This window comes from Streptomyces sp. YIM 130001 (genome assembly GCF_003574445.1).
In the GTDB taxonomy this organism is placed as follows: Bacteria; Actinomycetota; Actinomycetes; order Streptomycetales; family Streptomycetaceae; genus Streptomyces.
This window is the reverse complement of the sequence record NZ_KZ984548.1, coordinates 416768-471913: the sequence shown is the minus strand read 5'-3', so window position 1 is coordinate 471913 and position 55146 is coordinate 416768. Positions and strand designations below refer to the sequence as shown.

Annotated in this window: 56 protein-coding genes (2 of these 56 only partly in view); 23 read left to right on the top strand and 33 right to left on the bottom strand. The window is 71.2% G+C overall.

The genetic code is table 11. The features are described from left to right. The 4 genes from DSC45_RS02235 to DSC45_RS02225 all read left to right on the top strand — a co-directional run. A protein-coding gene (locus tag DSC45_RS02235; protein WP_119286471.1) for an acyl-CoA carboxylase subunit beta crosses the window boundary here: on the top strand, positions 1 to 38 show its final stretch. Its footprint begins 1570 nt before the window's first position; 38 of the gene's 1608 nt are visible here — the last part of the coding sequence; its start codon lies off the left edge, out of view; the stop codon is at positions 36 to 38. Positions 39 to 67: 29 nt separating this feature from the next. After that, positions 68 to 277: an acyl-CoA carboxylase subunit epsilon gene (locus DSC45_RS02230; protein ID WP_119286841.1), complete on the top strand. Its 210-nt coding sequence runs from the start codon at positions 68 to 70 to the stop codon at positions 275 to 277. A gap of 91 nt (positions 278 to 368) precedes the next feature. Beyond that, entirely contained in the window at positions 369 to 497 is a 129-nt protein-coding gene (locus DSC45_RS36755) for a morphogenic membrane protein MmpB (RefSeq protein WP_276145434.1), read from the top strand. A gap of 172 nt (positions 498 to 669) precedes the next feature. Beyond that, on the top strand, positions 670 to 1290 hold the full coding sequence (locus DSC45_RS02225; RefSeq protein ID WP_119286469.1) for a nucleoside triphosphate pyrophosphatase: 621 nt from the start codon (positions 670 to 672) through the stop codon (positions 1288 to 1290). A 30-nt stretch (positions 1291 to 1320) separates the two neighbouring features. Here DSC45_RS02225 and DSC45_RS02220 read toward each other — a convergent pair whose 3' ends face one another. After that, positions 1321 to 1797, bottom strand: coding sequence for a hypothetical protein (locus DSC45_RS02220; protein ID WP_119286467.1), 477 nt, complete (start codon positions 1795 to 1797; stop codon positions 1321 to 1323). A 397-nt stretch (positions 1798 to 2194) separates the two neighbouring features. On the opposite strand from DSC45_RS02220, the gene DSC45_RS02215 reads away from it, so the two are divergent. Further along, the gene (locus DSC45_RS02215; RefSeq protein ID WP_119286465.1) at positions 2195 to 3967 is read left to right on the top strand and encodes an acetyl/propionyl/methylcrotonyl-CoA carboxylase subunit alpha; all 1773 of its coding nucleotides are present in this window, start codon (positions 2195 to 2197) and stop codon (positions 3965 to 3967) included. 258 nt (positions 3968 to 4225) lie between these two features. Then, a complete protein-coding gene (locus tag DSC45_RS02210) occupies positions 4226 to 4786 on the top strand; it encodes a TetR/AcrR family transcriptional regulator (RefSeq protein ID WP_119286839.1) in 561 nt (186 codons plus the stop codon). A gap of 99 nt (positions 4787 to 4885) precedes the next feature. On the opposite strand, the gene DSC45_RS02205 is transcribed toward DSC45_RS02210, so the two are convergent. The 3 genes from DSC45_RS02205 to DSC45_RS02195 all read right to left on the bottom strand — a co-directional run bounded on the left by DSC45_RS02205 (position 4886) and on the right by DSC45_RS02195 (position 8099). Next, a complete protein-coding gene (locus DSC45_RS02205) occupies positions 4886 to 5371 on the bottom strand; it encodes a Uma2 family endonuclease (RefSeq protein WP_240434331.1) in 486 nt (161 codons plus the stop codon). A 116-nt stretch (positions 5372 to 5487) separates the two neighbouring features. Beyond that, positions 5488 to 6465 carry a DeoR/GlpR family DNA-binding transcription regulator gene (locus DSC45_RS02200; RefSeq protein ID WP_119286463.1) on the bottom strand — a complete coding sequence of 326 codons (978 nt, stop codon included), beginning with the start codon at positions 6463 to 6465 and terminating at the stop codon, positions 5488 to 5490. Positions 6466 to 6650: 185 nt separating this feature from the next. Next, the gene (locus tag DSC45_RS02195) at positions 6651 to 8099 is read right to left on the bottom strand and encodes an NAD(P)H-quinone dehydrogenase (RefSeq protein WP_119286461.1); all 1449 of its coding nucleotides are present in this window, start codon (positions 8097 to 8099) and stop codon (positions 6651 to 6653) included. A gap of 125 nt (positions 8100 to 8224) precedes the next feature. Here DSC45_RS02195 and DSC45_RS02190 point away from each other — a divergent pair, with 125 nt between their 5' ends. The 3 genes from DSC45_RS02190 to DSC45_RS02180 all read left to right on the top strand — a co-directional run bounded on the left by DSC45_RS02190 (position 8225) and on the right by DSC45_RS02180 (position 11552). After that, a complete protein-coding gene (locus tag DSC45_RS02190; protein WP_119286459.1) occupies positions 8225 to 8662 on the top strand; it encodes a gamma-glutamylcyclotransferase family protein in 438 nt (145 codons plus the stop codon). A 156-nt stretch (positions 8663 to 8818) separates the two neighbouring features. Next, positions 8819 to 9643: a purine-nucleoside phosphorylase gene (locus DSC45_RS02185; RefSeq protein WP_119286458.1), complete on the top strand. Its 825-nt coding sequence runs from the start codon at positions 8819 to 8821 to the stop codon at positions 9641 to 9643. A 232-nt stretch (positions 9644 to 9875) separates the two neighbouring features. Next, positions 9876 to 11552 carry a phospho-sugar mutase gene (locus tag DSC45_RS02180; RefSeq protein WP_119286456.1) on the top strand — a complete coding sequence of 559 codons (1677 nt, stop codon included), beginning with the start codon at positions 9876 to 9878 and terminating at the stop codon, positions 11550 to 11552. 65 nt (positions 11553 to 11617) lie between these two features. Here DSC45_RS02180 and DSC45_RS02175 read toward each other — a convergent pair whose 3' ends face one another. After that, positions 11618 to 12580: a zinc-binding dehydrogenase gene (locus DSC45_RS02175; RefSeq protein ID WP_162929088.1), complete on the bottom strand. Its 963-nt coding sequence runs from the start codon at positions 12578 to 12580 to the stop codon at positions 11618 to 11620. A gap of 127 nt (positions 12581 to 12707) precedes the next feature. Here DSC45_RS02175 and DSC45_RS02170 point away from each other — a divergent pair, with 127 nt between their 5' ends. After that, positions 12708 to 13337, top strand: a complete 630-nt coding sequence (locus DSC45_RS02170; protein ID WP_119286454.1) for a TetR/AcrR family transcriptional regulator — start codon at positions 12708 to 12710, stop codon at positions 13335 to 13337. 41 nt (positions 13338 to 13378) lie between these two features. Here the strand turns inward: DSC45_RS02170 and DSC45_RS02165 are convergent, their stop codons facing one another. Next, positions 13379 to 14017 (bottom strand): PH domain-containing protein, encoded by a 639-nt coding sequence (locus tag DSC45_RS02165; protein WP_119286452.1) that lies wholly within the window; start codon positions 14015 to 14017, stop codon positions 13379 to 13381. A 133-nt stretch (positions 14018 to 14150) separates the two neighbouring features. On the opposite strand from DSC45_RS02165, the gene deoC reads away from it, so the two are divergent. From deoC to DSC45_RS02150, 3 genes are read left to right on the top strand one after another with little or no spacing between them, the layout of a single operon-like run. After that, on the top strand, positions 14151 to 15098 hold the full coding sequence (gene deoC, locus DSC45_RS02160; RefSeq protein ID WP_240434376.1) for a deoxyribose-phosphate aldolase: 948 nt from the start codon (positions 14151 to 14153) through the stop codon (positions 15096 to 15098). Between the two features lie 5 nt (positions 15099 to 15103). Then, positions 15104 to 16564, top strand: a complete 1461-nt coding sequence (locus DSC45_RS02155; protein ID WP_119286448.1) for an aldehyde dehydrogenase family protein — start codon at positions 15104 to 15106, stop codon at positions 16562 to 16564. Further along, positions 16561 to 17481 carry an aldehyde dehydrogenase family protein gene (locus DSC45_RS02150; protein WP_119286446.1) on the top strand — a complete coding sequence of 307 codons (921 nt, stop codon included), beginning with the start codon at positions 16561 to 16563 and terminating at the stop codon, positions 17479 to 17481. Before DSC45_RS02155 ends, DSC45_RS02150 begins: the two co-directional genes overlap by 4 nt. A gap of 108 nt (positions 17482 to 17589) precedes the next feature. Here the strand turns inward: DSC45_RS02150 and DSC45_RS02145 are convergent, their stop codons facing one another. Further along, positions 17590 to 18048, bottom strand: coding sequence for a hypothetical protein (locus DSC45_RS02145; protein ID WP_240434375.1), 459 nt, complete (start codon positions 18046 to 18048; stop codon positions 17590 to 17592). Positions 18049 to 18173: 125 nt separating this feature from the next. Here DSC45_RS02145 and DSC45_RS02140 point away from each other — a divergent pair, with 125 nt between their 5' ends. Beyond that, entirely contained in the window at positions 18174 to 18860 is a 687-nt protein-coding gene (locus tag DSC45_RS02140; protein WP_119286444.1) for an ATP-binding protein, read from the top strand. A gap of 32 nt (positions 18861 to 18892) precedes the next feature. Here the strand turns inward: DSC45_RS02140 and DSC45_RS02135 are convergent, their stop codons facing one another. The 3 genes from DSC45_RS02135 to DSC45_RS02125 form a co-directional block, all read right to left on the bottom strand. Continuing rightward, complete coding sequence (locus DSC45_RS02135) at positions 18893 to 19582, bottom strand: NAD(P)H-dependent oxidoreductase (RefSeq protein ID WP_119286443.1); 690 nt, start codon at positions 19580 to 19582, stop codon at positions 18893 to 18895. Between the two features lie 78 nt (positions 19583 to 19660). Next, positions 19661 to 19993, bottom strand: a complete 333-nt coding sequence (locus tag DSC45_RS02130; protein WP_119286441.1) for an ArsR/SmtB family transcription factor — start codon at positions 19991 to 19993, stop codon at positions 19661 to 19663. Positions 19994 to 20295: 302 nt separating this feature from the next. After that, positions 20296 to 21033: a SigE family RNA polymerase sigma factor gene (locus DSC45_RS02125; protein WP_119286440.1), complete on the bottom strand. Its 738-nt coding sequence runs from the start codon at positions 21031 to 21033 to the stop codon at positions 20296 to 20298. 180 nt (positions 21034 to 21213) lie between these two features. Here DSC45_RS02125 and afsQ1 point away from each other — a divergent pair, with 180 nt between their 5' ends. The 5 genes from afsQ1 (at position 21214) to DSC45_RS02100 (ending at position 25024) form a co-directional block, all read left to right on the top strand. Then, entirely contained in the window at positions 21214 to 21891 is a 678-nt protein-coding gene (gene afsQ1 / locus DSC45_RS02120; protein ID WP_205571218.1) for a two-component system response regulator AfsQ1, read from the top strand. Continuing rightward, the gene (locus tag DSC45_RS02115) at positions 21888 to 23432 is read left to right on the top strand and encodes a sensor histidine kinase (RefSeq protein WP_162929087.1); all 1545 of its coding nucleotides are present in this window, start codon (positions 21888 to 21890) and stop codon (positions 23430 to 23432) included. Before afsQ1 ends, DSC45_RS02115 begins: the two co-directional genes overlap by 4 nt. After that, positions 23429 to 24049 (top strand): hypothetical protein, encoded by a 621-nt coding sequence (locus DSC45_RS02110; RefSeq protein ID WP_240434330.1) that lies wholly within the window; start codon positions 23429 to 23431, stop codon positions 24047 to 24049. The genes DSC45_RS02115 and DSC45_RS02110 overlap by 4 nt, the downstream gene beginning before the upstream one ends. Positions 24050 to 24173: 124 nt before the next feature. After that, the gene (locus DSC45_RS02105; RefSeq protein WP_119286434.1) at positions 24174 to 24761 is read left to right on the top strand and encodes a VanZ family protein; all 588 of its coding nucleotides are present in this window, start codon (positions 24174 to 24176) and stop codon (positions 24759 to 24761) included. Between the two features lie 53 nt (positions 24762 to 24814). Continuing rightward, a complete protein-coding gene (locus DSC45_RS02100) occupies positions 24815 to 25024 on the top strand; it encodes a PspC domain-containing protein (protein WP_119286432.1) in 210 nt (69 codons plus the stop codon). A 112-nt stretch (positions 25025 to 25136) separates the two neighbouring features. Here DSC45_RS02100 and DSC45_RS02095 read toward each other — a convergent pair whose 3' ends face one another. Both DSC45_RS02095 and DSC45_RS02090 read right to left on the bottom strand, forming a co-directional pair. Further along, complete coding sequence (locus DSC45_RS02095; RefSeq protein ID WP_119286431.1) at positions 25137 to 25460, bottom strand: ATP-binding protein; 324 nt, start codon at positions 25458 to 25460, stop codon at positions 25137 to 25139. Positions 25461 to 25831: 371 nt separating this feature from the next. Continuing rightward, positions 25832 to 26986, bottom strand: coding sequence for an adenosine deaminase (locus DSC45_RS02090; RefSeq protein ID WP_119286429.1), 1155 nt, complete (start codon positions 26984 to 26986; stop codon positions 25832 to 25834). 182 nt (positions 26987 to 27168) lie between these two features. Between DSC45_RS02090 and DSC45_RS02085 the strand changes: the two genes are divergently transcribed. Then, on the top strand, positions 27169 to 27927 hold the full coding sequence (locus DSC45_RS02085) for an alpha/beta hydrolase (protein ID WP_119286427.1): 759 nt from the start codon (positions 27169 to 27171) through the stop codon (positions 27925 to 27927). A gap of 74 nt (positions 27928 to 28001) precedes the next feature. Here the strand turns inward: DSC45_RS02085 and DSC45_RS02080 are convergent, their stop codons facing one another. The 8 genes from DSC45_RS02080 to DSC45_RS02045 all read right to left on the bottom strand — a co-directional run bounded on the left by DSC45_RS02080 (position 28002) and on the right by DSC45_RS02045 (position 36434). After that, positions 28002 to 28832, bottom strand: a complete 831-nt coding sequence (locus DSC45_RS02080) for a class II fructose-bisphosphate aldolase (RefSeq protein ID WP_119286426.1) — start codon at positions 28830 to 28832, stop codon at positions 28002 to 28004. A 118-nt stretch (positions 28833 to 28950) separates the two neighbouring features. Continuing rightward, entirely contained in the window at positions 28951 to 29925 is a 975-nt protein-coding gene (locus DSC45_RS02075) for an SIS domain-containing protein (RefSeq protein WP_119286424.1), read from the bottom strand. Between the two features lie 63 nt (positions 29926 to 29988). Further along, a complete protein-coding gene (locus tag DSC45_RS02070) occupies positions 29989 to 31302 on the bottom strand; it encodes an alpha-glucosidase/alpha-galactosidase (protein WP_119286422.1) in 1314 nt (437 codons plus the stop codon). Further along, a complete protein-coding gene (locus DSC45_RS02065) occupies positions 31299 to 32249 on the bottom strand; it encodes a carbohydrate kinase family protein (RefSeq protein WP_119286420.1) in 951 nt (316 codons plus the stop codon). Before DSC45_RS02065 ends, DSC45_RS02070 begins: the two co-directional genes overlap by 4 nt. An 88-nt stretch (positions 32250 to 32337) precedes the next feature. Continuing rightward, positions 32338 to 33231, bottom strand: a complete 894-nt coding sequence (locus DSC45_RS02060; protein ID WP_119286418.1) for a carbohydrate ABC transporter permease — start codon at positions 33229 to 33231, stop codon at positions 32338 to 32340. Continuing rightward, a complete protein-coding gene (locus DSC45_RS02055; protein WP_119286417.1) occupies positions 33228 to 34193 on the bottom strand; it encodes a carbohydrate ABC transporter permease in 966 nt (321 codons plus the stop codon). Before DSC45_RS02055 ends, DSC45_RS02060 begins: the two co-directional genes overlap by 4 nt. Positions 34194 to 34202: 9 nt before the next feature. After that, entirely contained in the window at positions 34203 to 35522 is a 1320-nt protein-coding gene (locus DSC45_RS02050; RefSeq protein ID WP_119286415.1) for an ABC transporter substrate-binding protein, read from the bottom strand. Positions 35523 to 35621: 99 nt separating this feature from the next. Further along, positions 35622 to 36434, bottom strand: coding sequence for an endo alpha-1,4 polygalactosaminidase (locus DSC45_RS02045; RefSeq protein ID WP_119286413.1), 813 nt, complete (start codon positions 36432 to 36434; stop codon positions 35622 to 35624). 267 nt (positions 36435 to 36701) lie between these two features. Between DSC45_RS02045 and DSC45_RS02040 the strand changes: the two genes are divergently transcribed. Continuing rightward, positions 36702 to 37460 carry a DeoR/GlpR family DNA-binding transcription regulator gene (locus tag DSC45_RS02040; RefSeq protein WP_119286832.1) on the top strand — a complete coding sequence of 253 codons (759 nt, stop codon included), beginning with the start codon at positions 36702 to 36704 and terminating at the stop codon, positions 37458 to 37460. Between the two features lie 162 nt (positions 37461 to 37622). Here DSC45_RS02040 and DSC45_RS02035 read toward each other — a convergent pair whose 3' ends face one another. After that, positions 37623 to 38507, bottom strand: coding sequence for a LysR substrate-binding domain-containing protein (locus tag DSC45_RS02035; RefSeq protein WP_119286830.1), 885 nt, complete (start codon positions 38505 to 38507; stop codon positions 37623 to 37625). Positions 38508 to 38740: 233 nt separating this feature from the next. Here DSC45_RS02035 and DSC45_RS02030 point away from each other — a divergent pair, with 233 nt between their 5' ends. Both DSC45_RS02030 and DSC45_RS02025 read left to right on the top strand, forming a co-directional pair. Continuing rightward, complete coding sequence (locus DSC45_RS02030; protein ID WP_119286412.1) at positions 38741 to 40060, top strand: MFS transporter; 1320 nt, start codon at positions 38741 to 38743, stop codon at positions 40058 to 40060. Positions 40061 to 40364: 304 nt separating this feature from the next. Continuing rightward, on the top strand, positions 40365 to 41378 hold the full coding sequence (locus DSC45_RS02025; protein WP_119286410.1) for a sigma-70 family RNA polymerase sigma factor: 1014 nt from the start codon (positions 40365 to 40367) through the stop codon (positions 41376 to 41378). On the opposite strand, the gene DSC45_RS02020 is transcribed toward DSC45_RS02025, so the two are convergent. From DSC45_RS02020 to DSC45_RS01965, 12 genes are all read right to left on the bottom strand, one after another. Then, a complete protein-coding gene (locus tag DSC45_RS02020) occupies positions 41274 to 41657 on the bottom strand; it encodes an STAS domain-containing protein (RefSeq protein WP_119286828.1) in 384 nt (127 codons plus the stop codon). The genes DSC45_RS02025 and DSC45_RS02020 overlap by 105 nt on opposite strands. Positions 41658 to 41812: 155 nt before the next feature. After that, positions 41813 to 43099 (bottom strand): thymidine phosphorylase, encoded by a 1287-nt coding sequence (locus tag DSC45_RS02015; protein ID WP_119286408.1) that lies wholly within the window; start codon positions 43097 to 43099, stop codon positions 41813 to 41815. A gap of 130 nt (positions 43100 to 43229) precedes the next feature. Beyond that, a complete protein-coding gene (locus DSC45_RS02010) occupies positions 43230 to 43643 on the bottom strand; it encodes a cytidine deaminase (RefSeq protein ID WP_119286406.1) in 414 nt (137 codons plus the stop codon). Continuing rightward, a complete protein-coding gene (locus DSC45_RS02005) occupies positions 43640 to 44899 on the bottom strand; it encodes an ABC transporter permease (RefSeq protein WP_119286404.1) in 1260 nt (419 codons plus the stop codon). The genes DSC45_RS02010 and DSC45_RS02005 overlap by 4 nt, the downstream gene beginning before the upstream one ends. After that, entirely contained in the window at positions 44896 to 46032 is a 1137-nt protein-coding gene (locus tag DSC45_RS02000; RefSeq protein ID WP_119286403.1) for an ABC transporter permease, read from the bottom strand. The genes DSC45_RS02005 and DSC45_RS02000 overlap by 4 nt, the downstream gene beginning before the upstream one ends. Further along, complete coding sequence (locus DSC45_RS01995; protein WP_119286826.1) at positions 46032 to 47636, bottom strand: ABC transporter ATP-binding protein; 1605 nt, start codon at positions 47634 to 47636, stop codon at positions 46032 to 46034. The genes DSC45_RS02000 and DSC45_RS01995 overlap by 1 nt, the downstream gene beginning before the upstream one ends. A gap of 134 nt (positions 47637 to 47770) precedes the next feature. Continuing rightward, entirely contained in the window at positions 47771 to 48826 is a 1056-nt protein-coding gene (locus DSC45_RS01990; RefSeq protein ID WP_119286401.1) for a BMP family lipoprotein, read from the bottom strand. A 397-nt stretch (positions 48827 to 49223) separates the two neighbouring features. After that, on the bottom strand, positions 49224 to 50282 hold the full coding sequence (locus DSC45_RS01985) for a BMP family lipoprotein (protein WP_119286399.1): 1059 nt from the start codon (positions 50280 to 50282) through the stop codon (positions 49224 to 49226). A 233-nt stretch (positions 50283 to 50515) separates the two neighbouring features. Beyond that, on the bottom strand, positions 50516 to 51787 hold the full coding sequence (locus DSC45_RS01980) for a M20 family metallopeptidase (RefSeq protein WP_119286397.1): 1272 nt from the start codon (positions 51785 to 51787) through the stop codon (positions 50516 to 50518). Between the two features lie 148 nt (positions 51788 to 51935). Next, positions 51936 to 53093: a hypothetical protein gene (locus DSC45_RS01975; RefSeq protein WP_119286824.1), complete on the bottom strand. Its 1158-nt coding sequence runs from the start codon at positions 53091 to 53093 to the stop codon at positions 51936 to 51938. Positions 53094 to 53195: 102 nt separating this feature from the next. Next, on the bottom strand, positions 53196 to 54140 hold the full coding sequence (locus tag DSC45_RS01970; RefSeq protein WP_119286395.1) for an N-acetylneuraminate synthase family protein: 945 nt from the start codon (positions 54138 to 54140) through the stop codon (positions 53196 to 53198). A gap of 56 nt (positions 54141 to 54196) precedes the next feature. Beyond that, positions 54197 to 55146 carry the 3' portion of an acylneuraminate cytidylyltransferase gene (locus DSC45_RS01965; RefSeq protein ID WP_119286393.1) on the bottom strand. The gene runs 424 nt beyond the window's last position, so only the last 950 of its 1374 coding nucleotides appear in the window; its start codon lies off the right edge, out of view; the stop codon is at positions 54197 to 54199.

Genomic DNA, 55146 nt, shown 5'->3' with positions numbered 1-55146 from the left:
CGTTGCCCCCGAAGAAGCACGGCAACATCCCGCTGTAGCCGACACCGCCGCAGACCCGCAAGGAGGCCTGATGATCAAGGTCGTACGGGGCAACCCGACCCCGGAGGAACTGGCCGCCGCACTGGCGGTGGTGCAGGCCCGCACCTCGGCGATGGCCGGCGAGGCGTCCGGCGCGGCCGAGCCCGCGGACGCCTGGGCCGATCCGGCGCGGGTGGCCCGCCACCGCCTGCCCGCCCCCGGTCCGACGGCGTGGGCCCGTACCTACTGGCCGGGGTGACCGGCAGCGCCGGTAGGACGCCGAAGTTTCCAGGGACAGTTGAGTACGCGTACTCAGGCGCACCACACCCCCGCCCGGCACCATCGGCTGCATGCTCTGGTCCGACCCCGACAACGAGCCGACACGGGAGGTGCGCGAGACCCAGGCCATGCTCCGGCGCGCGGGACTCGTCGTCGCGCTCGCCATGGTCCTCGCCATGATCGTGCTCGGACTCCCCTAGGTCGTACCGCGAGGTCCCGTGCGGGCACGACATGAACCACCCCCCACACGCGGACCGGCCCGTACCCTCCGCACGGGCCGGTCCGCTCTTTCGTGTCCCGGTCTTTCGTGTCCCGGCCGGTGCGCGCACCAGCCGTAGGGACCCGTCCGTACGGCTGGCTAGGCTTGCGGGCATGACAGATCAGCGCCGCCGCCTCGTCCTCGCCTCGCAGTCCCCGGCCCGGCTCGGTTTGCTCCGGCAGGCCGGGCTCGACCCGCAGGTGATCGTGAGCGGGGTCGACGAGGACGCGCTCACCGCCCCGAACCCCGGCGAGCTGGCCCGGGTGCTCGCCGAGGCCAAGGCCGCCGCCGTGGCGGCGCGGGACGAGGCCGCCGACGCACTCGTCGTCGGCTGCGACTCCGTCCTCGAGCTGGACGGCGAGGCGCTCGGGAAACCCGCGGACGCCGAGGAGGCGACGGCGCGCTGGAAGGCGATGCGGGGCCGGGCGGGCATCCTGCAGACCGGCCAGTGCGTGATCGACACGGCGAGCGGCCGTCGGGTCGCCGGGACCGCGTCCACCACGGTGCGCTTCGGCGAGCCGACGGACGCGGAGATCGCGGCGTACGTGGCGAGCGGCGAACCGCTGTACGTGGCGGGCGCGTTCACCCTCGACGGGCGTTCGGCACCGTTCGTCGAGGCGATCGAGGGCAACCACGGGACGGTCATCGGGCTCTCGCTGCCGCTGCTTCGCACCCTGCTGGCCGAGCTCGGGGTGTCGATCGTCGACCTGTGGCAGGAGTCCACGGCTTCGTGAACTGGCCCTTGCCTGCGACTGGTTGAGGCCTCAGACCGCCGCAGGCGCGGTGCCGCCGCTCCCTGTGCCGTTCACCGGCCGGTCGGACGGCGGGCCGGGGGCGTCGCCCTCGCGCGGGTAGCAGACCAGGCTGAGCACGATCAGGCCGAGCACCACCATCAGCCCGGCGAACGCGGCCCAGCCGACCAGGCCCACGCACAGCGCGCCGAGCACCCCGTGCACCACCGCGGCGGCCACCAGCAGCACCCGCGAGAAGCGGCCGGGCGCCCGGTCCCTGAGCCCCGCACGCAGCAACATGACGCCGCAGCACGCGAGATACAGGCCGAAGACGACCCCGAGGACGCGAGTGGACAGCGCCATGGCCTCCGGGTCCAGGCCGGCGAGTGACATCGACTGGTTATCGACCACCGCTCCGAGGATCCAGTGCAGCATCACGATGCCGACCGCCTCGACGAAGAGCACGATCGCCGCCACCAGGGCCACCGGTCTGCGCGCCACGACGCCCACCCCTTCCAGCCGTTACCGCCAGTACGAAGAACATCGCGCACGCTACTAACGAGTAGGAGGCAGGACAAGGGCCTCGTCGGGTTCGCGCAGGTGATCGCGCACCCGTTTCGAGGGGATCACTCAGCGGTTTCACACGACGGCAAAGTTTGCTCCCCCGATTAGTAGGGGTCCCACAAAGACAGGCACCGCGTCAGGGACCTCACCGACAGAGACCTGGGCCACACCCGGGAGTTACTGTGCGGGTCAGGAACCCGGCGTACCGTGGTGCGACAGGGGATTTCACGATTCCAGCGAGCCTCGAATCACGCTCCGTGTGGGCAAGGTCACCATTGGGGACGGGTCGTGGGGCCGTGTCGGCAGTCCCTAAAATCGGCTTGTTCTCAAGGAGGGAGTCATCGTGCGCAAGGTGCTCATCGCCAATCGTGGCGAAATCGCTGTTCGCGTGGCCCGGGCGTGCCGGGACGCCGGGATCGGGAGCGTAGCCGTCTACGCGGATCCGGACCGGGACGCACCGCACGTCCGCGCGGCCGACGAGGCGTTCGCTCTGGGCGGTGACACACCGGCGACCAGTTACCTCGACATGGGCAAGGTGCTGGCTGCGGCGAAGGACTCGGGTGCGGATGCGGTACATCCGGGCTACGGATTCCTTTCCGAGAACGCCGAGTTCGCGCAGGCGGTCCTGGACGCGGGTCTGACCTGGATCGGTCCGCCGCCGTCGGCGATCCGTGATCTGGGGGACAAGGTCGCGGCACGCCACATCGCGCAGCGTGCGGGTGCGCCGCTGGTGGCGGGGACGCCGGACCCGGTGTCCGGTGCGGACGAGGTGGTGGCGTTCGCCGAGGAGCACGGCCTGCCGATCGCGATCAAGGCGGCGTTCGGTGGCGGCGGCCGCGGCCTGAAGGTCGCCCGCACGCTCGAGGAAGTACCGGAGCTGTACGAGTCGGCGGTGCGTGAGGCGGTGGCGGCGTTCGGCCGTGGCGAGTGCTTCGTGGAGCGCTACCTCGACAAGCCCCGGCACGTGGAGACGCAGTGCCTGGCCGACACCCACGGCCACGTGGTCGTGGTCTCGACGCGGGACTGCTCGCTGCAGCGCCGGCACCAGAAGCTGGTCGAGGAGGCCCCGGCCCCGTTCCTGTCCGACGAGCAGAACGAGCAGCTGTACACGGCCTCGAAGGCCATCCTCAAGGAGGCCGGATACGTCGGTGCGGGCACCGTCGAGTTCCTGGTCGGCGTCGACGGCACGATCTCGTTCCTCGAGGTCAACACCCGTCTGCAGGTGGAACATCCGGTCACCGAGGAGGTCACCGGCCTCGACCTGGTCCGAGAGATGTTCCGGATCGCGGACGGTGAGGAACTCGGCTACGACGACCCGCCGGTGCGCGGCCATTCCTTCGAGTTCCGGATCAACGGTGAGGACCCGGGCCGCAACTTCCTGCCCGCGCCCGGCACCGTCACCACCTTCACCCCGCCCGCCGGCCCCGGAGTGCGCCTGGACGCCGGTGTCGAGTCCGGCTCCGTGATCGGCCCGGCCTGGGACTCCCTCCTCGCCAAGCTGGTCGTGACCGGCGCGTCCCGTGAGCAGGCTCTGCAGCGCGCCGCCCGTGCGCTCGCCGAGTTCACCGTGGAGGGGATGGCGACGGCGATCCCGTTCCACCGTGCCGTGGTCACCGATGACGCGTTCGCTCCCGAACTGACCGGCTCCGCCGACCCGTTCACCGTGCACACCCGGTGGATCGAGACGGAGTTCGTCAACGACATCAAGCCGTTCGCCGCGGGCACGGATGCCGAGGCGGAGGAGGAGGCCGACCGCGAGACCGTCGTCGTCGAGGTCGGCGGCAAGCGCCTCGAGGTGTCCCTGCCGTCCTCGCTGGGCATGTCCCTGGCCCGTACCGGACTCGCTGCCGGTGCGAAGCCGAAGCGCCGTGCGGCCCGCAAATCCCAGGCCGCCGCTTCCGGCGACACTCTCGCGTCCCCGATGCAGGGCACCATCGTCAAGGTCGCCGTCGAGGAGGGCCAGGAAGTCGCGGAGGGCGAACTCGTCGTCGTTCTCGAAGCGATGAAGATGGAACAGCCCCTCAACGCCCACCGCGCCGGCACCGTCAAGGGCCTGGTCGCAGAGATCGGCGCGTCCATCACCGCCGGCGCCCTCATCTGCGAGATCAAGGACTGAGCCACCCGCAGGTACGCACCTCCCGAAGGGCCCCGCCGGGCAAGGCAGTCGAGGCGGGGCCCTTCGGCGTACGCCCCCTCCCCGCCCGGGTCGCGGGCCGCGCGCACAGCCGTACCGCCCTCGCCCCGAACGCCCCGGCGATCCGGTGGCATCCTGGAGGCAAGAGCACCAGGGCGACCAGTGCCCGACGAGCGGGGAGGCGGGGAAACGGTGACGGTATCCGCGGAGGACCGGGCGGAGGGCGCGCCCGCCCGCACCATGCGCGCCGACGCCCGCCGCAACCACGGCCGGCTGCTCGACGCGGCCCGCACCGCCTTCTCGCGGCACGGCACGGACGCCTCGCTCGAGGAGATCGCGCGCAGCGCGGGCGTCGGCATCGGCACCCTGTACCGCCACTTCCCGAACCGTCACGCCCTGATGAGCGCGGTCTTCGAGGAGGCGGTGGCCGACCTGCTCGACCGCTCCCGGGCACTGCTCGACGACCCGCGGCCCTGCACGGCCCTGGTGACCTGGCTGCGGGCGGTCGTCCGGCACGCGGGCGAGTACCGCGGCCTGTCCCGGGCCCTGCTGTCGGCGGGCCAGGACGAGGCCTCCGCACTGTCCCGGTGCAGCAATCCGATGCGTACGGCAGGCGGCGAGCTGCTGGCCCGGGCCCAGGTGGCCGGATCCGTACGCCCCGATGTCACGATCGGTGACCTTCTCCAGCTCACCAACGCCATCGCCCTGGCCTCCGAGGAGACCCCGTCCGACCCGGCGCTCGCGGACCGCCTCCTCACCCTGACCCTCCGAGGCATCACGGCGGACTGCCAGGACGCCTGAACCGGCGCGTCCGTCAGGAGCCGTACCGGGGAAGCACCTCCGTGGCGACCGGCGACGGCAACGGCGCCGGCAGGTCGACCGCCTCCCCGTAGACGCCGTTCAACTGCCCCGGTACTCGCCGTCCTTGGGACGCGTGTGCAGGGTCCAGCGGCCGGTACGCGGGTCCAGGACGAGGAGCACGGCGACGCCGGCTCGGGCGTACCAGCCGTTCTTGTCCGTGATGTCCTCGGCCTTCTCGGACTGCGAGATGACCTCGACGGCCAACGCGACATCGCGCGGGTCGGCGAGCCACGCGTCGTCCTCGTCCCACTGGACGGGCAGAACCGTCAGATCGGGCGTCGCGTAGTCGTCGGGGTCGTCCGGCATGGCGACGGACGACACCTCGTACGGCGCCAGGCCCACGGGCAGGTGAGCCTCGATCTGCACACGCAGACGCCGGATCGTGCCCGCACGCTTGCCCCGCGGGGTGGGGGCCATCACGAGACTGCCCCCGATGATCTCGACCCGCAGACCGGTGGACGCTTCGATCTGCTCAGCGACCTCGCGCAGGTTTCCGGGGCGCGGGTGCAGCGCGGGAAGGGTCATCGCTGTCCACCTCCTCGTCGGCGGCCGGTCGATCACGATGCGACCGGCCCGCGTCCCGGTGCCGCAGGCGCCTCGCCGGCCGCCGGACACCTCCCCGCGACCCGCGCCGCCGATAGCTACCTCCTGCGGAGGTCCGCCACCCGGGCCCGTTCGACGGCTGCGGACTCCGGTGCGAGGTGGGCGGTGCTGCGCAACTGCGGTGGCGTGCCAGGGGAGTTGACCCGGCGCTGGCTCTGCAGTGGCACGTCACGGCGCGGTCGGCGTCCCGCCGGAGCGGGCTCGCCTCCGGGGACGGTCCCCGGGTCGTCCGCGGCGGGCCCGGCCACCGCGACCTGCACGCCCTGGTCCGCCAGTGCCTGCAGTTCGGTGGCGGCGCGCTCGTCGTGCACCGGCGGTTCGTCGGTGACGAGGTGCGTGATGACGTCCGTCGGCACCGTCTGGAACATGGTGTCGGCGCCGAGCTTGCCGTGGTCGGCCAGGACGACCACCTCGGCCGCGGCCTGTACGAGGGCGCGGTCCACGCTCGCCGAGAGCATGTTGGAGGTGGACAGGCCGCGCTCCGCGGTCAGGCCGCTCCCGGACAGGAAGGCCCGGGAGACGCGCAGCCCCTGCAGGGACTGCTCCGCACCGCTGCCCACCAGGGCGTAGTTGGAGCCGCGCAGGGTCCCACCGGTCATCACGACCTCCACGCGGTTCGCGTGGGCGAGGGCCTGGGCGACCAGGAGGGAGTTGGTGACCACCGTGAGGCCGGGCACCCGTGCGAGCCGGCGGGCCAGCTCCTGGGTCGTGGTGCCGGCGCCGACGACGATGGCCTCGCCCTCTTCGACGAGACCCGCGGCGAGATCGGCGATGGCCGTCTTCTCGGCGGTCGCGAGATGGGACTTCTGCGGGAAGCCGGATTCTCGCGTGAAACCGCCCGGCAGTACCGCACCGCCGTGCCGGCGGTCGAGGAGTCCTTCTGCCTCCAGCGCCCGCACGTCCCGCCGTACGGTTACTTCGGAGGTCTGGACGACGCGGGCGAGCTCACGGAGCGAAACCGCCCCGTTGGCCCGCACCATTTCGAGGATCAATTGGCGACGTTCTGCAGCGAACACGAAACTGACAGTAACCCCAACGACCGTCTGCTTTCAGCAGTTTGCGCCGACTAACGGAAATTGTTCGCACCGCCGGGTGGGAGGTGATATAGGCGAACTCCGGGAATGCACCCGGGCGTTACGCCAGGACTCCCACCGCGCGTACCACCGGGCGTACTTCCACGTCACCGGCGCCCGCCGCTGCCTCAGCCCTCGTCCGCCGTCTTGCGGGTGTGCAGCTGCCGGGCCACCTCGGCGATCGATCCCGACAGGGACGGGTACACGGTGAACGTGTTTGCGATCTGTTCCACCGTCAGATTGTTGTCGACCGCGATCGAGATGGGGTGGATCAGCTCCGAGGCACGCGGCGCGACGACCACACCGCCGACCACGATGCCGGTGCCCGGACGGCAGAAGATCTTGACGAAGCCGTCCCGGATGCCCTGCATCTTGGCGCGCGGGTTGCGCAGCAGCGGAAGCTTCACCATGCGGGCGTCGATCTTTTCGCCGTCCACATCGGCCTGGGTGTAACCGACGGTGGCGATCTCCGGGTCGGTGAACACGTTCGACGAGACCGTCTTCAGATCGAGCGGCTGCACCGCGTCCCCGAGGAAGTGGTACATCGCGATCCGGCCCTGCATGGCGGCGACCGAGGCGAGCGCGAAGACTCCGGTGACGTCACCGGCCGCGTACACACCGGGGGCGCTGGTCCGCGAGACCTTGTCGGTCCAGATGTGGCCGGACTCCTTGAGCCGTACGCCGGACTCCTCGAGGCCCATGCCCTCGCTGTTGGGGATCGCGCCGACCGCCATCAGGCAGTGCGAACCGGAGATCACCCGCCCGTCGGAGAGCGTCACCTCGACGCGGTCGCCGACCCGCTTCGCGGAGGCGGCACGGGAGCGCGCCATCACGTTCATCCCGCGGCGCCGGAACACGTCCTCGAGTACGGCGGCGGCGTCCGGGTCCTCGCCGGGCAGCACGCGGTCGCGGGACGAGACGAGCGTGACCCGGGAGCCGAGCGCCTGGTAGGCGCCGGCGAACTCGGCGCCGGTGACGCCCGATCCGACCACGATGAGCTCCTCGGGCAGCTCGTCGAGGTCGTACACCTGCGTCCAGTTGAGGATGCGCTCGCCGTCGGGCAGCGCGTCGGGGATCTCGCGCGGGTGCCCGCCGGTGGCGATCAGCACGGCGTCCGCGGTGAGCGTCTCCTCGCTGCCGTCGGCCGCGCGCACGATGACCTGGCGCGAGCCGTCGGTGGACTGCAGACCGTCGAGCCGTGCGCGGCCGCGCATGACCCGGGCGCCGGCGCGCGTCACGGACGCGGTGATGTCGTGGGACTGGGCGAGCGCGAGGCGCTTCACGCGGCGGTTGACCTTGCCGAGGTCGACACCGACCACGCGGGCCGGGGTGTCCACGTGCGGGGTGTCGTCCTCGACGATGATGCCCAGCTCTTCGTAACTGGAGTCGAAGGTCGTCATCACCTCGGCCGTGGCGATCAGAGTCTTCGACGGTACGCAGTCGGTCAGCACCGATGCCCCGCCGAGTCCGTCGCAGTCGACGACGGTCACCTCCGCGCCGAGTTGAGCCGCCACGAGGGCCGCTTCGTATCCGCCGGGTCCGCCACCGATGATCACGATCCGAGTCACGTACTCCATTGTCCCGCACGCTTCGACGCGATTCGCGGCGGGGGCGGCATCCGTGCGGCCGCCATGGGGGGGAGCGGGTGCGCGGAGCGCCGGACGGCGCGAACGGGGAGAGTCCCTGTCGTACCCTCGGTCCCATGTCGCTCTACGCCGCGTACGCCGGCAATCTCGACGCGCGGCTCATGTCACGCCGCGCCCCGCATTCGCCGCTGCGTGCCACGGGCTGGCTCAACGGCTGGCGACTGACGTTCGGCGGTGAGCACATGGGCTGGGAGGGCGCGCTGGCCACGGTCGTGGAAGCGCCCCGTTCGCAGGTCTTCGTCACGCTGTACGACATCGCCCCGCTGGACCAGGACTCGATGGACCGCTGGGAGGGCGTCGGGCTCGACATATACCGGCGCATGCGGATCAGGGTGCAGACGCTGGAGGGTGAGCTCCCGGCCTGGGTCTATGTCCTGAACGGGTACGAGGGCGGGCTGCCGTCCGCCCGGTACCTGGGGGACATCGCGGATGCGGCGGAGTCCGCGGGGGCGCCGCACGACTACGTCATGGAGTTGCGGAAACGGCCCTGTTGAGGCGAATCAGCCGATCTTGAGCCCCGGACGAGGCCTGGAAGAGATCGAGGACGAGGCCGCCGGGCCGCCCAGGGGACGACCCCTCCACGGACCGGTGACCAAGAACAAGCGCCCCACGTCTACGCGCGTAGGCCGTAAACCGCTACCCTCGACCGCGTGAACGCTTCTGTTATCCCGGACATGGCCGGCGCCGACCCCTACGCCCACGCCGACGCCGCCGCAGCTCGCTTGCGCGAGCTCACCGGCGCCGACGCCCACGACGTCGCCCTGGTGATGGGCTCCGGGTGGGCCCCCGCCGTCGACGCACTCGGCGAGCCGGTGGCCGAGTTCCCGGTCACCGAGCTGCCCGGCTTCCCGCCGCCCGCGGTCGAGGGCCACGGCGGCAAGATCCGCTCGTACCGGACCGGGGAGAAGCGTTCCCTCGTCTTCCTCGGCCGTACGCACTACTACGAGGGCCGGGGTGTGGCCGCCGTCGCGCACGGGGTGCGGACCGCCGTCGCCGCGGGCTGCAAGACCGTCGTCCTGACCAACGGCTGCGGCGGCCTGCGCGAGGGCATGCGCCCCGGCCAGCCGGTGCTGATCAACGACCACATCAACCTGACGGCCACCTCCCCGATCGTCGGTGCGAACTTCGTGGACCTCACCGACCTCTACTCCCCTCGCCTGCGCGCCCTGTGCCAGGAGGTCGACCCGAGCCTGGAGGAGGGCGTCTACGCGCAGTTCCCCGGGCCGCACTACGAGACGCCGGCCGAGATCCGAATGGCCCGTACGATCGGCGCCGATCTGGTCGGCATGTCCACCGTCCTCGAGGCGATCGCCGCCCGTGAGGCCGGCGCCGAGGTGCTCGGCATCTCGCTGGTCACCAACCTGGCCGCCGGCATGACCGGCGAACCGCTGAACCACGAAGAGGTCCTGCAGGCCGGCCGGGACTCCGCGGCCCGGATGGGTTCGCTGATCGCCCAGGTCCTCGGCCGGATCTGAGCCACCGGCGCGGGGCCGCGGCGCGCAGGACCGTCGCGCCGTCGTTCCCCGCTCCGGGACGCCGTTCACCCGACACTGTTGACCGTCGGGGACGGCTCCGCCGCCGCACGCGACTCCGGCGTACCTGATTCCGGCGTACGTGATTCCGGCGTACGTGATTCCGGCGCAAGGCCGTCGGCACCGGACGCGGCCGCGAACGCAGCAGCAGACGCACGACGAGAGGCTGAAAGACGTGCAGGACGACCTGATCGCACGGGCCGAGACCTGGCTGGCCGAGGACCCGGACCCGGGCACCCGGCAGGAGCTGGCCGCGCTCATCGAGGCCGGCGACCGCACCGAACTGGCCGACCGTTTCGCGGGAACCCTGCAGTTCGGCACCGCCGGGCTGCGCGGCGAACTGGGCGCGGGCCCGATGCGGATGAACCGCGCCGTGGTGATCCGCGCCGCGGCCGGCCTCGCCGCGTACCTGAACAAGCAGGGTCTCGACGGCGGCCTGGTCGTCATCGGCTACGACGCCCGCCACAAGTCGGCCGACTTCGCGCACGACACCGCCGCCGTACTGACCGGCGCGGGCCTGCGCGCCGCCCTGCTGCCGCGCCCGCTGCCCACGCCCGTACTCGCCTTCGCCGTACGCCACCTCGGCGCGGTCGCCGGCGTCGAGGTGACGGCCAGCCACAACCCGCCGCGCGACAACGGCTACAAGGTCTACCTGGGCGCGGAGGCACTCGGCGAGGACGCCGACGCGGGTGGTTCGCAGATCGTCCCCCCGGCCGACGCCGGCATCGCCGCCGAGATCGCCTCGATCGGCCCGCTGACCGGAGTGCCGCGCCCGGACAGCGGCTGGGAGACCCTCGACGAGGCGGTGGTCGATGCGTATCTGACGCGCGCCGCGGACGTCCTCACGCCGGACTCTCCGCGCGATCTGAGCGTGGTCTACACGCCTCTGCACGGCGTCGGCGCCGGCACCCTGGTCGCCGCCTTCACCCGCGCCGGGTTCCCCGCCCCCGCGGTCGTCGCCGAGCAGGCCGACCCGGACCCCGACTTCCCGACGGTCTCCTTCCCGAATCCGGAGGAACCCGGCGCGATGGACCTGGCGTTCGCCACGGCCGCCCGTACCGGGCCCGATCTGGTGCTCGCCAACGACCCGGACGCGGACCGCTGCGCCGTGGCCGTACCCGACCCGTCCGCCGCCGCGGGCTGGCGGATGCTGCGCGGTGACGAGGTCGGCGCACTGCTCGCCACGCACCTCGTCCGCAAGGGCGTCCGCGGGACCTTCGCCACCACCATCGTGTCCTCGTCGCTGCTCGGCCGGATCGCCGCCGCGGCCGGCCTCGACCACACGCAGACGCTGACCGGCTTCAAGTGGTTGGCCCGCGCGGACGGACTGCGCTACGCCTACGAGGAGGCGCTCGGGTACTGCGTGGACCCCTCCGGCGTGCGGGACAAGGACGGCATCACCGCCGCGCTCCTGGTCGCCGAACTGGCCGCCGGTCTCAAGGCGGAGGGCCGCGGCCTCACCGACCTCCTGGACGAACTCGCCGTCGAGCACGGCCTGCACGCCACCGACCAGCTCTCGGTCCGCGTCGACGACCTGTCCCTGATCGCCGACGCCATGAAGCGCCTGCGCGAACACCCGCCGACGTCGCTCGGCGGCCTGCCGGTCACCCGCACCGACGACCTCAACGACGGCTCCCCCACCCTGCCGCCCACCGACGGCCTGCGCTACACCCTCGACGGAGCCCGCGTCGTGGTCCGCCCCAGCGGCACGGAGCCAAAGCTCAAGTGCTATCTGGAGGCGGTGGTCACGGTCCCGGCCACGGGCGCCGCCCCGGTGAGCGAGGCACGCGCGACAGCGGCGTCCCGTATCGACGCGATCAAGCGTGATCTGTCGGAGGCGGCGGGCCTCTGAACGGCCTCGGGCCGGGGATCGTCACGACAGCTCCCGACCCGGGGCCTACCGCACAAGCACGATGTCTACGGCGTGAGCACGATCCTGCCGAAGACCTCGCCCGCCGCCATCTTGCGGTGTGCGAGAACGGCCTCGTCCAGGGGCAGTACCTCGTGCACCACGGTTTCCATCTCGCCCTTGGCCGCCGCGGCGAACTGCTCACCGCGCACGGCCCGAAGGTCCGCGCCGGGGACGGTGGCCGCACTGAAGGTCGCGAACGACATCGACTTCTGGAAGGCCGCCATCAGCCGCATGCCGAAGTCCGCCGGCGGCTGACCTGCGACGGCTCCGACGGCCACCATGCGGCCGTTCGGACCGAGCCGGTCGAAGAAGGACGGCAGGTCCTTCCCCGCCACCAGGTCGAAGACGACGTCGTACGCCGCGGGCGCCCCCGCATCGCCTTCGCCCGCACGGTCGAGGACGTGGGTCGCGCCGAGGCCGCGCAGCCGCTCGCCGCGCTCGGCCGAGGAAGTGGTGACCGCCACCGCGGCGGCGCCGGCGCGGGCGGCCAGCTGCACGGCCATGATCCCGATGCTGCCGGCCGCCCCACGCACCAGGACCGTCTCTCCAGGGGCGAAGTGGGCGTGCCGGAGCCCGAAATGCGCCACCGGGCCGGAGCCGCCGAGCGTCACCGAGTCGACAGCGGACAACTCCGCCGGCAGCGGCAGAACGTCCTCGACCGGCACGACGGCCTGTTCGGCGTAGCCTCCGCCGGTCCCGGTGAAGCCCCACACCCGACGGCCGACCCAGGACGCGTCGACGCCGTCGCCGACCTCGGTCACGATGCCGGCCACCTCATTGCCCGGGACAAACCCCTCCGTGAAGCCGTACGCGGCGAGTTCGCCGCTCAGGATCACCGCGTCGGCGCCGCTGACGCCCGCCGCCTCGGTGGCGATCAGCACCTGCCCCGCAGCGGGTGTGACGGCGTCCAGTTCCACCACGGCCAGACCTTGTGGACCTCCGAACTCGCGGATCTCGATGGCCTTCAATGTCGTCTCCCTTGTTCCCGGACCCGGTCAAGCACGGTCCCGTTCCGTACTCGCCACCGACGCTCGCGGCGGCCGTCATATCCCGGACCGTAACGGACGCCCCCGTCCGTTTAGCTAAAGTGAGAGCGTGACCGACCATTTGCCTCAGACCCTGCGCTCCGACGCCCTGGACAACCGCGACCGCATCCTGGAAGCGGCCCGGGCCCTGTTCTCCTCCGGTGGCCTCGACGTGCCGATGCGGGAGATCGCGCGCCGCGCCGGAGTCGGACCCGCCACCCTGTACCGCCGCTTCCCGACCAAGCAGGACCTGATCGCCGAAGCCTTCGCGGAGCAACTGGTCGCCTGCCGCACCATCGTCGACGAGGGGTGCGCCGATCCCGACCCGTGGCGCGGCTTCTGTCTGGTGATCGAGAGGATCTGCGAACTGCACGCACGCGACCGGGGCTTCACCGAGGCCTTCCTCGCCACCCATCCGGATGCGGCAGACGTCACGGGCCGCGAGTACACGCTCGAGGCGTTCGCCGGACTGGCTCGGCGGGCGAAGGAGGCGGGACGCCTGCGCCCCGACTTCGTCCTCGACGACCTCATTCTCGTCGTCATGGCCAACAGAGGGATCCACATCAGAGCGGACGATGTCCGTGCCATCGCCTCAAGGCGCTTCGCCGGCCTGGTCATCCAGGCTTTCGAAGCCGCCCCGCAGCACACACCGCTGCCTCCCGCGGCACGGCTGACGGCCGCGGCACCGTACGGCACCTGACCGCGGCGGCGGGCGTCAGGCCCCCGCGTCAGCTCACGGCGTCAGCCGACCGCGAGGAGTACCGCCAGCAGGATCGCGCCCGCGACGACCGGCGCCATGACCTCGTACGCCCAGCGGACGACCGGCTCGCCCTGGGCGCCGGGGTCCTCGGCGTGCAGTTCGGCGAGTTCGCGCAGATCGTCGAGCGCCTGGTCGGAGGGGGCACGGGTGGGCCCGGCCTTGCGGCCGGTCTGGAGCAGCGGGGTGCGGGCGTTCGGGTCGTCGAGCGAGGCCTGCATCTGCCGGCGGGCGGCACGCTTGCGGGCGCGCAGGGAGACCGGGATGGCCCACAGCTGGTACTTGTCGCCGCCCGAGGTGAGGACCTCGCTGGAGTATCCGGAGCGCAGCGTCTCGACGGAGGCCCAGGGCAGCAGGATCGTACGGAAGGGGTTGCGGATCTTGACGCGTTCGGCGTTGACGTAGACCGCGGGGCGCACGGTGTACGCGACGACCAGCGGCACCGCGAGCACGAGCCCCGCGAGCGCGAACCAGGGCGTACGCCCCTCGCCGCGGATCAGCGCATCGCCGCCGAGCCAGGCCGCCAGGGCGAGCAGCAGCACTCCGCCGGCCATGCCGGCTCCCGACCGAAAGACGCGGTCGGCATAGGGCGTCTCGGCGGGTGAGGGCTCCGGGCTCGTCATGCCCCCGATTCTGCCGTACGGCCGTTCCCGGACGTCACCCAGCCCAGGACCGAGCCCGGGCCCGAGGGGTGTCCTCGCACAGCAACAACCCCTGTACAGCCGCTACGCGCGTAGATATGCTCAGCTCGTGAGCATGCCCAACACCCCACCCCCATTCACCGACGCCACTGCCTCGAACCACGCGCTCCGCGCGTTTCTCCACGGGTTGCCCGGCGTCGACGCCGTGGGCCTGGAGGCGAGGGCCGCGGCCCTCGGGACGCGTTCGATCAAGACGACGGCCAAGGCGTACGCCATCGATCTGGCCATCTCGATGATCGACCTGACGACCCTGGAGGGCGCGGACACCCCGGGCAAGGTCAGGTCGCTCGGTGCGAAGGCCGTCCACCCGGACCCCACCGACCGCGAGACCCCCCGTACCGCGGCCCTGTGCGTCTACCCGGACATGGTCGCCACGGCCAAGGCCGCGGTGGCGGGATCAGGTGTGAAGGTGGCCTCCGTCGCCACCGCGTTCCCGGCCGGCCGTGCCGCCCTCGACGTGAAGCTCGCCGACGTGCAGGACGCGGTCGAGGCGGGCGCCGACGAGGTGGACATGGTCATCGACCGCGGCGCCTTCCTGTCCGGCCGCTACCTCAAGGTGTACGAGGAGATCCGCGCCGTGAAGGAGGCCTGCGGCGCCGCCCGCCTGAAGGTCATCTTCGAGACCGGCGAGCTCTCCACGTACGACAACATCCGGCGCGCCAGCTGGCTCGGCATGATCGCCGGCGCCGACTTCATCAAGACGTCGACGGGCAAGGTGGGGGTGAACGCCACCCCGGCCAACACCCTTCTGATGCTGCAGGCGGTCCGCGACTTCCGCGAGCAGACCGGCGTCCAGATCGGCGTGAAGCCCGCCGGCGGCATCCGCACCTCCAAGGACGCGGTCAAGTTCCTCGTCCTGGTCAACGAGACCGCGGGCCAGGACTGGCTGGACAACCACTGGTTCCGCTTCGGCGCCTCCAGTCTGCTCAACGACCTGCTGATGCAGCGTCAGAAGCTGGCCACCGGCCGCTACTCCGGCCCCGATTACGTGACGGTGGACTGATCTCCATGGCAAGCACAGCCTTTGACTACGCACCCGCACCCGAGTCCCGTTCCGTCGTGGACATCGCGCCGTCCTACGGCCTGTTCATCGACGGCGAGTTCACCGAAGCCGCCGACGGCAAGGTCTTCAAGACCGTGGCACCGGCCACCGAGGAAGTGCTCTCCGAGGTGGCCCGGGCCGGCACCGAGGACGTCGACCGGGCGGTACGCGCCGCAGGCAAGGCGTTCACCCGCTGGTCCGCGCTGCCGGGTGCCGAGCGCGCCAAGTACCTGTTCCGGATCGCCCGGATCCTCCAGGAGCGCTCGCGCGAACTGGCCGTCCTGGAGACCCTGGACAACGGCAAGCCGATCCGCGAGACCCGCGACGCCGACCTCCCGCTGGTCGCCGCGTACTTCTTCTACTACGCGGGCTGGGCCGACAAGCTCCCGCACGCCGGATTCGGCCCGGACCCGCGGCCGTTGGGCGTGGCCGGCCAGGTCATCCCGTGGAACTTCCCGCTGCTGATGCTCGCGTGGAAGATCGCTCCCGCGCTCGCCGCGGGCAACACGGTGGTGCTCAAGCCCGCCGAGACCACCCCGCTCTCCGCCCTGTTCTTCGCGGACATCTGCCGCCAGGCCGGACTGCCGAAGGGCGTCGTCAACATCCTTCCCGGCTACGGGGACGCGGGCGCGGCCCTGGTCGCGCACGAGGGCGTGGCCAAGGTCGCCTTCACCGGTTCCACGGCCGTCGGCAAGGAGATCGCCCGGGCGCTCGCCGGCACCGACAAGCGCCTCACCCTCGAACTCGGCGGCAAGGGCGCCAACATCGTCTTCGACGACGCCCCGGTCGACCAGGCCGTCGAGGGCATCGTCAGCGGCATCTTCTTCAACCAGGGCCAGGTCTGCTGCGCCGGATCGCGCCTGCTCGTACAGGAGTCGGTCGAGGAGGAGGTCCTGGACGCCCTCAAGCGGCGTCTGTCGACGCTGCGGCTCGGCGACCCGCTCGACAAGAACACCGACATCGGCGCGATCAACTCCGCCGAGCAGCTGTCCCGGATCACCGCGCTCGTCGAGACCGGCGAGGCGGAGGGCGCGGAGCGCTGGTCGGCGCCGTGCGAACTCCCCTCGTCCGGCTACTGGTTCGCGCCGACGCTGTTCACCGGTGTGAGCCAGGCGCACACGGTGGCCCGGGACGAGATCTTCGGCCCGGTGCTGTCGGTCCTGACGTTCCGTACGCCGGAAGAGGCCGTCGCGAAGGCCAACAACACTCCCTACGGACTGTCCGCCGGCATCTGGACCGAGAAGGGTTCGCGGATCCTCGCGGTCGCCGAGCGGCTCCGGGCTGGCGTGGTGTGGGCGAACACCTTCAACAAGTTCGACCCGACCTCGCCGTTCGGCGGCTACCAGGAGTCGGGCTTCGGCCGCGAGGGCGGCCGGCACGGCCTCGAGGCCTATCTCTCCACGTCCGGCCGGGAGGGCGAGCGATGAGCAGCAACAGCAGCGGTACGGACACGGCGCGAGCGGCACGGCTCGGCGTACTGAAGACCTACAAGCTGTATGTGGGCGGCAAGTTCCCCCGCAGCGAGAGCGGCCGGGTGTACGAAGTGAGCGACACGAAGGGCAACTGGCTGGCGAACGCCCCGCAGGCCTCCCGCAAGGACGCCCGGGACGCGGTGTCGGCCGCGCGCAAGGCCTTCGGCGGCTGGTCGGCGGCGACCGCGTATCTGCGCGGCCAGATCCTGTACCGGATCGCGGAGATGCTCGAGGGCCGCCGCGACCAGTTCGTGCGCGAAGTGGCCGAGGCGGAGGGCCTGTCGAAGCCGAAGGCCGCGGTTCAGGTGGACGCGGCGATCGACCGCTGGGTTTGGTACGCGGGCTGGACGGACAAGATCGCGCAGGTCGCGGGCGGTGCGAACCCGGTGGCCGGGCCGTACTTCAACCTCTCCTCGCCGGAGCCGACCGGCGTGGTGGCGGTGCTCGCCCCGCAGAAGTCGTCGTTCCTCGGGCTGGTCTCGGTGCTGGCCCCGGTGATCGCCACGGGCAACACGGCGATCCTCGTGGCCTCCGAGGACGCCCCGCTGCCCGCCCTCTCCCTGTCCGAGGTGCTCGCCACCTCCGACCTGCCGGGCGGCGTGGTGAACGTCCTGTCCGGGCGTACGGCGGAGATCGCCGCACCGCTCGCCGCGCACCGGGACGTCAACGCGATCGACCTGACCGGCGCCGAGGACCCGGACCTGGCCCGCGAGCTGGAGGCGGCGTCCGCGGACAACCTCAAGCGGGTACTGCGTCCACAGGCCGTGGACTTCGCGGCCGACCCGGGCACGCACCGCCTCACGTCCTTCCTGGAGACGAAGACGGTGTGGCACCCGACGGGTTCCCTGGGCGCTTCCGGCTCGGGCTACTGACCCCGGGAGCTCCGTCGTACGGCCCCCGGACCACCGCACAGCGAGGCCCCGCCACCCGTTCCTCAGGTTCTGGGCGGCGGGGCCTCGGCCTGTCGTAGGGGCCCGGGGTCAGCCCTTCAGAAGGCCCGTCACCTGGTCGGCGACGGGAAGGTCGCCGAGCGAGGCTCCGCGGGCGAGCGGACCGGTGACGATCTCCGTGGACAGCGGCTTGAAGTCGGCGATCTGGGTGCCGACCGCGTTGTTCAGCGGGTCGACGGCGGTGTTCGCCAGCGGGTTCAGCTGAAGGTCGGTGGCCGGGGCGAGGCCGTTCGTCACGGCGCTCTTCAGGCCCGCCGCGGCGGCCGCGCCGGGCTCCATCTCGTCCGGCGCCGAGGCCCCGGCCGGCTCTGCGGGCGCCGCCTGCGCCGCCGCGCCGCCCGCCGCGAGCGCGGCACCCGCGGCGGCGAGGGTGACTCCGGCGCGCAGCAGGGCACGGCCCGGACGCCCCGCCCCGGTGGGCCGTGCGTGCCGTCCGCGGCCGGACCGCTGCGCCGCTCCCGTGGGGTCCATCGGTTCCGGTTCCGTCATGGGGCTCATCGGGTACCACCTGTCCGGCAGATCGAGGGTGCGCGGGGCCGGCCGGGTCGGGGCCCGCGTAGTCATACGCGCACCGACAGTAATGGAGGTGTGATCCGCGTACCAAAGCCCGCCCCATGGGGTCACTCGTGCGAGCGGATGGCCCACACTGGTGTCCCGTGAGCTCGCATCCGCCGATACCGACGCGTGTCGTCCTGCTGACCGGCCCTTCGGGCTCCGGTAAGTCCCGCCTCGCCGCCCTGACCGGGCTGCCGGTGCTACGCCTCGACGACTTCTACAAGGAGGCCGGGGACCCCACGCTGCCGCAGGTGCCGGGCAGTTCGGACATCGACTGGGACTCCCCGCTGTCCTGGGACGCCGAGGCCGCCGTGGCCGCCGTCGTGGAACTGTGCCGCACCGGACGTACCCGAGTACCGGTCTACGACATCTCGACCAGCTCCCGGGTGGGCGAGGAATCCCTCGACATCGATCGCACCCCACTGGTCGTGGCCGAGGGCATCTTCGCGGCGGAGATCGTCGGCCGGTGCCGCGAACTGGGCGTGCTGGCCGATGCGTTGTGCCTGCGGGGCCACCCGTCCACCACGTTCCGCCGCCGGCTGCTGCGGGACCTGCGGGAGAGCCGCAAGTCCGTGCCGTTCCTGCTGCGGCGCGGCTGGCGCCTGATGCGCACGGAGCGCTCCATCGTCGCCCGCCAGGCCGCCCTCGGCGCGCATCCGTGCGCCAAGCAGGAGGCACTCGGCCGCCTCGCCGCGGCCGCGGCAGGCCGCCTCACCAAGCCCGCCGCGGCCCCGGACCGCGCCTGAGGCACCCGGGGCGGCCGACGACCGCCGCGGGGTCAGTGAGCGACGGGCTGCGGCTCCAGCGCCTCCGCCGCGGCGAGCGCGACGGCCTCGCTCACGCTGTGCAGCGCCGCCGCCCTCTCCCCGTCCGTCATCCGGGCCGGGCCGTACGTGACGACCGGGTCGAGGACCTGGTAGCCGACGAACTCCAGCATCCCGCGGTGGATATGGAACAGGAAGTCGTCCATCGAGCCGTAGAGACCGCCGGGCCGGAACTCCTCGCTCGCCCCGCCCGTCGTGAACAGCAGCATCGCCCGCTTCCCGGCGAGTGCCGCGTCGCCGAGGATGCCGTACCCCCCGCCGAAGACCCCGCCCATCACGAAGACGCGGTCCACCCACCCCTTGAGGACGGCGGGCAGCGAGAACCACCACAGCGGGAACGACAGCACGAGCAGATCGGCGGCGAGCAGCCGGTCGAGGTGGGCCTTCACGACCGCGTCGAGCGTCCCGTTCTCGACGGCGCGCTGCTGCTCGGCCTGCGGCTTGAAGTACCCGTCCATCGGCTCGAATTCACCCCGCGTGAGCGCCGGGTCCCATGCCTCCGCGTACAGGTCGAGGACGTCGACCCGGTATCCGGCATCGCGCAGCGCCTGGGCGGCGGTGGCCGTCTGCGCCGAACTGAACGAGCGGGACTCGGGGTGGGCGTGAACGATCAGGGCGATGGGTGCAGCGTCTGAGGTCGACATGAAGGAATCATATCGACGTATTGCGATTCGTCAATCAGATGCTGGTGTCCCACCCACCAGACGCTGGTGCCCCGCCCCTCAGATGCTGGTGCCGATCGCTTCCGCCACCTGCGCCAGCCGCTCGTCGTCACGCCGGTAGTGGGTCCACTTGCCCACCCGGGTGGGATGCACGAGCCCCGCCCGCTCGAGCGTGCTCATGTAGCTGGAGACCGTGGACTGGGCGAGTCCGGACTTCGCCTGGATGTGCGTGACGCACACGCCGACGACCCGACGGTCCGCGATCGGCTCGTACGCCCCGAAGGACGACTCGGGGTCCTTCAGCCACTGCATGATCTGCAGACGGGCCGGGTTGCCGAGGGCCTTGAACACCTCGATCAGGTCACCCGATGCCGATTCCGTCACTGCGGCCATGAGCCACCTCTCTCGCCGAACACTTCGACAGACCACGGTATCTCGATGCCTGGTCCGCGGCGGTCGGCCCGAGACGGGCCCCACAAACGGCAACGGGACCGGAAAGACCCCCCGGCCTCCCGATCCCGCAACCGATTGTCGAATCCCGTACTGCTCCCCCGTGGGATTCGTCCCCCGCGGGCCCCGTCCTGGCGGCCCCCGTCCCCCCGTCCCCCCGTTCCCCCGTTCCCCCGTGTTTCCGTTCCCCCCGGAACGTTCCGCCGCTCCCCCGAGCGACGCCCCCCGACCTTCCGCGATGCGGTCTAGGCGACCAGTTCGCCGAAGGACTCCTCCAGGTCACGGCCGAAGCTGAGGACCTCGTCCTCGCGCAGCCGGCGGAGCGACCGCCAGATGCTGGACTTCACCGTGCCGACACTGATGTCGAGAATGTCCGCGATCTCCGGGTCCGTGCGGCCCTCGTAGTAGCGCAGGACGAGCATGGTGCGCTGCAGTTCGGGCAGCCGGGCGAGCGCCTGCCACAGGACGGCGCGCAGTTCGGTGCCGCGCATCGCGTCCGTGTCACCGACGGTCTCCGGAAGTTCTTCGGTCGGATACTCGTTGAGCTTGCGCCGACGCCAGGCACTGATGTGGAGATTTGTCATCGTGCGGCGCAGGTAACCGCCGACCGCGGCCTTGTCGCTGATCCGGTCCCAGGCGCGGTAGGTGGAGAACAGTGCGCTCTGCAGCAGGTCCTCGGCCTCGAAACGGTCACCGGTCAAGTGGTAGGCGGTTGCGTACAGGGAGGCGCGGCGCTCCTTCACGTAGGCGGTGAACTCCGCCTCCGACAGGGACGCCGTGCGCTCCCCCGAGCCCTCCCCGTACACCGCTCCCGCAGCGGCACCAACCTTCTGACGTGCGTCAACAACCGTCATGTACGACGTGTGCTGACGCCCGGTACCGCGAGCGCACCCCCGCCCGCTCACGGCACCGGACTTCTCTCCCCTTACGTCGTGCAAGCGCGTGACTACTGCGCCAGAACTGGTGCTCTGCAGCGTGTTCATCTCGCGCCCCCCGTCGTGGAGTCTCGTTTTTTCCGTGTGCCAAAGAGCTTGCCGGGGGACTTTCATGGCGGTGTCCGCCGACTGTCACAGACCTGTCACAGGGGCTTCTGCTGTGGAGGAGAAGGGTGGGAGCGCTCCAACTGTCGAAACCCCACCGCCCCATGGGCCAGAATGACCTCTGTGCCTTCCCTGTTGCTGATCGAGGACGACGACGCCATCCGCACGGCCCTGGAGCTGTCGCTGACGCGCCAGGGGCATCGTGTGGCCACAGCCGCCACTGGAGAGGACGGTCTGAAGCTACTGCGCGAGCAGCGCCCCGACCTGATCGTGCTCGACGTGATGCTGCCCGGGATCGATGGGTTCGAGGTGTGCCGGCGCATCCGGCGCACCGACCAACTGCCCATCATCCTGCTCACCGCGCGCAACGACGACATCGACGTGGTGGTGGGCCTGGAGTCCGGCGCCGACGACTATGTCGTGAAACCCGTCCAGGGCCGGGTGCTCGACGCCCGGATCCGGGCGGTGCTGCGCCGCGGCGAGCGCGAGGCGAACGACGCCGCGGTGTTCGGTTCCCTGGTGATCGACCGCTCCGCCATGACCGTCACCAAGGACGGCGAGGACCTGCAGCTCACGCCGACCGAGCTGCGCCTGCTGCTCGAACTGAGCCGCCGGCCCGGACAGGCCCTGTCCCGGCAGCAGTTGCTCCGGCTGGTCTGGGAGCACGACTACCTCGGTGACTCGCGCCTGGTGGACGCCTGTGTGCAGCGGCTGCGCGCCAAGGTGGAGGACGTACCGTCCTCGCCGACCCTGATCAGGACCGTGCGCGGAGTGGGCTACCGGCTGGACACGCCTCAGTGACCAAGGCGTCCGACGGCAAGCGGCGGGTCTGGAGCCGGAAGGTGCTCGCCGGACTGCGCTTCACCAGTCTCCGGCTGCGCCTCGTCGTGGTGTTCGGCCTGGTCGCCCTCACCGCCGCGGTGTCCGCGTCCGGGATCGCGTACTGGCTCAACCGCGAGGCCGTGCTCACGCGTACGCAGGACGCGGCGCTGAACGACTTCGAGGAGGAGATGCAGAACCGGGCCGGTTCGCTGCCTCCCGAGCCCACCCAGGACGACCTCGAGGCTGCCGCCGTCCGTATGTCGCAGAGCAGCCAGCGCTACAGCGTGCTGCTCATGGGCGAGGACCCGAACGGCAAGACGGTCGTCGGCAATTCCGACCTGGACAGCTTCACGCTCACCGACGTGCCGAAGTCGCTGCAGAAGGCCGTGAACGAGAAGCGGCCGCTGGAGAAGGGCAACAAGGACGAGTACCACCTCTTCTGGCAGCGCAAGACGGCCGACGGGACGCCCTATCTGGTGGGCGGTACGCGGGTGATGGGCGACGGGCCGACCGGCTACATGCTCAAGTCGCTCGAGCCGGAGGCCGAGGATCTCGGGTCGCTCGCCTGGTCGTTGGGCATCGCCACGGGCCTGGCCCTGATCGGGGCGGCGCTGCTCGCGCAGGCCGCGGCGACGACCGTACTGAAGCCGGTGCACCGGCTCGGGGTGGCCGCGCGCCGGCTCGGCGAGGGCAAGCTGAACACGCGCCTGCGAGTGTCCGGAACCGATGAACTGGCCGAGCTCTCCAGGACGTTCAACCGCACGGCGGAGAACCTGGAGAAGAAGGTCGCGGACATGAGTGCCCGCGAGGAGTCCAGCCGCCGTTTCGTCGCCGACATGTCGCACGAGCTGCGGACGCCGCTGACCGCGATCACGGCCGTCTCGGAGGTGCTCGAGGAGGAGGCGGACAGCCTCGACCCGATGATCGAGCCCGCCGTACGGCTGGTGGTCAGCGAGACCCGCCGGCTCAACGACCTGGTGGAGAACCTGATGGAGGTGACCCGCTTCGACGCGGGCACCGCACGGCTCGTCCTCGACGACGTGGACATCGCCGACCAGATCACCGCCTGCATCGACACCCGTGCCTGGCTGGACGCCGTGGACCTGGACGCCGAGCGCGGGATCACCGCCCGGCTCGACCCGCGCCGCCTCGACGTCGTCCTCGCCAACCTGATCGGCAACGCCCTCAAGCACGGCGGCTCCCCGGTCCGCGTCCAGGTGCGGCTCGAGGGCGACGATCTGCTGATCCGGGTACGCGACCACGGGCCCGGCATTCCCGAGGAGGTCCTGCCGCACGTGTTCGACCGGTTCTACAAGGCGAGCGCGTCCCGGCCGCGTTCCGAGGGCAGCGGGCTCGGCCTGTCGATCGCCCTGGAGAACGCACATATCCACGGTGGCGAGATCACCGCCGCGAACCTCGCGGAGGGCGGCGCCGTGTTCACGCTGCGACTGCCTCGCGACGCCTCGCACATGGTGGATCAGCCCGACGAGTCCCCGGAGTCCACGGAGGGCTCGGCATGAGACTGCGTGACTCGGTACGGCGAGTGCCGCTGCGTTCCGCCCTGTTCGGGGTGCTGTGCTGCGCGACGCTGGCCGGCTGCGGGATCCGGCCGACGGAGGTGCCGACGGACTTCGGGCCCGCGCCCTCACGGGTGCCGTGCGCGGCGTCGGCCCCGGAGGTCGGCACCCAGGCGTCGGCCGGGATTCCGGTACAGGTGTTCTTGATCTGCAGCTCGCAGCTGGTGGCCGTGGACCGGACCGTACAGCTCAAGGACGACGCCGGCGCGAGCGACCGTGTACGGGTGGCCCAGGCCCTCGTCGACGAACTGCAGGAGCCGCCGTCCCCGGTCGAGGGCCAGTCCGGCTTCACCACGGACGTGCGCGGGCCGATCACCGTGGCCGGGCCGAAGGCCGGCGACCCGCGGGCGACGCTGCGCCTGAGCGCGGACCCCGCCGGCCTCACCCCGTACGCGCTGGCTCAGCTGGTCTGTACGCTCGCGCAGTCCGAGGCGGGCGAGGGCGGTCGCAGCGCGGTGCTCGGTGGTCCGGGTGCCGTTGAGCCGCGACGTTACGAGTGCGCGGACGAGACCCGCTCGCGGCCCGGGGAATCGGGTCCTCCGGCGGAGACCGTGGGCTGATCGGGCCGCCGGGAAAGGCGCGCCCAGGCGGTCTTGCGGGCGCACTGGAGTGACATACGCGGCACTGGCGATTTCGGGGCAAGCTTGCGGAACCGATCCTGCCGATGCTCGCGTCTTGGGGGTCGTGCAGCGTCAAGGCTCGGGCGGCGGAAGTGCCGCGGTCCACGTTCGCGCGGCAGGAATCGTCGTCCTCGCCGTGCATCTTCTGGTCGTCGGCTGGATCACGCTGCGGCCGCTCGACGTGCCGTGGGTCAGTGCCGCCAATCTCCAGCCGTTCGCCGGGATCCGCGCCGATCTGGCCCTCGGACCTGCCGAGGCCGCACGCCGGATCGGCGAGAGCATGCTGCTGCTCGCCCCGCTCGGGGTACTCCTGCCACTGGTCGGCGGCCGGCTGCACGCCTCGCGGCTCACCTCGCTGATGCGGACGGTGGCCGCGGCCGCTCTGATGTCCCTGACGATCGAGTTGCTGCAGACCGGGGTGCCGGGTCAGGTCGTGGACGTGGACTCGATGTTCCTCAACACGGCCGGGGTGGCGATCGTCCACCTCTCCTTCGTACCGGCGATGCGCGCCCGGCTCCGACGCAGGGGCGAGACGGTCGCGGTGCTCCCCCTCCCTCGGGACGAGCCCCCTCAGGGATCGACCCCGACGATTCCCAGGGTCGGGATCGCCCCCCAGTCCGACGTTCTGCCGGCTTCGCGCTCGTACGGTTGAAGACATCGGGGCAACGTCGAGAGTGCCCCACCGAGGTTCGCGAAGGAGCCACCATGACCGCCCTTGCCCGCCCCACTGACGGACGGATGATCGGCGGAGTGTGCGCAGCGCTGGCACGGCGCTTCGGCACCTCCGCGAGCACGATGCGCGTGATCTTCCTGGTGTCCTGTCTGCTGCCCGGCCCGCAGTTCCTGCTCTACATCGCGATGTGGGTGCTGCTGCCGTCCGAGAAGTCCGCTCGGGCGAACGCCTCCGCCTGGTGACCCCGGCGTGACGCGCCACGTCCGAGCGCGGACGCGGACGCAGCCGCAGACGTACGAAGAGGCCGACCCGGCACCTGGCCGGGTCGGCCTCCTGCTGTCTCGCGGGGACGGGTCAGCCGAGCGGCAGGCCGTCCGTCGGGAGACCGCCGAGCAGGCCGCCGACCGGGCCGGCGGCGTCGGTGGGCAGGCCCGAGGTGGCCTGGTCGAGAGCCGGAGCGGCCTGGCCGACGGCCATCTCGCTCGCGGCGAGGGCCTCGGAGCCACCGGCCGGCAGGAGCTGCGCGGCGGACTCGACGGGCAGGGTCGAGGTCACCGTGTCGAGGGCCCCCGTCGCGTCGGGCAGGGCGGGCGCTGCCGAGGCGGCACCACCGGCGGCAACGGCGAAAGCGGCACCGAGAGCGGCGACACCGAGGGACTTGACGGCAGTCTGCTTCATGGGGAGTACGTCCTTGTGAGGGGGTTGAAGAGCGGTCCCGCAAGCTAGCCATCCGTGAAGCGCGGTCGCAAACACCGAAACGCGGCCCGTATTCGATCTTCGCAGCGGTGTGATTTTCACTGCCACGGACCGGACATCGACGCAAAACAGCAGGTCACGGCCCCACGGGCGGCGGACTGCCGCAGTACGTCGTCGAAGGGGTGCCGCATGATCCACAGACCGTCACGGACGGGGCGTTCACTTCAACGAATGAACGCTCCGGGCCCGGCCTTGACGGATCGACGGGGAACATCCGCGCGAGGGGGCACCTGAACGGCCGATGCCCCCGCCGGAGCGGGGGCATCGGGCCGCGAGAAGCGGGGCGTCGGACGTCAGGCGGAGCTCTCGGCGAGGTCGCCGCCGGAGGCGGTCTGGCGGAAGAGCCACTCGGACTTGAGCTCGGCGTACCCGGGCTTGATCACGTCGTTGATCATCGCCAGGCGCTCGTCGAACGGGATGAAGGCCGACTTCATCGCGTTGACCGTGAACCACTGCATGTCGTCGAGGCTGTAGCCGAAAGTCTCGACGAGGCGCTGGAACTCCTGGCTCATGCTGGTCCCGGACATCAGCCGGTTGTCCGTGTTCACGGTGGCGCGGAAGTGCAGCTTGCGCAGCAGTCCGATCGGGTGTCCGGCGTACGAATCGGCCGCGCCGGTCTGCAGGTTGGACGTCGGGCACAGCTCGAGCGGGATGCGCTTGTCGCGTACGTACGAGGCGAGGCGGCCGAGTTGGACCGTGCCGTCCTCGGCGACCTCGATGTCGTCGATGATGCGCACGCCGTGGCCGAGCCGGTCGGCGCCGCACCACTGCAGGGCCTGCCAGATCGACGGCAGGCCGAAGGCCTCGCCGGCGTGGATGGTGAAGTGGTTGTTCTCGCGCTTCAGGTACTCGAAGGCGTCCAGGTGGCGGGTGGGCGGGAAGCCCGCCTCGGCGCCCGCGATGTCGAAGCCGACGACGCCGTGATCGCGGTAGCGGTTGGCGAGTTCGGCGATCTCCAGGGCGCGGGCCGCGTGCCGCATGGCGGTGAGCAGGGCGCCGACGCGGATCCGGTGGCCGTTCTCACGGGCCCGGCGCTCGCCTTCGCGGAAGCCCTCGTCGACGGCTTCGACGACCTCTTCCAGGGTGAGGCCGCCCTCGAGGTGCTGCTCGGGCGCGTACCGGATCTCGGCGTAGACGACGCCGTCCTCGGCCAGGTCCTCCGCGCACTCCGCTGCGACCCTGACCAGGGCGTCCCTGGTCTGCATGACGGCGCAGGTGTGCGAGAAGGTCTCCAGGTAGCGCTCCAGGGAGCCGGAGTCCGCGGCCTCGCGGAACCAGGTGCCGAGCTTGTCGGGCTCTGTCTCCGGGAGGCCGCCGTACCCGTTCTCGCGGGCGAGGTCGACGATGGTGCCGGGGCGGAGACCGCCGTCGAGGTGGTCGTGCAGGAGTGCCTTGGGCGCTCGGCGGATCTGCTCCAAGGTCACGGCGGGAGTGGTCTGGCTCGTCATTGCCGCACTCTACCGCCTACGCGCGTAGAACTCCCGTCTTCTTTCAGACCTCCCTGGTGTGCGGCACCGGGCCGCCGTTCTCCGCCCGGACCGTCGTCGCCGTGGCACGGAGTGCAGGACGATGCGTAACAGTGACCGCACGGCAGGGTTCCGTACACCTGGGCTTCTGACAGTGTTGAGCTATGCCACAGCAAGCGACGCCCGTACGTGGCGCCCGACTTGGCCGGGCCCTCGGGGCCGAATCGACATCCGTGAGCGGTGTGGTGCTGCTGCTCCCCGGGGGCGAGGAGAACTCCACACGCCGCACCTCACCGCTGGCCCTCGCGACGGTCCGCGCGCTCGGCCGGTCCCTGGTCAAGGCCGGCAAGGACGAAGGCCTGGTGGCGCACGTGGTGCGGCACGGCGAGCGCGGCTGGAACGGCCCCGACGCCCGCCCCGCCAAGGACGCGACCTGGGCGGCGGACGAGGTGGTGCGGCGGTACGGCGACGTGCCGGTCTGCCTGGCCGGTATCGGCATGGGCGGGCGTGCGGCGCTCCACTCCGGGGGGCACGTGGCCGTCAACTCGGTTCTCGCGCTCGCCCCTTGGCTGCCCGAGGACGACATGGCCGCCGAACCCGAACCGGTGAAACAGCTCGGCGGCCGCCGCGTTCTGGTCGTGCACGGGACGAACGACGAGCGGACCGACCCGGAACTGTCGTTCCGTTTCACCGAGCGGGTGAAGAAGACCAATCGGGACGCCTGCCGGTTCGAGGTGCACTCGGACGGGCACGCGCTGCATCAGCACCGGCACGAAGTCTTCGCGCTGGCCGCGGACTTCGTCATCGGCTCGCTGTACGACCGGTCCTTCGCGCGACCCCTGGCGGACGCCTTCGCCGCTCCTCCACCGCTCGGGCTGCGAATGCCGCTCGCCTCGGGGTTCGGGCGGTCGCTGCGGCGCTGAGGGCGGAAGCGCTGCGGTGCCGAGGGGGAGGGCGGCAGGTACCGAACCGCTCGGAGCCGCAGGTGTCGAACCGCTCAGCGGCGCCCGGAGAACAGCGTCAGCAAGCGGGCGACCTCGGCGGCCATCGCCTGCCGTCCACGGCTCACATAGCGCCTGGGATCGACGATGCCCGGACCGGTGTCGAGGACGGTGCGCACGGCTCCGGTGAAGACCGCGTTGAGATGCGTCGAGATATTGATCTTCCGGATGCCCGCAGCGGCCGCCGCCGCCAGCATCGCATCGTCCGCGCCGGAGGAACCGTGCAGGACGAGCGGGACGGGTACGGCGGCGCGCAGGGCGTCGACCAGTCCGAGGTCGATACGGGCACTGCGTTCGGTCATGTGGTGACTGGTGCCCACGGCGACGGCGAGGGCGTCCACTCCGGTCTCCGCCACGAAGCGGGCCGCCTCGTGCGGGTCGGTGCGGACCCCCGGGGCGTGCGCACCGTTCTTGCCGCCGATCTCGCCGAGTTCCGCTTCGACGAAAACACCCTGCCGCCGGCAGCGACGGGCGATCTCGCGGGTACGGGCGACGTTCTCGTGCCACGGCAGATGGGCACCGTCGTACATCACGGAGGTGAAGCCGAGGGCGACGGCGTCGTCGACGAGTTCGGGCCGGACGGCGTGGTCGAGGTGCAGGACAGCGGGCACGGCCGCACTCGCGATGGCGGTGCGGGCCGCCGCGGCGAGCGGGGCCAGGGCGCCGTGATGGGCGACGGCGTTCTCGCTGATCTGCACGATGACGGGCAGCCGGGCCTGTTCGGCTCCGGCCAGGACTGCTTCCAACTGCTCGATGAGGGCGATGTTGAAGGCGCCGACCGCGCCCTTCCCGGTCGGGAGCAGTTCGTACGGGCTGGTCAAAGGCATGGTGCACTTTCGGGTGCGAGGATCGGTGGTCGGGCTCGGACGGGTGAGCGGTCGCAGGCGTCCGCCGTGCGGGCCCGGCCTGCGCGGTCGACGCCGCCCCGCACGGGGCGGCGGCCGGTCAGGTGAGGACCACCGATCGGGTCAGGTGGGCGGGCCGGTCGGGGTCGCGTCCCGCGGCCTCGCTCAGGCGTACCGCGAGGCGTTGGGCGAGGACGAGCTCGGCGAGCGGGTGCCACTGCGGCCGGCGAAGTCGAGCCCCGGTGGCCTCGATCTGCTCGGCCAACGCCGAGGGCAGGGGGGACAGGCTCCACACCGACCGCCCGGGGCCCGCCACGGCGATGGGGCCGTGGCGGTACTCCATCACCGCATACGACTCGGTCCAATGGGCGGCCGCTTCCCGTACCTTCAGCGCTGCCTCGTGAGCCAGGCCGGTGTGCCAGTCCGCGCCGAGGAAGGTGATCTGCTGTGCCGTCACCAGGTCGGGGAACAACTCCAGCGGGGTATCCAGCGCACGGGGTACGTCGGCCAGCGCCTGGTCGAGGTCCTGCCCCAAGTGGGCCATGAGCAGCACGAGTTGGGTCGTCGGATAGCGGGTCTGGACGACGGACTGCTCGTCGGCCCAGTCGAGACCGACCACATCGTGGGCCGCTCGGGCCGCGGGCGAGTCGGGCACGGCCGTGATGGTGGTGACGCGGGCGGCCGGCCGGGCCGCCTCGATCGCGCTGAGGATCTCGGTCGTGGTGCCCGAACGGGTCAGGGCGAGGATCCGGTCGTAGGGGCGGTGCAGCGGGGCCGCCGAGGCGGCGAACGCGTCGGTCGGCCCCTGTCCGGTGGCCTCGCGCAGCTGTGCGTAGGCCTGGGCCATGAACAGGGAGGTGCCACAGCCGATGACGGCGACCCGCTCCCCCTTGGCGGGCAGCGCCGGGAGGTGTTCGGGCAGTTCACCTAGCGCCCGCTGCCAGCTCTGCGGCTGCGTGGCGATCTCCTGGCTCGTCCGCGGCAGAGCGGCGTGCTGCCGGACGGCGGCGTTCTGCGGCACGGGGTCGTGCGGAGGCGTGGTGTCGTGCGGGGGCGTGGTGTCGTGCTTGGGCATGGTGGTGTTCGCGGCTTTCCGTGAGGGCGTGTACGAGCTGCGTCGGGAGGGTGGGCTCGTCGGTCAGCTGCCCAGCAGTGCGCGCAGGCCCGGCTGGAGTCGCTCGCCGTGGGCCTGAACCATGTCGTCGCACAGCTGCCAGATGCGCTCGACGGGCAGGGCTGCGGCGGTGGCCGGGTCGATCATGGCCGCGTGCCTGATGTGGCGTGGCGCGTCCTCGACGGCGGCGCGGACCACCAGGTCGTTCATGCTGAGGTAGGTACGGTTGAGCGCGGCCAACTGGGGCGGCAGGGCTCCGACGCGGGTGGGCCGGATGCCCGAGTCGTCGACCAGGCACGGCACTTCGACCACGCCGTGTGCGGGCAGGTTGTCGATCAGGCCGCGGTTGGGGACATTGCCGTAGACGGTGCGTGGAGTGCCGGTCACGGTGCTGTGGATGATCTGCGGGGCGTATTCCATGGTGCCCTCGACCGCCAGGGCCTCCCCCGCGGCCAGGGCCTGCCGCGTGTGCCGGTACTCCGCGGCGTTCTCCTCGACGATGCCGAGGTAGGCGCCGATCGGCAGCCGCAGTCGCTCGACCTCGCTGTCGTGGTGCAGATACCAGGGCACGTACTCGCTGGAGTGCTCGCTGGTCTCCGTCGGGTAGTACCCGAGGCGCCGGTACATGTCCACGCGCACCCGGCGCCGCAACTGCTCGTCGGACGCGATCAGTTCATCCAGTGCGGAGTACAGGTCGCGGCCCTGGTGCTCGAAGCGGAGCACCCACGCCTGGTGGTTGACGCCCGCGGCCCGGTAGGTGATCTCCTCGTACGGAACGTTCACCAGCTTGGCCAGGTCCCGCATCGTCCAGTACACGGAGTGGCACAGGCCCACGACCTTGGTGAGGCCGGTGGCCGCGGTGAGGTACTGGACGTTCATGGCCATGGGGTTGGTGTAGTTGAGCAGCCAGGCGTCCGGGCAGACCTCGCTCATGTCGCGGCCGAGGTCGCGCAGGAACGGGAACGTGCGCAGGGCGCGGAAGATGCCGCCGACGCCGAGCGTGTCCCCGATCGTCTGCCTCAGCCCGTAGCGGGCGGGCACCTCGAAGTCGGTACGGGTGGCGTCGTCCATGCCGATCTGCACGATGTTGATGACGAAGTCGGCTCCGGCCAGCGCCGCGCGACGCTCGGCGTGCGCGGTGATCGTCGCGTGTTCCGCCCCGCGCCGCTGGGCGATGTAGGTCGCCGCCGCCTGTGCGGTGCCCAGGCGTTCGGGATCGATGTCGTGCAGGGCGATGTGGGCGCCGGTCAGCTCGGCGAAGGCGAACAGGTCGGCGAGCAGGCCCTGGGTGAAGACGACGCTGCCTGCCCCCATGAAGGCGATCTTGGGGTGGGTCATGAGGTGGGTGCTCCGGTACGGGTGGTGTGGGCGAGGGCTTGGTTCCAGGTGGGCTGGGCGGCCGTGCCGCCGTGTGCCCGGGTGGACAGGGCGCCGCAGGTGACGGCGAACTGCAGGGCTTCGTGAGGGGGTTGGCCGGCCAGGGTGGCGGCGATGAAGCCGGCGTCGAAGCTGTCGCCGGCCCCGACGGTGTCCCGGGGCGTGACGGGCAGGCCGGGAACGCTCAGCAGCTGCCGGCCGTCGTGGCACAGCGCGCCGTCCGCCCCGTTCTTGACCACGGCCAACGGGCCGCGTGCAGCGAGCAGTTCGGCCGCCTGTGCGGGGGTTTGTGCGCGCGGTCCGGCCAACTGGCGGGCTTCCGCGGCGTTGGGCAGCAGGATGTCGGTGTGGGAGAGGACGCCGTCGAGTCCGGTCCATGCGCCGGCAGGGTCGTCCTGGGTGTCAAGGGACGTGGTCGCGCCGTGCTCGCGAGCGGTCCGCAGCAGCTGCGGGAGGTCGGCCGCGAGCCGTGGTTGCAGGAAGTACGAGGCGCTGTGCACATGCCGGGTCGTCGCGAGCAGGTCGTCGGGGACGTCCGAGCCGCTGGTCGCGGTGAGGGTGCCGGGCGAGGTGAGGACGGCGCGGTCGTCTTCCTGGGTGAGGACGACGGTCAGCGGGGTGGGCAGCGCCGGGTCGATGTGCAGGGCGCGGGTGTCGATGCCGTGGCCGGCCAGGGTGGTGCGGATGTAGTGCCCGGCATCGTCGTTGCCGACACGGCCCGCGAAGGCCACCTCCAGCCCGAGCCGTGCGGCTCCGCAGGCCATGATCGCGGCGGAGCCGCCGAGGGTGAGTGCGCCGGCCTCGACGAGTTGTTCGCGCTGGCCGAAGGCGAGTGGCGCGGTCAAGGGGCCCAGAATCACGTCGGGGTTGGCGTCGCCGATGACGAGCAGGTCGTACCGGTGGGGCATCACATGTCCTCGAGGTCGTACGGGAAGGCGTGGAGCCGGCCGGGAGGGAAGGCCGCGGGCGGGCGTGTGCGGAGCGCCGGTGGGGCCCTCAGCCCTTGAGGCCGGTGGCGGTGAGGGACCGTATGAAGGTCTTCTGCGCGGCGAGGAACGCGAGCATCACCGGCAGCACGGTGATCACGTTGCCCGCCATCACCGCGGACCAGCGGGTGTGGTGGGTTCCTTGGAAGGTGGTCAGCCCCAGTTGCAGCGTGTACTGGGTGTCGTGGTTGATCGCGATCAGCGGCCAGGTCAGGTCGTTCCAGGTGGTCAGGAATGTCAGCACGGCGACGGTGGCGAGCGCGGGTCGGGCCAGCGGGAGCACGATCGCCCACAGCACCCGCAGCCGGGAGCAGCCGTCGATCCACGCGGCCTCCTCCAACTCCCGTGGCAGGGAGAGGAAGAACTGCCGCAGCAGGAACACCGCGAACGGCGTCACCAGGGACGGCACGATGAGCGCGCCGAGCGTGTCGATGAGGCCGAGATTCTTCATGACCAGGAACGTGGGGATCATGGTCAGCTGGAACGGCACCGCCATGGTCGCCAGCATCAGCACCAGGAGCACCCGCGAACCGCCGAACCGCATCCGGGCGAAGGCGTAGCCGCCGAGCGCGCCGAACACGAGATTCGAGGCGACCGCGACCGCCGAGACGATCATCGAGTTGAGCAGCCAGCGCGGGAACATGCCGTTGCCGAGCACGTAGCGGTAGCCGCTGAGGTCGATGCCGGAGGGCACCAGTGCGGGCGGGAACCGGTTGAACTGGGCGTCGCTCATCACCGAACTGGCCAGCAGCCACAGCAGCGGCAGTGCGAACAGCCCGGCGAGCGGTGCGAGGAACAGATGCGAGGCGTTGAAGGGCAGGCGCAGGCCACGGCGGCCGGTTGCGGCCGAGGCCGCGGCCGTGTGCTGGTGGCCGGTCTCGGGCGGGGTGGTGGTCGTGGTCATGAGGCGGCCGCTTCCGTACGGGGGCGGCGCTCGCGGCCGCGGACGACGCGCAGGAGCACGGCCGGCACGAGCAGCGCCAGAGCGAGGACGTATGCGGCGGCGGCGCCGTATCCGGCGGTGAAGTTCTTGAACGCCTGCTCCCAGATGAAGTAGACGATCACCGTGGTGGAGCCGAGCGGCCCGCCCTTGGTGGTCACGTACACCAGGTCGAAGGCCTGCAGTGCCTGGACGGTCTGCCACAGCAGCAGGAAGACGCTGACGGGTACGAGGGTGGGCAGGGTGACGTGGCGCAGGATGTGCCGGCGTTCGGCTCCGTCCAGGCGTGCGGCCTCGATCAGTTCCTTCGGTACGTCCTGCAGCGCGGCCAGGTAGACGACGGTGCACAGGCCGGTGCCGCTCCACAGGGAGATGGCCACCAGCACGTACAGCGCCTGCGACGGGTCGGTGAGGAAGCCCTGCGCCGAGACGCCGAGGCGGTGCAGCAGGGAGTTGGCGGCGCCGAACTCGGGGTCGAGGACGAAGGAGAACAGCACGCCCTGGGCCGTGGCGGAGACGACGAACGGCACGAAGAACAGCGTGCGGTACAGGCCGACGAAGCGTATGCGCTGGTTCAGGGCCAGGGCGAGCGCCAGGCCCGCAGCGATGCTCAGCGGAACGTACAGAAAGGTGTAGATCAGCGTGTTCTGCACGGCCTCGTGGAAGTGCGGATCCTGCGCCAGGGCACGGTAGTTGTCCATGCCGACCCAGCGGCTGGGCGTGACGAGGTCGCTGGCGCGGAAGGACAGCAGCAGCGACCACAGGACCGGGACGACACTCAGGCCGAGGATGACCACGACGGCCGGTGAGACGAACGCCCAGGCAGTGGCGGCCTCACCGCGGCGGCGTCGGCGCAGGGAACGGGCGGTGGACCGGGTGGTGGACCGGGCGGGCGGCACCGTCAGCGGTGCGGGGAGTCGGGGCATGTCAGGCCCTCAACGCGGGATCAGCAGAGCGGCGTTGGCGTCTTCGGCGCAGGCGCGGATGGCCGCTCGGGGGCTCGCACGGTCGAGCAGCACGGAGACGATCGCCTGGCCCAGGGCCAGCGAGATGCTCGGATAGGCGGGGTGGACGGGGCGCACCCGCGCAGAGGCCAGGGCTTCGGTGAACACGGACAGCCCTCGCGTACGGGTCGCGTGTTCGCGCCACGCCGGGCTGTCCTCGCTGCCCCGGCTCAGCGGCAGGCTGCCCGCCTCCACGTCCCAACGGCTGTCCTGGGCGGGGCTGGTGAGCCAGCTGACGAAGGTGCGGGCCGCCCGGGCGCGGTGCTCACCGTTGTCGAACACCGTCCAGGTGTCGGGCCCCGAGATCGTCACGGGATCGCCGTCGAAGGTGGGCAGCGGTACCACGTGGTAATCGAGCTTCGCCTGCAGGATGTCCGGCAGTTGCCAGGGGCCGGTCGGCACCATGGCCATCCGCCCGGACAGGAACACCTTGTACATCTGCTCGCCGGCCGGTTTCGGGTCGACGTAGACGCTCTTGTCGCGCACCAGGCCGCGGAGGACTTCCAGCGCCCGTACGCCCTCCTGCGTGAAGCCGATGTGCTTGCCGTCCTCGGCGATCACCTCGCCGCCCAGCCCCCAGATCAGGGGCCACAGACGCCATACCGTGTCCTCGTCACCGGCCGCGGGCCATCCGGTCCCGAACCGGCCCTCGCCCGCGTCGGTCAGCCGGCGGGCGAGGTCGGTGAAGTCGTCCCAGCTCCAGCCGGGCTCGGGCAGTTCGACACCGGCCCGGGCGAAGACCTTCTTGTTGCAGACCATGGCCAGGCAGTCGACGACGGCAGGCATCGCCCGGACCTGGCCGTTGATGGTGACCGCGGCGCGGGCGGAGGGCCAGTAACTGGCCCACGGGGTGCGTCGGGCACGAACGTACGACGTCAGGTCGACGACCTTCGGGCTGCGCGCGACGCTGGCGAGGTCCGAACCGAAGACGAACGCCACGTCCGGGTACGCACCCGAGGCGAGCGCCGCGGTCGCCTTCTGCAGCATGGCGTCCGCCAGGACACCGCCGCCCAGATCGACGCGGATGTCCGGGTGGGTGCGGTGGAACGCGGCGACCAGGCTCTTGACGACCTTCAGGGCCGTGTCGGTCTGCCCGTGCCAGACCTGGATGGTGACGGTCCCGTCCGCCGCCACCCCGTCGGCCGCTCCCCCGGCGCACCCGGACACCGCTCCCCCGGCTGCCGCGCCCGCCGCGGCACGCAGCACGCTGCGGCGGGCGGGCGCCCCGGGCCCACGGGGTACTGCAGTCATCACTACCTCCACGAGGAAATGCGCAACGGACGAAGTACGACGGTGCGGCCGAGGACCCGGGCGCAGCGCCCCGTTCGAGGGGAGCGTCCGCGGCGGCGGTCAGCAGGTCTCGCGGAGGTATCCGCTGCTTCCCTCCGGCGATACGTCGACGTCCCGGCGGACGATGCTCAGCTCGTCGCCCCACGTCGTGCAGGCCGTGCGCAGCCCGTCGGCGGAGTACTCGACGACGACCACGTTGTCGCCGTACTCGGCGGTGAAGTCATCGCACTCGTCGTTGGCGCCGCACTCCTCGACGACCGCGAAGTCCAGTCCCGTCTCCTTGCCCACGTCGGCCAGTTCGGCGGTGTTCTTCTGGGCGATCGCCAGGCCTCGGTCGTGCGCACGGCCGGACAGCAGGGAGGCAAAGGCCTTGGCCTGGTCCGCTGTCAGGAACTCGGGGAAGCGCGTGAACGTGTCGTAGTTGTCCGGCTCGATGGCCTGGAATCCCTTGTCCGCGCACGAGTTGATCCACTCGCCCACCTTGGCGGCGATCCGCCGGCGCTTGTCCGCGGTGCGGATGTCGAGCACCGCCTCGCCCCAGTCCCCGTCGTAGACCACGTCCCCGTTGCCGTCCCGCAGGAGCAGGTCGTCGTCCCACTCGCCCTCCGCGCCGGGCTGGGCCTGGAAGGCGTTGATGTAGCAGATGTTGTACTGGCCGGACGCCGGTGCGGCACCGTGGTCCCGGCTGACGACCTGCACCCCTGACGGCGGGCTGTACGCGCCGCCGATCTGGTAGTCGAAGCCGACGTGCGAGGGCGGCAGGGTGACCGCGTCCGTTCCGGCCGAGGCTGCCGCGGGCGCGAGAAGGCAGGTCGCTGCGGCCAGGGCGACGGTCGCGGTCGTACACCTGCGCAGCACACGAGTGAGGCTCATCGCAGAGCTCCAGATGTGGAGGGTACGTCCCCGCCTCGGACACGGAAGGCCCTGGCGACTCAGTCCGGGCTCATGGCGAAGGCCAACTACCGGCTGGGCGTACCTCTGCGCCGACGGCTCGGCGTCGACGTGTCAGGGAGTAAAGCGAGCGCTCTCGGACATGTCAAGGGATCGGACTTGCCTGAGATATGCGCGACCCGCGCAGAACCGAGCGCGGTTTCTGCTCACTCGGTGATCGCGGCGGCGGTACGCGGTTACGCTCGCCGCATGCTGAGAAACGACCGCCACGTGCGCATACTCGAGCACGTCGCCGCGCACGGCAGCGCGGACGTGAGCCGCCTCGCCCTGCTGCTCGGCGTCTCACAGGCCACCGTGCGCCGGGACTTGAGGCAGCTCAGCGAGCGACGCCTGCTCGAGCGCACACACGGCGGCGCGGTACTCGGCGGGCTGGGCATCGAACTGCCGCTGCAGCACCGCGTCGACCAGCGCTCGCCACAGAAGCAGGCCATCGCACGGGCAGCGGCCGACCTCGTCCCGGCCGGCGCCGTGGTCGGCCTGACCGGCGGGAGCACCACCAGCGAGGTCGCCCGGCTGCTGGCCGACCGCGGGCCCGTCACGATCGTCACCAACGCCGTGAACATCGCCGCCGCTCTCGTCCTGCACCCGCACGTCACGCTGATCGTGATCGGTGGAACCGCACACAAGGAGAGCTACGAACTCATCGGCCCCATCGCCGAGAAGACCCTGGCCGACCACCACACCGACATCGCCTTCCTCGGCGTGGACGGCATCGGCGCGGCGCACGGCTGCACCACCCACGACCAGTTGGAAGCCGCCACCGACCGTGCGTTCGTACAGCACACCGGCAGGACGGTCGTGGTCGCCGACCACTCGAAACTCGGCCGGGCGACGTTCGCCAAGATCTGCCCCGCGACCGCCGTACACACCCTGGTCACCGACGACGGCGGCCCCGCGGCCGAACTGGACGCCATCGCCGCGGCCGGGGTAGGGATCACCGTGGCGTGAGACACCCGCCCCGCCCGATGCTCCGGGCCGCACATGCCGAACAGGCGCTCACGCGCTCAGGCACTCAGGCACTCAGGCACTCAGGCACTGAGACGCTGAGGATCAACACCACCTGTGCGCAACGGACTTGAACGGCGAGCGGGCGGGAGGTGCCGTACTCCGTCAGGCCAGCAGATGACCGCGCCGGGAGAGCAGGAAGCGTTTGAAGGCGGCGACCGGTGGGGTGTCCGGGTGGCCGTCGAGCCATGCCACCCCGATCTCGCGGACCGCGCGCGGCGCCGTGACCGCCAGCTCCACCACGCCCGGCCGGGCGAAGGCGGGCGGGGGCAGCAGGGCCACCCCGAGGTCCGCGGCGACCAGGCCGCGCAGCGTCTCGGTCTCCTCACCCTCGAAGGCGATCCGCGGCCGGAAGCCGGCCTGGGCGCAGAGGTCGTCGGTGATGCGGCGCAGGCCGTAGCCCGGTTCGAGGGTCACGAAGGTTTCGTCGGCGGCCTCCGCGAGACGGATGCGCCTGCGGCCGGCCAGCCGGTGGTCGGCCGGTACGACCAGACGCAGCCGCTGTTCGTCGAGGCGCCGTGCGACCAGGTCCGGGGCGTCCGGCACGGGTGAGGTGAGGCAGAGGTCGAGGGCGCCCGACCGCAGTCGTTCGATCATCCACTCGCCGTAGTTCTGCACCAGCGTGAAGCGCACCCGGGGGTGGTCGGCGCGGAAGGCGCGGATGAGCGCCGGCACGGTCTCCGAGCCCATGGTGTGCAGAAAGCCGAAGGCGACCTTGCCCGCTGCCGGGTCGGCGTCGGCGCGTACCTCCTCGGCGGCCCGTTCGACCTCGGCGAGCGCGCGCTCCACCGAGGCCTGGAAGGTGCGGCCCGCCGGAGTGAGCGAGACGGTGCGGCCGTGGCGGGCGAACAGGTCGACGCCCAGGTCCTGTTCGAGCCGGACCAGGGCGCGGGAGAGGGTGGACTGCGGGACGTTCATCTCGTGCGCGGCCCGGGTGACGTGCTCGGTGCGGGCGACGGCGGCGAAGTACGCGAGGCGGGGTGCGAGCAGCGCGGCCCAGTCCTCCGGTTCCAGTCCGGCCGATGTTCCGTCGGCCGGCCAGTCCGCGGGACCGCCGGCGCCGCGGTCGGTGGCCCGGGCGGGCCTGGCGGAAGACGAAGGAATGTCGCTTGCGTAACTGTTCTGCGACACGCGCCGCTCTGATCTGCTCTCATGCACCATGGCATCGATTATCGGCAGTTCATGCATTGGACGCATTAGTGGGGCGGTCCTACCTTCGACGTATGCCTCCTGCCAGTAGCGGGGCGTCCGTCATCCACGCGGGCGCCCGCACCTCGTCCCCCTCCGAACCCCTCACCTCCGCCGCCGCGGCACCGCCCGCCGACACCCGGATCGCGCCCGGCGGCCCCGGCTACCGCCGGATGAGCTTCGCGCTGTTCGCCGCCGGTCTCGCGACGTTCGCGCTGCTCTACTCGACGCAGGCCCTCCTGCCCGCCGTCTCCGCCGACTTCGGCGTGAGCGCCGGCACTGCGAGTTGGACGGTGTCCGCGGCGACCGGGGCACTGGCGCTCTGCGTCCTGCCGCTCAGCGCGCTCTCCGAGCGCTTCGGGCGGCGCACCGTGATGACCGTGTCCCTCACCGTCGCGGTCGTGGTCGGCCTGCTCGTCCCGTTCGCGCCGAACCTCGGCTGGCTCGTGGCCCTCAGGGCCGTACAGGGCGCGGCGCTCGCCGGTCTCCCGGCGTCCGCGATGGCGTACCTGGCGGAAGAGGTACGGCCGAAGGCCCTGGTCGCCGCGATCGGCCTGTTCGTGGCGGGCAACAGCATCGGCGGCATGAGCGGCCGGGTGCTGACCGGCTGGGTGGCGCAGGCCTGGGGCTGGCGCGCGGCGCTCGCCGCGGTCGGTCTGATGGCGGTCGTCTGCGCCGTGGTGTTCCGTGTGATGCTGCCCAAGCCCCGGCATTTCAAGGCCGGTTCGCTGCGTCCGCGGGTGCTGCTCGGCACCGTGCGCGAGCACCTCTCGAACCCGCTGCTCCGCCGGCTCTACGCGATCGGCGCGCTGTTCATGGTCGTGTTCGGCGCGGTGTACACCGTGATCGGCTACCGGCTCGTCGAGGAACCGTTCTCGCTCCCGCAGGGCATCGTCGGCTCGATCTTCCTGGTGTACCTGGTCGGCACGGTGTCGTCCGCGGCGGCGGGCCGGCTCGTCGGGAAGCTCGGACGGCGCGGGGCGCTGTACCTGGGTGTGGGCACCACGGCCGCGGGTCTGCTGCTCTCGCTCGGTGACTCCCTGGTGAGCGTGCTCGCGGGTCTGGTGCTGATCACGGCGGGCTTCTTCGCGGGGCACTCGGTGGCGTCGTCCTCGGTCAGCGGTACGGCGAAGACCGGGCGCGCGCAGGCCTCTGCGCTCTACCAGTCCGCGTACTACGTGGGCAGCAGTGCGGGCGGCACGCTCGGCGCGGTGGCCTTCCACGCGACGGGCTGGTCCGGCACGGTGCTGCTCGGCCTGCTGGCCGTCGTGGGCGTCGCCGGCATCACGCTGCTCGGGACGCGCGCGGCGCGGGTCGAGCGGCGGCGAGCCGCCCCGGTGGCCGCCACGGGCTGAACCGCCGGCCGCGGTCGCCGTCCGTCACCGGTGGTCACCGTCGGATGCGGAAATCTGCCTGATCCATAGGTATGCGGGCGGGCCCGCGCGGTGCCCGGCACCGCGCTCGGGCCCGCCCGTCTCCCGTACGCGGAACCGCCCCGCACATGACGTGTCCCGGTCGCCGAAAGCGTTCGGACATGCGGCTTCCCGCATCCCCATGTCAAGACGTACGCACGGGATTTGCCGCCTCGGGAGCGAGTGTCAGTGCGCTGCTGTAGCTTCCGAAGTGTCGGTGTCGGAGGGCTTTACAGAGGCGGACCCCATGACTGATGCAGCGGCGGCACAGAAGGTCGGCAAGGACGACCTGGAGGCGAGCCTGGAGAAGTACCGCACGGAGCTGACCGGGTACAGCTACCGGATGCTGGGCTCCAGCTTCGAGGCCGAGGACGCGGTGCAGGACGCGTTCGTCCGGGCCTGGCGGTCGTACGACAAGTTCGAGGGGCGCTCGTCGCTGCGCTCCTGGCTCTACCGCATCACGACGAACGTCTGCCTGGACATGCTGAACGCGGGCAACAAGCGCGCACTGCCCATGGACCTCACCGAGCGCAGCCACCAGTCGACGGCGGTACTGAACCCCCAGCCGGAGATCACCTGGCTCGAGCCCGTCCCGGACAGCCGCATCCTGCCGTCCACCGCCGACCCCGCGGAGACCGCCGTCGCACGGGAGTCGGTGCGACTGGCCTTCGTGGCCGCCCTGCAGCACCTGCCGCCCAAGCAGCGCGCGGTCCTGATCCTGCGCGAGGTCCTGGCCTGGCGGGCCCATGAGGTCGCCGAGCTCCTGGACACCTCGGTCGCGTCGGTGAACAGCGCACTGCAGCGCGCCCGCGCCACCCTCTCCGAGTCCCCGGTCAAGGACACCGATCCGGCCGACCCGCTCGACGAGGAGCAGAAGGACCTGCTCAACCGCTACATGGCGGCGTTCCAGGGGTACGACATGCAGGCCATGGCCGCCGTGCTGCACGACGACGCGATCATGACGATGCCCCCGTTCGACCTGTGGCTCAAGGGCCACGACGACATCCTGGCCTTCCTGGTCAACCAGGGCGCGGGCTGCCGCGGCTCCAAGCTGCTGCCGACCTTCGCCAACGGCACCCCGGCCTTCGCGCACTACAAGCCGGACCCGGACAACGCCGACCGGATGGCGCCCTGGGCCCTGCAGATCATCGAGACCTCAGGCGGCCGGATCACCGGGTTCCACTGCTTCCTCGACACGAAGCGGTGGTTCCCGCTCTTCGGGTTCCCGGAGTACCTCGGTCAGGCCGACGAGGCCCAGTAGCTCCGCCAGGCGGGGGTCGGGGTCACGGATGCGCATCCCGGCCCCCGCTCTGCGTGCGGTCAGGCGCAGGCGGGCGAGCGCCTCGACGGCGGCCAGATCGGGCGCGACGAGACCCCCGGCGTCACAGACGACCTCGGTGGCACCGGTGGACGCCAAGCCGGCTATGAGCTGCTCGCACAGCTGGGGGACCTCGTCCCGGGCGACCCGGGCGCCGAGGCCCACTACGAGCGGTTCGGATGCCTTCACACAGGGGAGACCGGCGGGCCGCCGCGAACTCATCGGCAGGTGGGCAGCCTTCACGGGACGCGCACGAGGCCGCCGTCAATCCTTGACCTCGGCGGCGGCACGGGGGGCCGTAACTCCCGGTGTGCGGGGCCGGGTTCCGGCAGGTCCCGATGATCCCGGCGGGCCGGGCCGCCGGGATCCGGTGCGGCTCAGGAGATGCGGTCGAGGATGATCCGGCGCGGTGTGTGCGCGAGCGCGGCCTCGTCGGGTGCCGCGATGTCGTAGGACTCGGTGAGCGCCTCGACGGCCTGCTCGAAGCGTTCCGGAGTGTCGGTGTGCAGGGTCAGCAGCGGCTGGCCCGCGGTCACGTGGTCGCCGGGCTTGGCATGCAGTTCGACGCCCGCTGCAGCCTGCACCGGGTCCTCCTTGCGGGCCCGGCCCGCGCCGAGCCGCCAGGCGGCGACGCCGACGTCGTACGCGTCGAGGCGGGTCAGTACCCCGGTGGCGGGGGCCTTGACGATGTACTGCTCGCGGGAGTGCGGCAGCTCGGCGTCCGGGTCGCCGCCCTGGGCAGCGATCATGCGGCGCCAGACGTCCATGGCGGAGCCGTCGGCGAGCGCCTTGGCCGGGTCGGCGTCGGACAGGCCCGCCGCGTCGAGCATCTCGCGGGCCAGGGCGAGGGTCAGTTCGACGACGTCGTCCGGGCCGCCGCCCGCGAGGACCTCGACGGACTCGCGGACCTCGAGGGCGTTGCCCGCGGTGAGGCCGAGCGGGGTGGCCATGTCGGTGAGCAGGGCGACGGTTCCGACACCGTGGTCATTGCCCAACTCGACCATGGTGGAGGCGAGTTCGCGGGCGTCCTCGACGGTCTTCATGAAGGCGCCGGAGCCGGCCTTCACGTCCAGGACCAGCGAGCCCGTACCCTCGGCGATCTTCTTCGACATGATCGACGAGGCGATCAGCGGGATCGACTCGACGGTGCCGGTGACGTCGCGCAGCGCGTACAGCTTCTTGTCGGCGGGGGCGAGTCCGTCGCCCGCGGCGCAGATCACGGCGCCGGTGGAGTCGAGTACGTCGAGCATCTCCCGGTTGGAGAGCAGCGCGCGCCAGCCGGGGATGGACTCCAGCTTGTCCAGGGTGCCGCCGGTGTGGCCGAGGCCGCGGCCGCTGAGCTGCGGTACGGCGGCGCCGCAGGCCGCTACGAGCGGGGCGAGCGGGAGGGTGATCTTGTCGCCGACGCCGCCGGTGGAGTGCTTGTCCGCGGTGGGGCGGGTGAGGGAGGAGAAGTCCATCCGCTCACCGGAGTTGATCATCGCTGCGGTCCAGCGGGCGATTTCGCCGCGGGTCATGCCGTTGAGGAGGATCGCCATGGCCAGGGCCGACATCTGCTCGTCGGCGATGTCGCCTCGGGTGTACGCGTCGATGACCCAGTCGATCTGAGGGGCCGTGAGCTCCTTGGCGTCTCGCTTGGTGCGGATTGCGTCGATGACGTTCATGGGGTTCTCGGGTCCCTCCATCGTGCGGGTGGGTGGGGGCTGGGGTTCGGACGCGGCCACCTGACCGCCCCTTCCCCGAAGTCCTGCCGGACGGGGCTCGGGAAAAGATGTCCTCGAGCGCCGGACGGGCTCAACGGGGCCGGGCGGGCTGAGAGGGATCGAGGTGTCCGGGGCCGAAGGGCTGCGGGAGCATGGCCGAGAGGGGCAGGATGCCCTCGGGGGTCTCCAACTGCAGCTCCGGGCCGCCGAATTCGTACAGGAGCTGGCGGCAGCGGCCGCAGGGGACCAAGGTCTCGCCGCTGCCGTCGACGCAGGTGAAGTGGGTCAGGCGGCCGCCGCCGCCGAGCTGCAGCGCGGAGACCAGACCGCATTCGGCGCACAGGCCGATGCCGTACGAGGCGTTCTCCACATTGCAGCCGGCGACGATCCGGCCGTCGTCCACCAGGGCCGCGGCGCCGACCGGGTAGCCCGAATAGGGCACGTAGGCGCGGGACATGGCGTCCCGGGCGGCGGTGCGCAGGGCTTCCCAGTCGACGTCCGTCATGCTCCCTGGCCCTTTCGGTACGGTTTGCCGTTCGCCCTGGGCATCCGCAGCCGTTGCGCGGACAGCGAGAGCACGAGCAGCGTCACCACGTACGGCGTGGCGGTGACGACCTGGGTCGGCACCTCGTTGGTGGTCTGGTACCAGACGAACATCAGGGCCGAGACGACCACGGTGATGATCGCGGGGACGTACCTCTTGCGGACGAGCAGCCAGATCGCCCCGATCAGCAGCAGGATCGCGGTGAGCAGCAGCAGCGCGTGCACGTTCTCCGTACCGCCGCGCAGCTTGAGGCTGTCGGTGTAGCCGAACAGGCCCGCGCCCAGGGCGAGTCCGCCCGGCATCCAGTTACCGAAGATCATCGCCGCGAGGCCGATGTAGCCGCGCCCGCCGGTCTGGCCCTCCAGATAGAAGGGGTTGGCGACGATCGAAAGGAACGCGCCGCCGAGGCCGGCCAGTCCACCGGAGATGATCACGGCCAGGTACTTGTACTTGTAGACGTTCACACCGAGCGACTCGGCCGCGACCGGGTTCTCGCCGCAGGAGCGCAGCCGCAGACCGAACGACGTGCGCCACAGGATCCACCAGCTGATCGGCACCAGGGCGAGCGCGATCAGGGTCAGCGGCGACATCTTGGTGACCAGACCGCCGAGCAGGCCCGCCAGGTCGGAGACGAGGAACCAGCCCTTGTCGTTGAGATCCGCGAGGCCGTCGGACAACCCCGGCACCGAGAACGACCCGAGCGACTCGACCGGCGGCGACTGCTTGGAGGTGCCCTGCGGGACGCCCTCGAAGGCGAAGGCCGAGGCGTACCGGGTGGCGCCGAGCGCGAGGATGTTGATCGCGACACCGGAGATGATGTGGTTCACGTTGAACGTGACGGTGACGACCGCGTGCAGCAGACCGCCGAGCGCACCTCCGATGATACCCATCAGGACACCCGTCCAGGGGCCCCACTGATAGCCGGCCCAGGCGCCGAACCAGGTGCCGAGGACCAGCATGCCCTCGAGCCCGATGTTGATGACGCCCGCGCGCTCGGCCCACAGACCGCCGAGGCCCGCGAGGCCGATCGGCACGGCGAGCTTCAGCGCGGTGGACATCTGGCTGGTGTTGGTGATGCCGTCCGCGCCCGTGATCAGGCGGACGATCGAGGTCAGCACGAGCACACCGGCGATGATCAGCAGCACCACCGGGAGACTGAGCCTGCGGCGACCGGGTGCCGGTGCCGCCGAGGGCTTGGAGAGGATCGTGGCGCTCATCGGGCCGCCACCTCCTTCTCGGTGTCGTTGTTGCCGGGATTGCCACCGGATCCGGCGGCCGCGAGTTCCTCGCCGACGCGGCGCTGTTGGGCGCGGAGCCGCCAGCGGCGTACCGCCTCGTAGCTGACGACCACGGCGATCACGATGAGGCCCTGCATGATGACCGCGATCTCGGTGTCGTAGCCGACGTAGTCGAGCTCCGCGGAGGCGTTGTCCAGCCAGGAGATGAGCAGCGCCGCGAAGGCGATGCCGACCGGGTTGTTGCGGCCGAGGAGCGCGATGGTGATGCAGGTGAAGCCGAGCGAGGTCGGGAACGACAGGCTGTACGTGTGGGTGTCGCCCATCAGGATCGGCATGCCCGCGAGGCCCGCGACCGCGCCGGAGATCAGCATCGCGGTGAGCACCATGCGCTTGGCGTCCACACCGCTGGCCGCGGCCGCCGACTCGGAGGCGCCGGTGGCCCGCAGGTCGAAGCCGAAGCGGGTGCGGTTGAGAATCACCCAGTACGCGATGCCGAGGGCGATGGCGACGAAGACGAAGCCGTACAGCTCACCGGCCGCGCCCATGTCGAGGCCGGGGAACCAGCCGGACTCGGACATCTCGCCGGTCGTCTTGTTGTTGCCGACCTGGACGCCGAAGACGGACGGCAGGGTGAAGTAGCCGATCACCGAGGTGGCGATGGAGTTCAGCATGATCGTCGAGACGACCTCGCTGACGCCCCGGGTGACCTTGAGGATGCCCGCGATGCCGGCCCAGAAGGCGCCGGTCAGCATGGCGACGATGATCAGCATCGGCAGCTGGAGCGCGGCCGGCAGCGCGACGTTGGCGCCGACCACCGCGGTGACCATGGCGGCGAGGCGGTACTGGCCCTCCACACCGATGTTGAAGAGGTTCATCCGGAAGCCGACGGCCACCGCGAGACCGCCGATGTAGTACCCGGCGGCGTCGTTGAGGATCAGTACCTGGATGTCGGAGAAGGTGGCCTGCTCGAACATCACCGAGTACGGCTCGAACGGGTTCTTGCCCGAGACGAGCAGCACCACCGAGGTCAGCGCCACGGCGGCGACGAGGGCGATCGCCGGTCCGGCCGCCGCGAAGGCGATCCGTTCGCCGACCCTGTCGTACTTCTTCATCAGGCACCTTCCTTGCCCGGAGCGTCCGGTGCAGTGTCGCCGGTCTCGTCGGCGACGAGGTGCCCGGACGCGGCACCCGTCATGGCCGAACCCAGCTCCTCCGGGGTGATGGAACCGGGATCGGCGTCCGCTACGAGCTTGCCGCGGTAGATCACCCGGAGTGTGTCGGACAGGCCGATCAACTCGTCGAGGTCGGCGGAGATGAGCAGGACGCCGAGGCCCTCACGCCGGGCCTCGCGGATCTGGTCCCAGATCTGCGCCTGGGCGCCGACGTCGACGCCGCGGGTCGGGTGCGCGGCGATCAGGAAGCGCGGCTTGTGGGTCATCTCGCGGCCGACGATCAGCTTCTGCTGATTGCCGCCGGACAGCGAGGCGGCCGGCACGTCGATGCCCGGGGTACGCACGTCGTACTCCTCGACGATGCGCCGGGTGTCGTCCTGTGCGGCGGACGGGTCGAGCCAGATGCCGTGCTTGCCACGGGTGTTGGGCTTCTCGGTGACATGGCCCAGGATGCGGTTCTCCCACAGCGGGGCCTCGAGGAGCAGGCCGTGGCGGTGGCGGTCCTCGGGGATGTAACCGATGCCCTGCTCGCGGCGGCGGCGGGTGGCCCAGACGGTGATGTCCTCGCCGGCCAGGCGGATGACACCGGACGATGCCTTGTCGAGTCCGATCAGTGCGTCGATCAGCTCGGTCTGTCCGTTGCCCTCGACGCCCGCGAGGCCGAGGATCTCGCCCTCGTGGATGGTGAACGAGATGTCGTCCAGTACCGGGCGGCCGCCGTCCGCGGTGAGCTTGAGCTCCTCCACCTGGATCACCGGACGGTCGGTGACGGTGGACTCGGCGGTCTCCGGCGTGGGCAGCTCGCTGCCGACCATCAGTTCGGCGAGGCGGCGCGTGGTCGTCTCGGCGGGTTCGACGGTGCCGACCGTGGTGCCGCGCCGGATGACCGTGATGTGGTCGGCGACCGAGAGAACCTCGCCCAGCTTGTGCGAGATGAAGATGACGCTGAGGCCCTCGGCCTTGAGCTCGCGCAGGTTGTCGAAGAGCGCGTCGACCTCCTGCGGGACGAGCACGGCGGTCGGCTCGTCCAGGATCAGCGTGGTGGCGCCGCGGTAGAGGACCTTGAGGATCTCCACGCGCTGGCGGTCGGCCACGCCCAGGTTCTCCACCAGGGCGTCGGGGCGCACCCCGAGGCCGTAGCGCTCGGAGATCTCGATGATGCGGCGACGGGCCCTGGTGCCGATGCCCGCGAGCTTCTCGCTGCCCAGGACGACGTTCTCCAGGACGGTGAGGTTGTCGGCCAGCATGAAGTGCTGGTGCACCATGCCGATGCCGCGCTCGATGGCGTCGGCGGGGCTGGAGAAGGTCACCTGCGTGCCGTCGACCGTGATGGTGCCCTCGTCCGGCTTCTGCATGCCGTAGAGGATCTTCATCAGGGTGGACTTGCCGGCGCCGTTCTCCCCCACGAGGGCGTGCACGGTGCCCTTGTGGACACTCAGGTGAATGTCGTGGTTGGCGACGACGCCGGGGAAGCGCTTGGTGATGCCCGCGAGCTCCACGGCGGGAGCGGCACTGCCACTCGGCGGGCTGCTGGACGTGACGATGGCACACTCTCCTGGGGAAAGGGGGGCCACCTGTCCTTTGGGGTGCCCCTAGTGCGAACGGTCGACTGTCGTCGTCGAACGGGGCACGGCGAGCAACTCTCCCCGTACCCCGCTGCGAGCGTGTTTCCCTGCTGTTACGGCTTCTCCTGCACCTTGATGCTGCCGCCGATGATGCCTTCCTCGGCCTTCTTCACAGCTTCCTGGATTTTCTTGTCGTTCGCGTACTCGGGGTTCGAGTCGGAGAGCGCGACCTCGCCGGACTTCAGGTCGCCGCGCAGCACGCCGGTGGCCGGCTTGCCGTCCTGGACCGACTTGGCGAGGTTGAAGACGGCCTTGGACACGTCCTTGGTCGCCGAGGTGAGGATGTACTTCTTGTACGCGGCCAGCGGCTTCTGCTCGTACTGGTCCGAGTCCACCCCGATGGCCCACTTCTTGGCCTTGGCGGCGGCCTCGATCGTGCCCTGACCGGAGAGGCCGGCCGCGTGGTAGACGACGTCGGCGCCCTTCTCGAGCTGCGCCTCGGCGGCGGCCTTGCCCTTGTCGGGGCTGGTGAAGCCGCCCTCGTCCGCGGTCTCCGTGAGGTACTGGCGCTCGACCTTGATCTTCGGGTCGGTGTCCTTCGCGCCCTGCGCGAAGCCGGCCTCGAACTTGTGGATCAGCGGTACGTCCACGCCGCCGACGAAGCCGACGTGCCGGGTCTTGGAGGCCTTCGCGGCGGCGACGCCCGCGAGGTACGAGGCCTCCTGCTCGCTGAAGACCAGGTCGGCGACGTTCTTGGCCTTGATGGTGGAGTCGTCGACGATGCCGAAGGTGGTGTCCGGGAACTTGGCCGCGGCCTCCTTGACGGCGGGCGCGTAGGCGTAGCCCACGCCGACGACCGGGTTGTAGCCCTGCTTGGCCATCGAGGTCAGCCGCTGGACCTTGTCGGCGTCGGACTCGCCGTCCTTGGGCTCCACGTCGTTGCCCTCGTAGCCGAATTCCTTCTCGGCCTTCTGCATGCCGGCGAACGCGGCGTCGTTGAAGGACTGGTCGCCCTGGCCGCCGACGTCGTAGGCGATGGCGATGCCCTTGGACTTGCCGTCACCGTCGGCGGACGACGACTCGTTGGACGTACCGCCACAGGCGGAAACAGTGAGGGCGAGGGCGGCGGTCGCCGCACCTGCGACCGCTGCTCGGGAAACCCGGCGCATGTGTAGTGCTCCTTATACGACTGCGCCGACACGGACCGATTCGACGCGGATTCGGCTGCGTCGGGCAAATGGGGGGCCGACGCTGGCTCCGCCGCAGAGTAACGCGCGTAGACCTGGAGGTGAAAGGGGGGTGGAAAACCCGTTATCGGGCTGTGCCAATGCGCTGCGCTGTGCTGGGGGTTCGGCGGTCCGGCACCGCGGGGCCCGGCCTGCGTGGCCGCTCTCAGCCGGCCCGGCACCCTCAGCCCGCCCGGCGATCGAGGGCATCTTTTAGCCCGTCCGGCGATTGAGGACGAGGGGCTTCAGGCCGGTGCCTGGACCTCGCGCGCCGCTGTGGGCTTCGGGGCGCTGCCCCGGACCCCGCTCCTCAATCGCCGGAGGGGCTTGAATGTGGCGCCTACGGCTTGGTGACGACCTTGATCTTGCCGGCGATGATGTCCTTCTTCGCGGCCTCGACCGCGTCCGTCAGGCCCGCGACCTGTGCGTACTTCGGGTTCGTGTCCGTGACACCGACGCCGTCCTCCTCGAGGGAGAACCGCTGCTCACCGGTGAGCGGCTTGCCGTCCTCGACCGACTTCGCGAGCGAGAACACCGCGCCGCCCACGTCCTTCGTGGCCGAGGTGAGGATGTAGTCCTTGTAGCCGGCCAGCGCCTTCTGCTTGTACTGGTCGGAGTCGACGCCGATCGCCCACTTCTTCGCCTTGGCGGCGGCCTCGATCACGCCCTGGCCGGACAGACCCGCGGCCTGGTAGATGACGTCCGCACCCTTCTCCAACTGCGCCTCTGCGGCCGCCTTGCCCTTGTCGGGGCTGGAGAAGCCGCCCTCCTCGGCGGTCTCGGTGAGGTACTGCGTGATGACCTTGGTCTTCGGGTCGGTGTCCTTCACGCCCTGCGCGAAGCCGGCCTCGAACTTGTGGATCAGCGGTACGTCCACGCCGCCCACGAAGCCGACGGTCTTCGACTTGCTCGCCTTCGCCGCGGCGACTCCGGCGAGGTACGAGCCCTGCTCCTCGTTGAAGACGAGGGACGCGACGTTCTTCGCCTTGACCGTGGAGTCGTCGACGATGCCGAAGGTGGTGTCCGGGTGGGCCGCGGCCGCCTCCTTGGTGGCGTTGGCGTAGATGAAGCCGATGCCGACGACCGGGTCGTAACCCTGCTTGGCCAGCTGCTTGAGCCGCTGGACCTTGTCCGCGTCGGACTCGCCGTCCTTGGGCTCGACCGCGGTGCCCTTGTAGCCGAACTCGTCCTGGGCCTGCTTGAGGCCGGCGGCCGCGGCGTCGTTGAACGACTGGTCGCCCTCGCCGCCGATGTCGTACGCGATGGCCATGCCCTTGGCCTTCTTGTCGCCGTCGGAATCGCTGCCGGAGCCGGAGCTGGTCTCGCCGCAGGCGGTGGCGGCCAGGGCCAGCAGTGCGACGGAGGCCGCGGCTCGAGTGAACCTCTTCTTGGGACGCATCAGTGCACTCCTTCTCAACACCCCCTGGCCCTCGCCAAGTTCGGCGCACTGTAACGCGCGTAGAAATCGGCTGGAACGTGACTCGGGGTTCCGTTATCGAACCGTGGTTCGTGGACCTCCGTGCTTGCATCATGCGTCGTCTCGCGAAGGGTCACCACCTGGGGCGGGAGGCGGTCACGGCCCCGGGCCACGGCGCCGCGAGGTCCCGGGCACCGGCCGGAAGGATCTCGTCCTCAGTCGCCGGGCAGGCCGAGGGGGCCGCCGGACTGGCCGGCGGTGGAAGACCCGTCAAGGAGCGCCGCCGCCGTGAAGAGTTCCACGCCCACCGTGATCGACTCCTCGTCCGCGTCGAAGTCGCCGCGGTGGAGGTCTCGGCGGGAGGTGTCGCCGGGCGGGCGGACGCCGAGGCGGGCCATGGAGCCGGGGACGTGTTCGAGGTACCAGGAGAAATCCTCGCCGCCGAGGCTCTGCTCGGTGTCCTCGACCGTGTGGGCGCCGCGGCGCAGGGCCATCGCGTCGCGCAGCAGGTCGGTGACGGCCGGGTCGTTGACGACCGGCGGGACGCCGCGGATGTAGTTGATCTCGGACTTGGCGCGGTGCAGGTCGGCGATCTCCTGGATCGCGCCGTGCACCAGGTCGGGGGCCTGCCGCCAGGCGTCCAGGTCCAGGCAGCGGACCGTACCGGAGAGTTCGGCATGCTGCGGGATGACGTTGCAGGCGTGGCCGGACTCGATCCGGCCCCAGGTCACGGCGAGGCCGGAGCGGGCGTCGATACGGCGGGCGACCACTGCTGGTACGTCGGTGACCACCTTGGAGGCGGCCGTGACCAGGTCGGTGGTCAGGTGCGGGCGCGCGGTGTGGCCGCCGGGTCCGTCGAGCGAGACCTCGAGGCGGTCGCAGGCCGAGGTGATGGGGCCGTGCCGCAGGCCGATCCGTCCGGCGTCGACCTTCGGGTCGCAGTGCAGGCCGATGATCCGGCCCACGCCGTCGAGCGCGCCGGACTCGATGGCCTCGGAGGCTCCGCCGGGCAGTACCTCCTCCGCCGGCTGGAAGATCAGCCGCACCGGCTGCGGCAGCCGGCCCGCGGTGTGCAGCGCGGCGAGGACGAGTCCCGCGCCCAGTACGACGGTGGTGTGCACGTCGTGGCCGCAGGCGTGCGCACGGTCCGGCACGGTGGAGCGATAGGGCACGTCGGTCTTGGTGTCCGGGATGGGCAGTGCGTCGATGTCGGCGCGGATCGCCAGCATCGGACGGGAGCCGTCCGGATCGCCGATGTCGCACAGGAGGCCGGTACCGGTGTCGAGTACGCGTGGGGCGAGGCCGGCTCGCTCGAGCCGCTCCTTGATCGCCGCGGTGGTACGGAACTCCTGGTTCCCGAGCTCGGGGTGCATGTGCAAGTCACGGCGGAAGGCGATGAGTTCGGCACGCAGGCCGTCCGGGAGCGCTCCGGGGAGATCTGCTCCGGCTGCGGACTCGGCTTCCGAGGGGTCGGACTCGCGGGACATCAGTTGGTTCACCCTGTGAAGGGTAGGCCGAGGCAGGGGTCGACCGACCCACGATCAACAAAACTTCAGCCGGATTGGCGTAAGAAAGTGGGCTCGGCTGTGCATGGGCGTATACCTGGAAGGGTATGCCGTTCTATTTGCCTCCCTGTCACACCGTGCGTACGGACTGCAGTCGGTGCACGTCACGGGCCGTGCCGGTGACTCCGGAGAGGAAGCCCTGTGCGCGTGGGGACGCGTGTTCGGTCAGCCAGGCCGGGTCGATGTCGCAGACGGCGACCTCCACACCGGTACCGGCGAGCGCGAGCGGCAGGGTGTGCACGACCGTCGACGGGAAGCTGAGGATCGTACGGCCTATGGGTCCGCGGCGGGCGATCAGCTCGAGCGGCAGGTCCGGGCGGACGATCTCGAGGCCGGTCTCGGTGGCGAGGCGGTGCAGTTTGTCGGCGCTCTCGCGGCGGTGGGCGAAGTAGCGGGTGGCGTGGTGGGTGCGGGCCAGATCGGCGACGGCCTCCAGATAGCGGTCGGGGTCGACAACTCCCGTCTCCACCAAGGACGTTCCTACCAGGTCGGCGCTGCGGGTGATGCGCGGCGGGCCGAACCGGGCGCGTGTCCAGGCGAATGCGTTGGCCGTGACGGTCACACCGGGCGGCGGCTCGACCGGCATGGACGAGAACACCTCGACGGTGCGCCCGTCGGACGGCGTGAGCCTGCGGCGCGCGGAGGACGCGAACGGCGCGAGCACGAGGTCCCGCGCGCCGGTCCTGCCGCCGCGCCGGTGCCAGCGCACCAGGCGCTCCCCGCGGGCGAGTTGGGCGATGAACTCCATGGTCGCGGTTCCGTCGTCGACCACCACGAGGTCCTCGGCGCGGGTGATGGTGAGCAGGAGTTGCACGTACCGGGAGAACGGGTCGCCGATGACGATCCGCCGGGCCCGGCGCAGTTCCGCGGCGAGACCGCCGATGGTGCGCAGCGGCGCGGTGGCACCGCCGCGCGCCTCCTCCCAGCGCACCCGCATGCCCTCGCCGCGCGCGAGCTCGGACATCCGCCGGAGCTGGCCGCGGGTCATCGGGTCGGTCGGTGAGAGCACGACGACGGTGAGGTCCGCGACCAGCCGGGGCGGGTCCACGACGGGGCCGGGCGGCGGGCCGCCGTCGGGGCCGTCGGTGTGCGGCTCCCGCCCCGTGTGCGCGGCCGCACTCGCGCGCAGGGCGTCGAGGTGGGCCCACTCCAGGACGTTGAGCAGCTGGACGGGACTCTCGACGAAGGCGAGCGTCCCGCCGGTGCGGTCGCCGGACGGGCCGGCCAGGGTGGCTGCCCCGCGGTCGGTGCCGGGGGCGGGGGTCACGGGCCCGGCGGCCTGGGAGGTGCCGGGCCCGTGGGGGGTGGGCTTCACCGTGGTGGCTTCCGTTCAGACCGCGACAGGCTCGGGGGCCTGCGCGGACTCGGCGCCGGACTCCGCCTCGGCGACGACGCCGGTGACGCGGCGCAGCTTCTTCATCGGGCCGAGCTCCGACTCGTAGACCTTCTTGACGCCGTCGCCGAGGGAGGCCTCGATGGTGCGGATGTCGCGGACCAGGCGGGTCAGGCCCCCGGGCTCGACGGAGGCGGCCTGGTCGGAGCCCCACATGGCGCGGTCGAGGGTGATGTGGCGCTCGACGAAGGCGGCGCCGAGTGCGACGGCGGCGAGGGTCGTCTGCAGGCCGGTCTCGTGGCCGGAGTAGCCGATCGGGACGTTCGGGAACTCGTCCTTGAGGGTGTTGATGACCCGCAGGTTCAGCTCCTCGGCCTTCGCCGGGTACGTCGAAGTGGCGTGGCAGAGAAGGATGTTGTCGGAGCCGAGCACCTCGACCGCGTGCCGGATCTGCTTCGGCGTCGACATGCCGGTGGACAGGATGATCGTGCGGCCGGTGGCGCGCAGGGTGCGGAGCAGCTCGTCGTCGGTGAGCGAGGCGGAGGCGACCTTGTGGGCCGGTACGTCGAACTTCTCCAGGAAGGCGACGGCCTCGGTGTCCCACGGCGATGCGAACCAGTCGATGCCGCGCTTCTTGCAGTGCTCGTCGATGGCACGGTACTCGTCCTCGCCGAACTCGACGCGGTGGCGGTAGTCGATGTACGTCATCCGGCCCCAGGGGGTGTCGCGCTCGATGTCCCACTGGTCGCGCGGGGTGCAGATCTCGGGGGTGCGCTTTTGGAACTTGACCGCGTCGCAGCCGGCTTCGGCGGCGGCGTCGATCAGGGCGAAGGCGTTGTCGAGGTCGCCGTTGTGGTTGATGCCGATCTCGCCGGTGACGTAGACGGGGCGGCCGGGGCCCGCGGTCTTGTTGCCGAGGGTGCGGAGGCGGGACGTGCTCATGGTGTTCGGTTCCTTACGTGAATGGGTGGTGCTGGAGGGGTGGTCGGGGGTGGAGCTCACCGGGCGCCCTGGCCCGAGAGGGACGGCCCGAGGATCCAGGAGGCGATCTCCCGGATCGCGCCGTCGCCGCCGGGTGTGGTGGTGACGGCACGGGCGGCGCCGCGTACGACGTCGTGGGCGCTGCCGACCGCGACGGGCCAGCCGACGAGGCCGAAGCAGGGCAGGTCGTTGACGTCGTTTCCGGCGTAGAGGACCCGCTCGGGGGCGATGCCCTGTTCGTCGCACCACTGCTTGAGTGCGAGGTCCTTGCGGTCGATGCCGTGCAGTACGGGGATCTGGAGCTTCCGGGCGCGGGCCGCCACGACCAGGTTCTGCTCGGTGGACAGGATCAGGAGCGGCAGTCCGGCCCTGCGCAGGGCCGCGATGCCGAGTCCGTCGCCGCGGTGCACGGCGACGATCTCGCGGCCGTCGGCGTCGATCAGTACCCGGTCGTCGGTCTGGGTGCCGTCGAAGTCGATGACGATCGCGTCGATGTCGTCCCGGCCCGGGCGCTCGGCGAGTTCGGGCCGGTCGAGGAGCGGTGCGAGGGCGCGGGCGCGGGTCAGGTCGTGCGGGTCGTCGACCTCGAGGACCCGGGCGGGGTCGGTGCGCACCAGGTCGGTGCGGCCGAAGAACCGGTGCCGGTGGTCGCGGAATCCTGCCGCGTCCATGGCGTACGCGGCGCCGGTCTCCAGGAGGTCCTGGGGGCGGTCCTGGCGGCGCGGGCGGAAGGACTTGTCGTGATTGACGCCGTATCCGCCGCGCGCCACCGGCGGCCTGCCGTCCACGGCGGTGGCGGCGGCACCGGGGCGTCCCGCTCCCGCGACCGCGCCCTGTGCGGCGACCGGCCTCGGTGCACCCGCGGCGGGGGCGCCGGAGGCCAGTTCGTCCGCGCTGTCGCGCCAGACGAAACCGTGGAACGCGGCCACGGTGACCGCGGTGTCCGCGCCGCCCTCGGCGACCGCGG

What these genes read in the sequence shown, in the direction of transcription:
- DSC45_RS02050 (WP_119286415.1), bottom strand. Translation starts at nt 35,522, where the DNA reads ATGACTGCAGTACCCCGTGGGCCCGGGGCGCCCGCCCGCCGCAGCGTG.
- deoC (WP_240434376.1), top strand. Translation starts at nt 14,151, where the DNA reads ATGCCCAACACCCCACCCCCATTCACCGACGCCACTGCCTCGAACCAC.
- DSC45_RS01980 (WP_119286397.1), bottom strand. Translation starts at nt 51,787, where the DNA reads ATGTCCCGCGAGTCCGACCCCTCGGAAGCCGAGTCCGCAGCCGGAGCA.
- DSC45_RS02060 (WP_119286418.1), bottom strand. Translation starts at nt 33,231, where the DNA reads ATGACCACGACCACCACCCCGCCCGAGACCGGCCACCAGCACACGGCC.
- DSC45_RS02110 (WP_240434330.1), top strand. Translation starts at nt 23,429, where the DNA reads ATGAGACTGCGTGACTCGGTACGGCGAGTGCCGCTGCGTTCCGCCCTG.
- DSC45_RS02205 (WP_240434331.1), bottom strand. Translation starts at nt 5,371, where the DNA reads ATGACCCTTCCCGCGCTGCACCCGCGCCCCGGAAACCTGCGCGAGGTC.
- DSC45_RS02045 (WP_119286413.1), bottom strand. Translation starts at nt 36,434, where the DNA reads ATGAGCCTCACTCGTGTGCTGCGCAGGTGTACGACCGCGACCGTCGCC.
- DSC45_RS02100 (WP_119286432.1), top strand. Translation starts at nt 24,815, where the DNA reads ATGACCGCCCTTGCCCGCCCCACTGACGGACGGATGATCGGCGGAGTG.
- DSC45_RS02090 (WP_119286429.1), bottom strand. Translation starts at nt 26,986, where the DNA reads ATGACGAGCCAGACCACTCCCGCCGTGACCTTGGAGCAGATCCGCCGA.
- DSC45_RS02225 (WP_119286469.1), top strand. Translation starts at nt 670, where the DNA reads ATGACAGATCAGCGCCGCCGCCTCGTCCTCGCCTCGCAGTCCCCGGCC.
- DSC45_RS02085 (WP_119286427.1), top strand. Translation starts at nt 27,169, where the DNA reads ATGCCACAGCAAGCGACGCCCGTACGTGGCGCCCGACTTGGCCGGGCC.
- DSC45_RS02165 (WP_119286452.1), bottom strand. Translation starts at nt 14,017, where the DNA reads ATGACGAGCCCGGAGCCCTCACCCGCCGAGACGCCCTATGCCGACCGC.
- DSC45_RS02140 (WP_119286444.1), top strand. Translation starts at nt 18,174, where the DNA reads ATGGGGTCACTCGTGCGAGCGGATGGCCCACACTGGTGTCCCGTGAGC.
- DSC45_RS02135 (WP_119286443.1), bottom strand. Translation starts at nt 19,582, where the DNA reads ATGTCGACCTCAGACGCTGCACCCATCGCCCTGATCGTTCACGCCCAC.
- DSC45_RS02005 (WP_119286404.1), bottom strand. Translation starts at nt 44,899, where the DNA reads ATGAGCGCCACGATCCTCTCCAAGCCCTCGGCGGCACCGGCACCCGGT.
- DSC45_RS01970 (WP_119286395.1), bottom strand. Translation starts at nt 54,140, where the DNA reads ATGAGCACGTCCCGCCTCCGCACCCTCGGCAACAAGACCGCGGGCCCC.
- DSC45_RS02145 (WP_240434375.1), bottom strand. Translation starts at nt 18,048, where the DNA reads ATGACGGAACCGGAACCGATGGACCCCACGGGAGCGGCGCAGCGGTCC.
- DSC45_RS02055 (WP_119286417.1), bottom strand. Translation starts at nt 34,193, where the DNA reads ATGCCCCGACTCCCCGCACCGCTGACGGTGCCGCCCGCCCGGTCCACC.
- DSC45_RS02095 (WP_119286431.1), bottom strand. Translation starts at nt 25,460, where the DNA reads ATGAAGCAGACTGCCGTCAAGTCCCTCGGTGTCGCCGCTCTCGGTGCC.
- DSC45_RS02075 (WP_119286424.1), bottom strand. Translation starts at nt 29,925, where the DNA reads ATGCCCAAGCACGACACCACGCCCCCGCACGACACCACGCCTCCGCAC.
- DSC45_RS02190 (WP_119286459.1), top strand. Translation starts at nt 8,225, where the DNA reads ATGTCGCTCTACGCCGCGTACGCCGGCAATCTCGACGCGCGGCTCATG.
- DSC45_RS02030 (WP_119286412.1), top strand. Translation starts at nt 38,741, where the DNA reads ATGCCTCCTGCCAGTAGCGGGGCGTCCGTCATCCACGCGGGCGCCCGC.
- DSC45_RS02125 (WP_119286440.1), bottom strand. Translation starts at nt 21,033, where the DNA reads ATGAACACGCTGCAGAGCACCAGTTCTGGCGCAGTAGTCACGCGCTTG.
- DSC45_RS02025 (WP_119286410.1), top strand. Translation starts at nt 40,365, where the DNA reads ATGACTGATGCAGCGGCGGCACAGAAGGTCGGCAAGGACGACCTGGAG.
- DSC45_RS02155 (WP_119286448.1), top strand. Translation starts at nt 15,104, where the DNA reads ATGGCAAGCACAGCCTTTGACTACGCACCCGCACCCGAGTCCCGTTCC.
- DSC45_RS02080 (WP_119286426.1), bottom strand. Translation starts at nt 28,832, where the DNA reads ATGCCTTTGACCAGCCCGTACGAACTGCTCCCGACCGGGAAGGGCGCG.
- DSC45_RS01985 (WP_119286399.1), bottom strand. Translation starts at nt 50,282, where the DNA reads ATGCGTCCCAAGAAGAGGTTCACTCGAGCCGCGGCCTCCGTCGCACTG.
- DSC45_RS02000 (WP_119286403.1), bottom strand. Translation starts at nt 46,032, where the DNA reads ATGAAGAAGTACGACAGGGTCGGCGAACGGATCGCCTTCGCGGCGGCC.
- DSC45_RS36755 (WP_276145434.1), top strand. Translation starts at nt 369, where the DNA reads ATGCTCTGGTCCGACCCCGACAACGAGCCGACACGGGAGGTGCGCGAG.
- DSC45_RS02210 (WP_119286839.1), top strand. Translation starts at nt 4,226, where the DNA reads ATGCGCGCCGACGCCCGCCGCAACCACGGCCGGCTGCTCGACGCGGCC.
- DSC45_RS02015 (WP_119286408.1), bottom strand. Translation starts at nt 43,099, where the DNA reads ATGAACGTCATCGACGCAATCCGCACCAAGCGAGACGCCAAGGAGCTC.
- DSC45_RS02010 (WP_119286406.1), bottom strand. Translation starts at nt 43,643, where the DNA reads ATGACGGACGTCGACTGGGAAGCCCTGCGCACCGCCGCCCGGGACGCC.
- DSC45_RS02150 (WP_119286446.1), top strand. Translation starts at nt 16,561, where the DNA reads ATGAGCAGCAACAGCAGCGGTACGGACACGGCGCGAGCGGCACGGCTC.
- DSC45_RS02040 (WP_119286832.1), top strand. Translation starts at nt 36,702, where the DNA reads ATGCTGAGAAACGACCGCCACGTGCGCATACTCGAGCACGTCGCCGCG.
- DSC45_RS02070 (WP_119286422.1), bottom strand. Translation starts at nt 31,302, where the DNA reads ATGACCCACCCCAAGATCGCCTTCATGGGGGCAGGCAGCGTCGTCTTC.
- DSC45_RS02195 (WP_119286461.1), bottom strand. Translation starts at nt 8,099, where the DNA reads ATGGAGTACGTGACTCGGATCGTGATCATCGGTGGCGGACCCGGCGGA.
- DSC45_RS02130 (WP_119286441.1), bottom strand. Translation starts at nt 19,993, where the DNA reads ATGGCCGCAGTGACGGAATCGGCATCGGGTGACCTGATCGAGGTGTTC.
- DSC45_RS02065 (WP_119286420.1), bottom strand. Translation starts at nt 32,249, where the DNA reads ATGCCCCACCGGTACGACCTGCTCGTCATCGGCGACGCCAACCCCGAC.
- DSC45_RS02020 (WP_119286828.1), bottom strand. Translation starts at nt 41,657, where the DNA reads ATGAGTTCGCGGCGGCCCGCCGGTCTCCCCTGTGTGAAGGCATCCGAA.
- DSC45_RS01990 (WP_119286401.1), bottom strand. Translation starts at nt 48,826, where the DNA reads ATGCGCCGGGTTTCCCGAGCAGCGGTCGCAGGTGCGGCGACCGCCGCC.